Origin of the sequence: Pantoea wallisii, assembly GCF_002095485.1 — a bacterium.
GTDB lineage: Bacteria > Pseudomonadota > Gammaproteobacteria > Enterobacterales > Enterobacteriaceae > Pantoea > Pantoea wallisii.
The window spans coordinates 1-56,904 of the sequence record NZ_MLFS01000014.1; the positions used below are offsets into that span (position 1 = coordinate 1).

Sequence of the window (56,904 nt, forward strand, 5' to 3'; positions counted from 1 at the left end):
CACCCCGCTCCACGCCATTATTGGTTTGCTGGAGCTGGAGACCCGCTCGCAGCCGTGTGAAACACTCTCTGAGAACCTTCGCGTCGCGTACGGCTCCGCCCGCGCGCTACTCTCGCTGATTGGCGATATTCTCGACCTGTCAAAGATCGAGTCCGGCCTGTATCAGCCCACGCCGGAGAGCGTTTATCTGCCTGACGTTATCGATCAGGCCGTTACGCTGTTCCGCAACAAAGCCGAGAGCAAAGGGATTGCGCTGCATGTTGAGATGGATATTGCAGCGTACTGGGTACAGACCGATCCGCTGATGATCAATCAGATCCTCTCGAACCTGCTCAGTAACGCCATCAAATTTACCGATCGCGGCAGCGTTACCGTGGTGCTGATGCAAGGCATTGCGCAGGAAGCCGAAGGCTGCGAATTCGTCATCGAGGTGAGCGATGAGGGCTGCGGCATGACTGAAGAGCAGCAGCAGGCGATCTTCGAGCCGTTTGTGCAGGTGGGCGAGCGCCAGCAGCAGCAGATCGGCACCGGTTTGGGTTTGAGTATCTGCCGTAACCTGGCACAGCTGCTGGATGGCGAGCTGATTGTCGAAAGTACGCCGGGCGAAGGCTCGGTGTTCTCCTTCTATTTCCGCGCGCCGCCAGGCGAGCCGTGCGATCAAACGCAGCCGCATCTCTCTGCACCGGTGTTGCGCGACAAACTCTCAGTACTGGTGATCGACGACCATGCGCCTAACCGTTTGCTGCTGGGCAAACAGCTGGAGCTGGCAGGCCATCAGGTCGTGGTCACTGAAAGCGCATCTGAAGCGCTGTCGTTGTGGCAGCAGGACCCGCTGCGGTTTGACCTGATCATCACCGACTGCAACATGCCGGGCATGAACGGCTTCCAGTTTGCCGAAGCGCTCCGGCTGCATGAGCGCGAACATCAGCTTCCGCCCATTAAACTCTACGGCCTGACCGCATCCGCTGAGCAGCATACGATGCAACGTTGTCTGCAGGCCGGTATGGATGACTGCCTGTTTAAACCTCTGAATCTTGATACGCTGCTGGCGCAGATCACGCACTGTACGCGGCGCAGCACAGAGGATGTCGTGTCCGATGTTCAGGCGGAAACGGCTACGCCCATCGCTTCGCCACTGCTGATCCAGCTTGCTGACAGCGATCCTGTGAGTTGCGCGTCGTTACTGGTCAGCATTCACGATAGCCATGAGCAGCTGCTTGCGGCGCTGGCGAGTACGACAGACGCCGATGCGCTGTCCCAGCTCGGGCATAAAATCAAAGGGGGGGCGGCCATCCTGAATGCCGCCGGGCTGGTTGAACTGGGGCGCAAACTGGAACGGCATCGGCAGGATGCACACAATACGCAGGCATTAATTGCTGATATTACGCAGGAGATAAATAGCCTGAATAGTGCCTTAGTGACCTTTGCGCAGCATCGGCTTAAAAATCAGCTGAGCTGACAGAAACATAAGCTTATCAAGACATTTCTCGGTTCACTGAAATAAGACGCCGGACATAATATCTGCCAGCGCCATCATTTCGGTGTCGTAAAAGGGAGAGATATGTTTAATGCAAAAATACTCATCGTTGATGAGCATCGCCTGGTTGCAGCCGGCGTGCAGGCTTTATTATTAATGAATGGATTTAATTGTGTTACAACGGCGAACACAATTAATGAGGGCATTGACGATGTTATTCATCATCACATCGACATCCTGATATTAGATCCTGATTTCAAAGAGAAAAACGGCATCGCTTTTTTACGCGATATTGTTAAGTCTAAAACCTGGATGAAAGTTATCCTGCTGAGTCAGAGCAGTAACAACCATCTTTTAATACAATCGCTTAGTCAGGGCACTAATGGGTTCGTCTCAAAGTATGATCCTATCCAGACGCTCATTGCGGCCATTGGCTGCGTATTCAACAACGTCAACTATCTGCCCGGCGATATTCTCGATCGTCGTCAGCGTTACGTAAATGAACAGGATATGCTTTCACGATTAACCGAACGCGAAACGTTAATTCTGCGCCAGCTTGCGCAGGGAAAATCGAATAAAATTATTGCCTGCGAATTAGGATTAAATAACAAGACCATCAGTACATATAAAACTAAAATTTTTCAGAAGCTCGAGTCGAAAAATCTGGTCGATATCATTGAGCTGGCACGACGGAATGGCGCATGCTGAAAAATTAAGACCAGTCTTGCGGCTGAAATCGGATCAGATGTGACATTATCCCTCTCGTCCTCACCAGGATGGTATTACCAAGATTGAGTCTCTCTGTCATTCATAACCACAGAGCTAATTTATTAGCCCTAATCTTCATGCCATTACAGGGCGCGCAGGTTTCTTCCCGTGCCTGGCGAAAGAAGTCCGATACTTTCGTCTGCGACTTGCCGCCCTGCTTTTTTTGATGCTTCTCACAGGCTGAACGCCGCACATTTCCATCCGGACATTTTCCCGCTAGAGTTCACTCATCCGACCACTCATTGAGTAAGTGATCATGACTGAGCACTATCCCCACCTGTTCGCCCCGCTGGATCTGGGCTTCACCCGGCTGAAAAACCGCTTTTTGATGGGATCAATGCACACCGGGCTGGAAGAACATGCTGACGGCGCGCAGCGTCTGGCGGCCTTTTACGCTGAGCGCGCGCGTGAAGGCGTGGCGCTTATCGTCACCGGCGGCATCGCGCCCAACCCGCAAGGCGTGGTAGCACAGGGCGGCGCAATGCTCACTGAAGAGAGCCAGTGTCAGTGGCATCGCACTTTGACGGATGCCGTCCACCAGCACGGCGGCAAAATTGCGCTGCAAATTTTGCACGCCGGCCGTTACAGCTATCAGCACAATCTGGTTGCCCCCTCGGCTCTTCAGGCCCCTATTAACCCTTTCACACCGCATGCCCTAAGCGAGGCGGAGATTCAGCAAACCATCGCCGATTTTGCTCGCTGCGCGCAGCTGGCGCAGCAGGCGGGCTATGACGGCGTTGAGATCATGGGTTCCGAAGGTTACCTGATTAACCAATTCCTGGTCGCGCATACGAATCAGCGTACCGATAGCTGGGGCGGCGATGTGACCCGCCGACAGCGCTTTGCGCTGGAGGTTACTCAGGCCGTGCGCGCGGCAACTGGCGACGCGTTCATTATTATCTTCCGCCTGTCGCTGCTTGATCTGGTGAACAACGGCAGCACGCTGGAGGAGACGCTGGCGCTGGCCAAAGCGCTGGAGCAGAGCGGCGTAACGCTGTTTAACAGCGGTATTGGCTGGCATGAGGCGCGTATTCCGACCATCGCGACCTGTGTTCCCCGCGGTGGTTTTGCCTGGGTAACGCAGCAGCTGCGCGCGCATGTAAAGGTGCCAGTGATCGCCACTAACCGCATCAACCATCCGCAGGTAGCCGAAGAGATCCTGCGCGATGGCACTGCCGATATGGTCTCGATGGCGCGCCCGTTCCTTGCCGATGCGGCCTTTGTCAGTAAAGCTCAGGCCGGGCAGCCAGACGCCATCAATACCTGTATTGCCTGCAATCAGGCCTGTCTGGATCAGATTTTCGCGGGCAAGGTAACCTCGTGCCTGGTCAATCCGCGCGCCTGCCATGAAACGCTGATGCCGGTGCTCCCGGCGGAGCAGCCCAGGCAGCTGGTCGTGATCGGTGCCGGTCCCGCAGGTATGGCGTTTGCGCTACAGGCCGCACAGCGCGGCCATCGGGTCACGCTGTATGAGGCGGATGAACAGATTGGCGGGCAGTTCTCTATCGCCCGTCAGATCCCGGGCAAAGAGGAGTTCCGCGAGACCCTGCGCTATTTTCAGCACCAGCTGACGGCAGCAGGCGTGGAGATGCGGCTTAACCATCGCGTCTGTGCCAGCGAGCTGGAAGACGCCGCCGAGGTGATCATCGCCACCGGGATTGCGCCACGCCAGCTGAGCATTCCCGGTATCCATCATCCCAGCGTCCTGAGCTACCTTGAGGTCATTCGTGATAAAAAACCGGTCGGACAGCGTGTGGCGATTATTGGTGCGGGCGGTATCGGCTTTGACACCGCTGAGTATCTGCTGCATCACACCGGCCAGCACGAGGATTTCTACCAGAGCTGGGGCATTGATCGCACGCTGCAGGCGCGCGGCGGGCTTCAACCCGCGCAGCCACGGCCTGCCGATCGGCAAATCTGGCTGCTGCAGCGCAAGTCCGGAAAACCCGGCGCCGGGCTGGCGAAAACCACGGGCTGGATCCATCGCGCCAGCTTACAGGCGCACGGCGTAACGATGTGGGGTGACGTGGAGTATCTGCAGATTGACGATCGCGGCCTGCACCTGCGTCATCAGGCGAAGCGGTGACGCTGGCCGTTGATAACATCGTGATTTGCGCTGGCCAGGAGCCGCTGCGTACGCTGGCCGATGAACTGGCCGCACGGGGTAAGATCGTGCGGCTGATTGGCGGTGCAGATGTGGCGCAGGAGCTGGATGCCCGTCGCGCTATCGCGCAGGCAACCGAACTGGCGCTTAGCCTGTAATTAGCGCAGTTTCACCGAACGCAGCACCACAAACTTAGCGTTAGAGGCCACCAGTTCGCAGTTGCCAAACAGCTTCTTCATCTTCTGGTGATAACCGAGGTGGCGGTTGCCGACAATGCGCAGCTCGCCGCCATACTGCAGACAGCGTTTTGCATCGCGCAGCATCTGCCACGCCAGGTGATCGGTCACGGCATGCTGCTGGTGGAACGGCGGGTTACACAGCACTGCATGCAGCCGATCGGATGGGAAGCCGCTGAGCACGTTATTGACGCGAAACTGGCAGCGCGCCAGATCCTGCGGGCGGTTCACTTCGACGTTGCGCTGGCTGGACGCCACCGCCATGTAGGACTCGTCATAGAACAGCACCTCAGCATGTGGATTCTGCTCCAGCGCCACCAGACCAATGACGCCATTACCGCAGCCAAGATCGAGGATCTCGCCGTCAATGTTTTGCGGCAGATGCTGCATGAACAAACGCGCGCCGATATCCAGCGAGGTGCGTGAAAAGACATTCGCGTGGTTGTGAATCTGGTAAGCGGTGTCATCCAGCGGCCATACGGTGGTCTCCGCCGCATCGGCAAGCTTTGGCGCAGTGAAATGGCTGTAGATCAGACGCGCTTTTTTCCAGGCCAGCGAGGTTTTGCTCTCGCCCAGAATGCGCTCAAACAGCTGCAGCGTGGAGTTATGAATATCTTTGGCTTTACCGGCGGCGATAATCAGCGTCTCTGGCGTGGCAACTTTGCGCAGGGCGCGCAGCTGATGCTCCAGCAGCGCCAGCGCTTTCGGCAACTTGATTAACACCGCAGCCGGTGCCGCGGGCAGATCGGCCAGGCTATCCAGAAAGTGCACCTGATCTTCATCGAAGCCGTTGAGACGCAGGTTCTGCTTCGCCGCCTGCTGGCTGAGCCATGAGTCACTGACGTGCCAGATTTCACGACCATTCAGGCCGCAGGTCAATGCGCCAAAGCTGTCATTGAACACCAGCACCGGGCCTGCCGGCAGCGTCTGCTGCAGCAAATATTCGTCAGCGGCATCCCACGCCTGCAGCGGGCTCTCTTCACGCATTGGCGGAAAGCGGTGCAGCGTTAGCGTGCGTTCGGTCAGTTCAAGTTGGCTCATGGAATCTCCGGCGTGGTACACTTTGCGCGATTTTCGCCCTAAAAAGGGGGCGCAGTATACTGTCTTTCGCCGGGAATCCCAATGTCATTAATCTATCTGCAGGGTTACCCTGAACACCTGCTGGCGCAGGTCCGGACGCTGATCGATCAGCAGCGCCTGGGAGAAGTGCTGCAACAGCGTTATCCTGATGCGCATCAGGTGCTGAGCGACAAAGCGCTGTATGACTACACGCTGGCGTTCAAAAACCGCTTTATGCGCAGCGCACCGCCGATCAGCAAAGTGATTTGGGATAACAAAATCAAGGTGATGAAGCATGCGCTTGGCCTGCATACCGCCATCTCCCGTGTGCAGGGCGGTAACCTGAAAGCCAAAGCGGAGATCCGCGTCTCCACATTTTTCCGCCACGCGCCGGAGCCGTTTTTGCGCATGATTGTGGTGCACGAGCTGGCCCACCTGAAAGAGAAAGAGCACAGCAAAGCGTTCTATCAGCTGTGCTGCCATATGGAGCCGGACTACCATCAGCTGGAGTTCGATGCGCGCCTGTGGATGACCGACCAGGCGCTGCGCGGCAACGCGGCTTAAAGGAACTCCTGCGCTTTCTGAATCAGGCTGGTTTTGGTCAGGGCACCCATAAACCGGCGCTCCACGGGGTTGTTCAGCACCGGCAGGCGCTCCAGCGTCACCCGCGCAAATGCCTCCCAGCCTTCACGCATGCTCTGGTTCTGAAAGATGCACGGGAAGTTGTCATCCATGACGCTGCTGACCGGTGAATCCAGCGTAATCTCCTGCGCCAGCACTTTGCGTGAGATATCGTGAATCGATACCACGCCCAGAAATTGTCCGCTGCCGTTGATCACGTAAACGTAGCGCTCCCGCTTGAGTGAACTGACAGCCAGCGCCTGGCCCACCGACTCTTCTGGCTGCAGGGCGGCACCGGGAATAATTAGCTGGTCAACGCGCATGTTATCGAAATCGTATTTGGCTTCTGAGCGGCTAAAGTGATTGCTCACTACCGGATAGGTACTGACGGACTGCAGGCGATACACCAGCATTGAGGCCAGCACGGAGGCAATCATCAGCGGGAAAAGCAGGCTGCTGTTGAGCGTCATCTCCAGTACCATCAGCATCGCCATCAGCGGCGCCTGACTCACCGCCGCCAGCACGGCAGCCATGCCGATCGCCGCATACAGCAGCGTATCACCAACCGGCAGATGCAGCGCCGCGCCCACCTGCGCCAGCACCACGCCGAGTAGTGCGCCAATCAACAGCGAGGGGGTGAACAGCCCGCCGACGGCATTGGAACCCACCGACAAAGTTGTCGCCAGCGTTTTCAGGACCAGCAACCCCAGCAGCCCGGCCATAACATAGTGTCCGTCAATGATTTTGACGATCACTTCATAGCCGTTACCCAAAATATCGGTGGAGATCAGCGCCAGTAAGCCCACCGCGAAGCCACCGGCACCCAGCCGCAGCGGCAGCGAACGCACGCGGCTAAACAACATTTTGCTGCGGGCGATCAGCTTAATGAGCAGCCAGCCTGCAACGCCAGAGGCAAAGCCAATGATCACCGTCATCAGCAGGCTGGTGATATCCATCCGGAACAGTGCTTCGGAGAGCGGATAGAGCGCGCTGCGATAGCCCAGCGTCCACATGGTCATGACCGCCACCGCCGAGGAGACAATCAGCGGAATCAGCCGCTGCAGGGCTGAAATACCAAAGGCGATCTCCGCGACAAAAATCGCTGACGCCAGCGGTGCATGGTACACCGATGACAATCCCGCCGCGGCGGCCATTGCCACGATATCGCTGTTGCGCATGTTGAGGCTTTTCGGCAGCCAGCGCCCGAGCAGGCTCCCGCTCAGCGCCGAGAGCTGCACCATCGGCCCCTCTTTACCAATCGACGCGCCGCTACCGATACTGGCGATGGAGGATAAAGCGCGGAACAGCGAGGTTTTGGTGGGCACCGCATCCAGCCGCGCGTTGATCACTTCCAGATAGTCGGTTTTGACTGTCTCCTGCTGTTCAATGGCGACGGCATAACGCAGGAACCAACCGGCCAGCACACCGCCCGCTCCCACCAGCAACGGCCAGAATACCCAAGGCCACACATGCATCGCGACGGTGATCTCGTTGTCGCTTTGAAACAGCACATGGTTAATCAGCTCGATAGCGCCGCGAAACGCCAGCGTGACCAGCGAGGCCACCAGCCCCACCGGAATGGCGATCAGCAATGTTGTCCAGTTCAATGCGTGTTTGCTTGCGCTCACCTGGCGTCCCCGCGTGTCGGTTAAAAAATGTGTGTCGCATCATCATATTGGAATATGGATCGCAGGATCTAATATCGCCCGCCTTCCCGTCAAATGAACATGTTAATCTGCCGCTTTCAGATTGCAGGAGAGCAGCCGTGATTCGTTTTGCCATTGTGGGAACCAACTGGATAACCCGTCAGTTTATCGATGCCGCGCACGAGAGCGGCAAAATGAAGCTGAGCGCGGTCTATTCGCGCAGTCAGGAGCAGGCTGAAAGCTTTGTCAGCGACTACCCCTGCCCGCTGATCTTCACCTCCCTGCAGGCGATGGCTGAGAGCCAGGATATTGACGCCGTGTACATTGCCAGCCCGAACGCGCTGCACTGTGAGCAGGCGCTGCTGTTTATGTCACATGGCAAACACGTGATATGCGAAAAGCCGATGGCATCTAACCTGCAGGAGGCGGAAGCGATGATCGCCTGCGCGCTGCAGCATCAGGTGGTGCTGTTTGAAGCGTTTAAAACGGCCACGCTGCCGACTTTTCTGCAACTGCAAAAGTCGCTGCCTCAGATTGGCAAACTGCGTAAGGCGCTGATCAACTACTGTCAGTACTCTTCGCGCTATCAACGCTATCTGGACGGGGAGAATCCCAACACGTTCAACCCACGCTGGTCGAACGGCTCCATCATGGACATCGGCTTTTACTGTCTTGCCGCTGCCGTAACCCTGTGGGGCGCACCACAGCAGGTAAGTGCATCGGCTTCCCTGCTGGCGAGCGGCGTGGATGCGCATGGCGTGGTAGTGCTGAGCTACGGCGACTTTGACGTTACGCTGCTGCACTCTAAGGTGAGTGACTCACTGATTCCGAGTGAGATTCAGGGCGAAGCGGGTTCGCTGGTGATTGAAAAAATTTCCGAGTGCCAGCAGCTGCGCCTGGTGCCACGCGGCGGGGAGAGCCAGAACCTGACGCAGCCCCAGCATATCAATACGATGCTTTACGAAGCGGGAGCCTTTGCGCAGCTGGTTGAAGCGCGCCATATCTCACATCCGGCGCTGGACGTTTCACGGATCACCGCGCAGTTACTGACAGAGATCCGCCGTCAGACGGGTGTGGTCTTCCCGGCGGACCAGTCTAAAGTGTAAATATTGCAAAATATTTCGGTGCGCCAGTTGAATCGCTGCGTGATTGCACGTATTTTGGCGACTGCAAAGGGGAGTAACTTGTAAGCTGATTGATCGTCATTACGATGCGTGCTGCATCCGGTCGTCAGGCAACCCGGAATCGATTCTGAGTTGTAAGTGAGACCTTGCCGGAAGGCGAGGTTTGCTTGCAGCTCAATAAAGCGGCTAACGTCTTCTGACTTAGCCGTTTTTTATTTTCCGGACAGGATACGACTATGCACTCTGTAGGCACACCACTACTCTGGGGCAGCTTCGCTGTCGTTGTGCTCATCATGCTCGCGATTGACCTCTTATTACAGGGGCGACGCGGCGCACAAACCATGTCATTCAAACAGGCTGCCGTCTGGTCGCTGGTTTGGGTCTCCGTTTCATTAATGTTTGCCGCCGCTTTCTGGTGGTATCTCGATACCAACGTGGGGCGTGAAGTCGCCACGGCGCAGACGCTCGCGTTCCTCACCGGCTATGTGCTGGAGAAAGCCCTGGCCGTGGATAACGTCTTCGTCTGGCTGATGCTGTTCAGCTATTTCGCCATTCCCGCTAACCTGCAGCGCCGCGTGCTGATTTACGGCGTGCTGGGCGCGATCGTACTGCGTACGATCATGATCTTCGCCGGCAGCTACCTGGTGACGCAGTTCAGCTGGATTCTGTACGTCTTTGGCGCGTTCCTGCTGTTCACCGGTATCAAAATGGCCTTTGCTAAAGAGGGCGATGACGCAACGCCAGGTGATAAGCCGGTGGTGCGCTGGCTGCGTAAGCATCTGCGCATGACCGATGACCTCGACGGCGAAAAGTTCTTTACCCGCAAAAACGGCGTGCTGTTCGCCACCCCGCTGCTGCTGGTGCTGATTATGGTAGAGCTGAGCGACGTGATTTTCGCCGTGGACAGCATTCCGGCTATCTTTGCCGTGACCACCGATCCGTTCATCGTTCTGACCTCAAACCTGTTTGCTATTCTGGGTCTGCGCGCCATGTACTTCCTGCTGGCGAACGTGGCGGAGCGTTTCTCGATGCTGAAATATGGCCTCGCGGTGGTGCTGGTGTTTATCGGTATTAAGATGCTGATCGTCGAGTTCTACCACATTCCGGTAGGGATTTCGCTGACGGTGGTGGGCGTGATCCTCGGCGGTACGCTGCTGATTAACGCCTGGGTTAACCACAGAAACGACCAGAAAGGCATCTCACAATAATCTTCTGCAGGGGCGCTAATCGCCCCTGCTTTGTTTTGCCAGTTGCAATCTTCGCCTTTCATATGTCTGTCACACTTCCCATCATTAGCAGATCAAAAAACCGATCCGGCGCGCACGGACAGAATTATCTCTTTTCTCGCTAACGCTTTTCCTTATACTCCGCCGGGCAAACCGTTTGGCGCGGAGCAACCGCGCACAACACTCCTGACCGCCATAAAAAGACCGTACTATGCAAAACAACCTTTCCCGACGTCTGGGTTCTCTGCTTGCAGGCAGCCTGGTAAAACAAATCATGATCGGCCTGATCGCCGGCGTAGCGCTGGCGTGGTTTTCGCGTGATGCCGCATTGGCGGTAGGCTTGCTCGGCGAGCTGTTCGTGCGTGCACTGAAAGCCGTAGCGCCGCTGCTGGTGCTGGTGCTGGTGATCTCGTCCATCGCTAACCATCAGCAGGGGCAGAAGACCAATATCCGTCCCATTATCATGCTGTACCTGCTCAGCACCTTCTTCGCGGCCGTCGTGGCGGTGATTTTCAGCCATCTGTTCCCGCAGACATTATCAATGAACGTCGGCGCAACGCAGATTACCCCGCCATCGGGCATCACCGAGGTGCTGCACGGCCTGCTGATGAGCATGGTCTCTAACCCGATTGATGCGCTGATGAACGCCAACTACATCGGCATTCTGGTATGGGCGCTGGGCCTGGGCCTGGCGTTTCGTCACGCCAGCCCAAGCAGCAAAGCGTTTCTGAACGATGCGTCGAATGCGGCAACCTGGGTTGTTCGCTGTGTCATTCGCTGTGCGCCGCTGGGGATTTTTGGTCTGGTGGCCTCGATTCTCGCCTCAACCGGCTTCGACGCGCTGTGGGAGTATGGCAATCTGCTGGCACTGCTGATTGGCTGCATGCTGATCATGGCACTGGTGATCAACCCGATGCTGGTGTTCCAGAAAATCCGCCGTAATCCCTATCCGCTGGTGTTTACCTGCCTGCGCGAAAGCGGCGTAACCGCCTTCTTTACCCGCAGTTCAGCCGCCAATATCCCGGTGAATATGGCGCTGGCAAAACGCCTGAATCTGGATGAGGACACCTATTCGGTTTCGATTCCGCTGGGCGCCACCATCAGTATGGCGGGCGCGTCGATCACCATTACCGTGCTGACGCTGGCGGCTGTTCATACCCTCGGTATCTCTGTGGATGTGCCGACCGCCATTCTGCTGAGCCTGGTGGCATCGCTGTGCGCCTGCGGGGCTTCTGGTGTGGCCGGTGGCTCGCTTCTGCTGATTCCGGTGGCCTGTAACATGTTTGGCATTCCAAACGATTTGGCCATGCAGGTTGTGGCGGTGGGCTTTATCATCGGTGTGCTGCAGGACTCCGCCGAAACGGCGCTGAACTCCTCTACCGATATTCTGTTTACCGCAGCCGTGTGTCAGGCCGAGGCCGAACGGCAACCGCGTACGGTAGCGGAGTAATTCCTGCGTTTCTGGCGGCCTGACGGGTCGCCATACAAAACCAGGTGACATCCGCTGTTGGCGGCCCGCCTGGCATGCGGGCGCAGAGAATCTACAGCGTTACCCCGCTTTTAAATATCGCTAACTCGCGAAAATCATTGGCTTCGTTGCGCGCGGGCTGGCCGTTAGCGATCGCCACAATCAGATCCACAAAATCTGCCAGCATCGCTTCCATGCTCATGCCCTCCAGCAAACGTCCGGCATTAAAATCAATCCAGTGCGGCTTCTTCTCCGCCAGCGGCGTATTGGTGGCGATCTTTACCGTGGGGACAAAACCGCCGTAGGGCGTACCGCGTCCGGTGGTGAACAGCACCATATGGCAGCCGGCGCCCGCCAGCGCGCTGGTGGCTACTGCGTCATTGCCTGGCGCGCTCAGCAGGTTCAGGCCCGGCAACGCCAGCCGCTCACCGTACTTCAGCACATCCACAACCTGGCTCTGCCCGGCTTTCTGCGTGCAGCCCAGCGACTTCTCCTCCAGCGTGGTGATGCCGCCCGCTTTATTCCCCGGGGAAGGATTCTCATAAATTGGCTGCTGATGATCGATAAAGTAACGCTTGAAGTCGTTGATCATCGCTACGGTTTTCGCGAACGTGGCCTCATCCCGGCAGCGACTCATCAGAATACGCTCGGCACCGAACATCTCGGGCACTTCGGTCAGCACCGTTGTGCCGCCGTTGGCGATCATCTGATCGGAAAAACAGCCCAGCAGCGGGTTCGCCGTGATGCCGGAGAAACCATCAGATCCGCCACACTCCAGACCAAACTTCAGCTCGCTTAACGTGCCCGGCTGGCGGCGATCGCCGCGCATCACGTGGTACAGCGCATGCAGCCGGGCCACACCGGCTTCAACCTCATCATCCTGCTTCTGACACTCCATAAACTGCACGCGCTGGCTGTCAAACTCGCCCAGCGTCGTGCGGAACGTATCTACCTGATTGTTCTCACAGCCCAGACCAATCACCAGTACGGCGCCGGCGTTGGGATGACGCACCATGTTTTGCAGCATGGTGCGGGTGTTTTCATGATCCTGGCCCAGCTGCGAACAGCCAAACGGATGGCTGAACAGGTGCACGCCGTCAATGCCCTCCGCTTCGCGGGTCTCTTTCATAAAGCGCGACACGATCTGACGCGCAATACCGTTAACGCAGCCGACGGTAGGCAAGATCCACAACTCATTGCGGATACCCACTTCGCCACTGGCGCGGCGATAGATCTGCACCTCACGATCGCCCGCCTGCGGCGGGATATCAATAAAGTCTGGCTGGTATTCATAATCATCGACGTCGTTCAGATTGGTGCGGGCGTTGCTGGAGTGGATCACCTCTCCGGCGGCAATGGCCTGCGTGGCATGGCCGATGGGCAGACCGTATTTGATCACCAACGCCTGCGGAGCCAGCGGCTGCAGGGCAAATTTATGCCCGCGCTCAATCGCCTGTAACAGGACAATCTCGTGCTCGCCCACCGTGACTCGCGTGTCAGCGGCTAAATCATGCAGCGCAACGGCCACATTATCGCGCGAGTGGATCTTTATCGCATTTTGCATAGCGTTACCTCAGTGCGTTTAGCGCCGTCCGCATACCGTGGACAAGGATGTTATTCAGATGCTCACTGACAGCCGCGACCAGTCCGGGCCGTTGGGTTAAATCTTCGCCCCAGTGCTGCGCCTCGCTTAATACCGCGTGCACCAGCTGTTCAGGCGTTTTCTGCTGCGCCATAACCTGTGGCCATAGCCGGGCAAAGCGCTGTAGCCAGCTTTCGTCATCCTGCAGCGGCCAGCGGCGATCGCCCTGTTCACCACGATAAAAGGCCAGCAGCGCCGCCAGCGCAAAGGTCAGATGCGCTGGCCAGTGGCCGGTTTGCTGCTGCGCCTGTAGCAGCGGCGGCAGGAGTCGGGTGCGAAATTTGGTCATGCCATTCAGCGCGATAGAGAGCAGTGCATGACGAATAAATGGGTTACGGAAGCGGCAGATAACCGCGGCGGTGAAAGCCTCCAGCTCGTCGCGCGGCAGATCCAGCGTCGGGATAATCTCGTTGCGCAGCAGGGCATCAATAAAGGCTGCCATTTCGGCATCATCCATCGCCTCGCCCACACTCTCTAATCCGGCCAGAAAGGCCACCGGTACCAGCGCGGTATGTGCACCGTTGAGAATGGCGACCTTTTGCGCTTTATACGGCGTGATATCTGCCACCCGTTTGACTGCCGGAGCAAGCGCAGCAAGCTGCAGCTCCTGCATCAGCGCCTCCGGACCCTGCAGTACAAACTGGTAGTAGACTTCCCCGGCAACCAGATAGCGGTCTTCATAACCCAGCTGTGCCGTAATCGCCGCGCCGTCGTCGGGATAGCCGGTGACGATGCGATCCACCAGCGTGTTGTAGAAAGCACAGTTTTGCGTTACCCATTGGGCAAACGCTGCCGGCAGCTGCCAGTGCCGGATGTAGCGCAAAACCAGCTCGCGCAGGCGATCGCCGTTATGATCGATCAGTTCGCACGGCACGATCAGCCAGCCTTTATCCGCCGCGCCGGCAAAGCACTGGAAGCGCGCCCACAGCAGCTGCGTCAGCTTGCCCGGAAACGACGCCGCGGGCTGATTCTCCTGCCAATCTTCGGCGGTGAAAGCGATGCCGGCTTCAGTGGTATTTGAGAACACAAAGCGCATCTGCGGTGACCGCGCCAGCGCCAGAAACGCGTCAAACTGCTGGTAAGGCTGGATTTCGCGATTAACGCTGCGGATTAACCGGGTTTCGCTTACCCGTTGCCCTGCTGTATCCAGCCCCCGAATCAGCGTGGTGTAGAGCCCATCCTGCTGATTGAGCGAATCGGCGACCTCGCGATTGCGTGGCCGCACCACCACCACGCCGGCGTCCGTATGTTGATGCTGGTTCAGCCAGTCGAGCTGCCAGTCGATGAAGGCGCGTAAAAAATTTCCCTCGCCAAACTGGATGACGCGTTCGCTGTAGTGCGCGCCGGGAAAATCGCGGCGGTTAAGTCGCAACATGCTGCTTCCTTTTTATCCATGCCTGAACACCCTGCAAAAGTTATCATACCAATTCAGCAAGAAGAGGAGTTTATTTGCTGTTCAGATCACAATATTGATAATTACTGTCGCGCAGCGGTAGGCAGTAACAAAGGTGAACACAAAACAAATAATTGTTTTAAAATGATAAAATGCACTTACGCACAACGCAAATTGTGGTTTACACGCTGTAAAGTGGTATAACAAGGTGGGTACTTTGCCACATCACACACAAAGTGGTATAACAACTCATCTTCCAGAAAATATGAACAGCAACATGGACCTGACCGAATCAAGCCGCCTGTATCAACAGCTCGCCAGCGAACTGAAAAGCCGTATTGAAGCGGGCAGTTTTGCCGTGGGCGATAAACTTCCGGCAGAGCGTTTGATCGCGGAGGAGCGCCAGGTGAGCCGCACGGTGGTACGCGAAGCCATTATCATGCTGGAAGTGGAGGGCTACGTTGAAGTGCGCAAGGGATCGGGCATTCACGTGATCAGCCGCCAGCCGCAGCGCCAGATATCCGCGCCGGCTCAGCTGGAGTTTGCCAGCTACGGTCCCTTTGAGCTGCTACAGGCGCGCCAGCTGATTGAAAGCAACGTGGCGGAGTTCGCTGCCACGCAGGTCACCCCGCAGGATATCGTGGCGCTGATGGCGATCCAGGCGCGCGCACGCCACGAAGACCATTCACGTGATTCGGCCTGGGACATGGAGTTCCACGTGCGCATTGCGCAGTCCACGCAAAACAGCGTGCTGGCGGAGATAGTGGAAAAAATGTGGCAGCACCGGCTGCACAACCCCTACTGGCTTAAGCTGCACGAGCACATTGATGATCGCCATATCACCAGCTGGTGCGATGACCACGATCAGATCCTCAAAGCGCTGATGCGTAAAGATCCTGCCGCCAGTAAGCTGGCAATGTGGCAGCATCTGGAAAATACTAAACAGATGCTGTTTGATGCGACCGCGGATGATTTCGAATTTAACGTGGACCGTTACATGTTTGCCGAAAATCCGGTCATCCTGCCTTAAGCGCGCGCTTTTCAGGCAAATAAGTCAGTTAATCTGCAATAGTGTCAGCTCGTGTAAAGCTCCTTTGGCCCCTCTGCGTCAAAAGGTAAAACTCCTGTGCGCCAGTGACTTTACACTGTCTGAATCCCATGATTTTTGTTACAGTTATCGCCCTTTTCTTACCCTTTGCGACAGGGCATTAAAAAGTCGCTGATTTAACGTTCACTTCCGGATGGAACCGGAAAATCCTGCTCAGGCGGCAAACCTAAAATGTATAACTCACCTTAGCCTGCGCTTCAGCCCTTACGGGCACGTTTAACAATGATGTTCGGGAATGATTGATGGATATTTTGAAAGCACTGCTGCACGCCCTGTGGCAGCAGGATTACGAAATGCTCTCCGACCCCACGCTGGTGTGGGCCATTTACGGCATGCTGTTCATGATTCTGTTTCTGGAGAATGGTCTGCTTCCTGCCGCCTTTTTACCGGGCGATAGCCTGCTGATTCTGGTTGGCGTACTGATTGCCAAAGGCACCCTGAGTTTTCCGATGACGCTATTCATCCTGACCACCGGCGCCAGCCTCGGTTGCTGGGTCAGTTATATCCAGGGACGGTGGCTGGGAAATACGCCGACGGTACAGAAATGGCTGTCGCATCTGCCTGCGCAGTATCATCAGCGCGCCCACAGCCTGTTCCATCGCCATGGTTTATCCGCTCTGCTGATTGGGCGTTTTATCGCTTTTGTCCGTACGCTGCTGCCCACCATCGCCGGCCTTTCCGGCCTGAATAACGCCCGCTTCCAGTTCTTTAACTGGATCAGTGGCTTCCTGTGGGTGCTGATACTGACCGTCATCGGTTTTGCGCTGGGCAAGACGCCGATTTTCCGCCGCTATGAAGATGAACTGATGTTCTGCCTGATGCTGCTACCGCTGGTGTTGCTGGTGGTGGGCCTGGTGGGATCGCTGGTAGTGTTGTGGCGTAAACGTCAGGCCGGACAGGATGGGAAATCACAGTGATGACCAAACTTCGTGGTTTTCCCAGGCGTTTACTTCCCTGGCTGGGTGCCGGCATGCTGGCGCTTCTCGCCATCAGCGTGGTGCCTGAACTGATGCAGCATGAAACCGTGGTCAAGATTCGCGTCGCACACAGCGGCACCAATCTGCCGGATGGCTTCTATCTCTATCAGCAGCTCTCTGCTCAGGGCGTGCATATTAAGAGCATTACGCCGGCGGGCGATGCGCTGGTCATTCATTTCGAAAATGAAGAACAGAGTCTTGCCGCTCAGAAGGTACTGCGCCGCCTGCTGCCTCAGGGCTTCGTGGTAGCCACGGGCCCGCAGGCTTCACAGCAGGTTGCGGACGCCAATCGCCCGACATACAGCTAACGCTTGCCGCCTGGAAAGTAACCGGGCGGCCTCTCTTTACCCCGCTATCTCCGCGTCTTCTTTGAATTTTTTCGACGGCTGTCTATCCTTAAAGATAGCGCGAGCTGGGAAGCCCCTCCTGTCCGGTTTGCGGCAGGTCATCAACAATGGAAGGTAAATACCTGATGAAACAACAATTACTGCTTGGTGCGATTCTTTTCTCTCTCTCTGGTTCGCTGCTGGCTGCGGAATCTTTGTGCCAGCAAAAAGAGCAGGATATTCAGCGCGAAATTGATATGGCAAAACAGCATGACAATCAGCGCCGGGTAACGGGCCTTGAGCGCGCGCTGACCGAAGTTCGCGCCGGCTGTACTGATGAGAAACTGAAAACCGCCCATGCTGACCGCATCGAATCGCAGAAGCACAAAGTGGCTGAGCGGAAGCGGGAGCTGCAGGAGGAGCGCCAGGATGGCGATAAAGATAAGATCGAAAAGCGCGAGCGTAAGCTGGAAGAGGCGCAGCATGAGCTGAAAAAGCTGGAAACTGAGCCTTACTAATCGGACGTAATTAATTGATGTAATGGAGAACTTCATGGCTAAAGACACCACATCTGAACATCTGCGCGCAGAACTGAAAAACCTTGCTGACACCCTGGAAGAAGTGCTGAGCAGCTCCGCTGACAAATCGAAATCTGAGCTTGATAAGCTGCGTCACAAAGCACGCGGTGCGCTTGAGAGCTCTCGTGAGCGTCTGGGCGATTCCGGTGAGCGCATCGCGCAGACCACGCGTGAAGCCGCAGAGAAAGCGGATGATTATGTACGCGAGAATCCATGGCACGGCGTCGGTATCGGTGCAGCCGTGGGTGTGTTGATCGGCATCCTGATTTCGCGTCGCTGATATGAGTGATAGTCAGAGCCACGGCCCAGGCAAAGGGGTCTTCAACATTGGACAGCGCGTCGTCACCACGCTGGTCAGTATGGTCGAAACCCGCGTCCGGCTTGCAGTTGTAGAGCTGGAAGAGGAAAAAGCCAACCTGATTCAGATGCTGATTATGGTAGGCCTGACCATGCTGTTTACCGCTTTCGGTTTAATGAGCCTGATGGTGCTGATTATCTGGGCGGTCGATGCGCAATACCGGCTGATGGCAATTGCCATTACCACCGGCGTGCTGTTCGCGCTGGCGCTGATTTTTGGCCTCTGGACGCTGCGCAAATCGCGGCAATCCACGCTGTTGCGCCATACGCGTAAAGAGCTGGATTCGGATCGCAAGCTGCTGGAGGAGCACCATTCATGAGCAATCGCGAACGTGAAGCGCGTATTCACGAGCTGCTAAACCAGGTGCAACAGCAGCGGCTGGATCTCAGCGCTGCGCGTCGCGACTGGCTGACCGGAACAGCGCATTACGATCGCGGCTGGCTAACGCTGCTCAGCATGCGCCGCTATCTGGCGATTGGCAGCAGCGCGCTGGCTATCTGGTCTATCCGCAGTCCGAACCGCATTATGCGCTGGGCGAAACGCGGCTTTGGCCTGTGGAGCACCTGGCGCATGATTAAATCCACGCTGGCAACACGTTAATCCCTTCATAATAAACCGGATCTAATCGATCCGGTTTTTATCTATCAATATTCCTGAACAACTTCGACAGTTTATCTCGCTTACAACTGCGCGAAGCCGCGATTATTATCTTCCTCCATCAGCCCGGCGAACGTTTATCACTGTTCAACGGGATATAAACCGCGCAGGCCAACAACCTGCAAGAAAAACCTTGTTGGAGTAGATGATGAAAAAATTCGAAGACTCAGGCCTGCTGCTGGCACGCGTATTGATGACAATCCTGTTCATTACGGCGGGCTGGGGTAAAGTCACCGGTTATGCCGGTACCGCACAATATATGCAGGCGATGGGCGTGCCGGGCTTCCTGCTGCCGCTGGTGATTCTGCTGGAACTGGGCGGTGGCCTGGCCATTCTGTTTGGCTTCCTGACCCGTTTTACTGCGCTGTTCACCGCTGGCTTCACGCTGCTGACCGCTTTCCTGTTCCACAGTAACTTTGCAGAAGGTGTTAACCAGCTGATGTTCATGAAGAACCTCTCTATTGCCGGTGGTTTCCTGGTGCTGGGTCTGGTAGGACCGGGGGCATACAGTATTGACCGCCTGATTCGTCAGCGTCTTGCGCCGGCAACCGCACGCTAAGCACACGAGCCGTGCAACAGCACATATACTGAATAGCAGGGGCGGGGATTTTCCTCGCCCTCTTTTTTTATGGGGGGCTTATGGGACAACTGATTGACGGTGTCTGGCATGACACCTGGTACGATACGAAGTCAACCGGTGGCCGCTTCAAACGCACAGAAGCAGTGTGGCGCAACTGGGTGACCGCCGATGGCAGCGCCGGGCCGACCGGTAAAGCAGGCTTTGCCGCAGAGCGCGATCGCTACCACTTATATGTTTCGCTGGCCTGTCCGTGGGCACATCGCACGCTGTTGATGCGCCAGCTGAAAGGACTGGAAGAGATGATCTCCGTTTCGGTGGTGCATCCGCTGATGCTGGAGAATGGCTGGACCTTTGGTGATGACTTCCCCGCTGCTACCGGCGACTCGCTGTATCAGAATGAGTTTCTCTATCAGCTCTATCTGCATGCCGATCCCCAGTACACCGGCCGCGTTACCGTACCGGTGCTATGGGATAAAACCCGGCACACCATTGTGAGCAATGAGTCAGCGGATATCATGCGCATGCTCAATAGCGCCTTTGACGCGCAGGGTGCACGCGCCGGAGACTACTATCCGCCGGATCTGCGTGAAAAAATTGATGAGCTGAACGGCTGGATTTACGACACGGTAAATAACGGCGTGTACAAGAGCGGTTTTGCGACCTCGCAGGCCGCGTACGATGAGTCCGTGACGGCACTGTTCCATTCTTTGGCGCGGCTGGAGCAGATTCTGGGCCAGCATCGCTACCTGACCGGCGATCGCCTGACCGAAGCCGATCTGCGCCTGTGGACGACGCTGGTACGCTTTGATCCCGTCTATGTAACGCATTTTAAATGCGACCGTCATCGCATCAGCGATTATCGCAACCTGAATGGCTTCCTGCGTGATATCTATCAGATGCCCGGTATCGCAGAGACGGTCAATCTGCCGCACATTCGTCATCACTACTACGGCAGCCATAAAACCATCAACCCCAACGGCGTGATTTCACTCGGGCCGGCTTTTGACTGGGACGAGCCGCACGGTCGTGGCTGATGGTCTTACTGACCTTCTTCCCGCAGAGGAAGAAGGTCCCTTTTGTTACTGGCCTGTCAGGCAAATTTAATCAGCACCATTCCCGTCAGCAGCACCACTACGCCCAGCCAGCCACGGCGGCTCAGACGTTGATCAAATAAGATCCAGCCTGCAGCAACCGTTGCCACTAAACCAAATCCGCCCCATAGCGCGTAAGCGACCGAGAGATCGATACCTTTCACCGCCTGAGCCAGAGCGCTGAACGCAGCCAGCACCGCCGCCAGCGACAGCACGCCGAAGAGCGGCCGGCGAAAGCCGTTAGTGTATTTGAGAAAGATATTTGCCACAATCTCCAGCACAATCGCCAGCGCCAGCCAGCCAAAGTGCAGCCAGTTAAACGTTGTCATGACGCAACTCCCTGCGGCAGCGGGTACCGGTTTTGATCAGGACAATGCCGGTTATCAGCGTCAATAAGCCAGCCACTTTCATCGGTGAAAGTACTTCATCAAATAACATTACGCTGAATAGCGTAATAAACAGAATACCGATACCTTCCCACATTGCGTAAGCCACGCCGAGTGCGATACGTTTTACGGCAAATGACAAGAAAATATAGGACAGCGCGATCATAAACAGCATCAGTAAATAACCGCTGTTATCGCCATTAACGCTGGCCCATTTCATGGAGATGGTGCCGGTTATTTCAGCAAGGATAGCAAGCGCTAATAAAATCCAATACAGCATGATTTCTCTCCTTAATGAGAAACAGGTGCGACCCACGCGTAACAGGCGTGCTGGTCGGGAAAAAGTGCGTAAAAAAGGAGAGAGAATCTACAGCGCGAAGCGCCAGTGCCGATCGCGGACGGAACAGGAGGCGTGACGGAAGTCTGGAGAGGGTAAAAACCGCATAGCGGCGAAGCGTTTGTCCATAAATTTACAACTTATCCACGCTGTTGCTTTTCCCGGTGTGGATGAAAAATTGTCCTCAGAAGTTAAACACGCGCTTATTCTGGCATAAGGGCCGCCCCATTAGCGGGAATTTGCGTTTCTTTACGCTGGTAATAATTCCGGCGCGCGCGATACCTGACCTGAAAATAAACTATTCAGAGAGGTTTGTAATTAAGAAGTCAAAAAAAGGTAGGAATGGTGTTTGTAAAAAATAAGATGAAAAACAAAACCCCGCCGGAGCGGGGTTTGTTGGTAATAAGTCGACACTGACCGGTAAGCCGCGTTCTTTTCATAGAGAGTGGAGTGGACAGTCATTCATCGCCGTTAAAAAACAAAACCCCGCCGGAGCGGGGTTTGTTGGTAATAAGTCGAAACTGACCGATAAGCCGGGTTCTGTCGTGGACAGTCATTCATCTAGGCCAGCAATCGCTCACTGGCTCAAGCAGCCTACCCGGGTTCAGTACGGGCCGTACCTTGTGAACCCCTATTTGGCCTTGCTCCGGGTGGAGTTTACCGTGCCACGAACTGTTGCCAGCCGCGCGGTGCGCTCTTACCGCACCCTTTCACCCTTACCTGATCCCATTACTGGGCCATCGGCGGTTTGCTCTCTGTTGCACTGGTCGTAGGCTTGCGCCCCCCAGGCGTTACCTGGCACCCTGCCCTATGGAGCCCGGACTTTCCTCCCCTCTGCCTGTCTCCCCCGAAAGGGACGACGACAAAGCGGCGACTGTCTGGTCAGCTTCGGCGCGGGATAATAGGCGATCCGCCGCCATTTGTCACGCCTCTTGCTGCTCCAGCGCATACTTGTAGAGCGCATTCTTCTTCACGCTATGAATTTCTGCTGTCAGCGCCGCCGCCTTTTTCAGGGGCAGTTCGGCCTGCAGCAGCGCCAGCGTGCGCAGCGCCTCCGCCGGCAGGGCCTCTTCATCGGCTTTATGCCCTTCGACGATCAGCGCCATCTCCCCCTTGCGGCGGTTTTCATCCTCCTGCACCCACGCCAGTAGCTCGCCGACCGGTGCGCCATGCAGCGACTCCCAGGTTTTAGTCAGCTCGCGTGCCAGCACCACGTAGCGCTCGGTACCCCACACGCTCACCATATCCTGCAGGGTATCGAGCACGCGGTGGGTAGATTCGTAAAAAATCAGGGTACGCGGCTCCTCGCTCAACGCCCGCAGCGCATCGCAGCGCCCTTTGCTTTTGGCAGGCAGAAACCCTTCGTAACAGAAACGATCGGACGGTAACCCCGCCGCGCTTAATGCTGTAATCGCTGCGCAGGCGCCTGGTAACGGCACTACGCGCACGCCGGCTTCACGGCAGCGACGCACCAGATGATAGCCCGGATCGTTGATTAACGGCGTGCCCGCATCCGAGACCAGCGCAATGCTCTGGCCCTCCTGGAGCTTCGCTAACAGCACATCGGCTTTCTGCTGCTCGTTATGGTCGTGAAGTGCGAACAGCCGCGCATTGATGGCGAAATGTTGTAGCAACAGCCCGGTATGACGTGTATCTTCCGCTGCGACCAGATCGACGCTGGCAAGCACCGTCAGCGCACGTTGCGTGATGTCACCCAGGTTACCGATCGGGGTAGGAACGATATAGAGCGTGCTGGCAGAAATCTCTGCCCGATCGAGTTGTTTCATTGTTTCATCCGAATTGCCGATTTAATATTGAGCATCTTGAAAAAAACATCACTGGATACAGTATGCTTCCTTCAAAAGTCGTACGTCATAAAGCAGGACGCTTTGTACCTGTTCTTCTCGCTGGGCTGATTTTAGCCGCCTGTAGCGGTCAGGGACCGCAGCAAACCTCTAACGTCAATATTCAGGGTCCTGCAACGGGCCGGTCTGACTATTATCTGCAACAGGTGCAGCAAAGCAGCGATGATAGCAAGACCGACTGGCAATTACTTGCCATCCGTGCCCTGCTGAAGGAAGGAAAGTATCCGCAGGCGCAAAATCAGGTGACTCAGCTGCCGCAGCAGCTGACGGATACGCAACAGCAGGAGCTGCTATTACTGCGGGCGCAGATGCAGATCGCGCAGCAGGATTTCAATGGTGCACAGCAGTTGCTGGAGCAGATTAAGCGTGATGGCTTGTCGCAGGATCAGCAGGTGCGCTATTACGCGCTGCAGATCGCCGCTGCACAAAATCGCCCTTCGCTCGCGCTGTTACGCGCCTATATCGCTCAGGAACCGCTGCTGAAAGGCGCCGATCACCAGAGCAATATTGATGCGACCTGGCAGGCGCTGACGCAACTGACGCAGGACCAGTTAAACAGCCTGGTGATCAATGCGGACGAGAATACGCTACAGGGCTGGCTCGATCTGCTGAATACCTGGCACGCGAATAGCCAGGATCCGCAGATGCTGAAAGCCGCTATCGCCGACTGGCAGACGCGCTATCCGCAGAACCCCGGCGCGAAAAACCTGCCGACGCAACTCAGCCAGGTGAAAAATTTCAGCGCGGCCTCTACCAACACCATTGCGCTGCTGCTGCCGCTCAACGGTCAGGCACAGGTGTTTGCGAACGCTATCCAGAAAGGCTTTAACGATGCCAAAAACGGTGTGCTGAATGCGCCCGCGCCTCAGCCCGCTACGCCAGCACCGGCCGCCACCGATGGCAGCGCGCCGCAACCGGATGCCGAAGCCAACGCAGTGGTCAGTCCGGCAGCCGCCGCGAACACGCCCGCTCAGACAGAGCAGCCGCAGCCCGCCCCCTCAACCCGCCGCCGCTCAGCCCAACAGTAGCGCGCAGGTAAAAGTGTATGACACCAGCAGCCAGCCCATCGCGCAGGTGATGCAGCAGGCGCAGCAGGATGGCGCGACGCTGGTCGTCGGCCCACTGCTGAAAAATCACGTTGAGGAGGTGGCTAACAGCCAGACGCCGCTTAATGTGCTGGCGCTTAACGAGCCGGAGCAGATCCAGAACCATCCGAATATTTGCTATTTTGCGCTTTCTCCTGAAGACGAAGCGCGCGATGCCGCGCACCATATCTGGGATCAGGGCAAACGCCAGCCGCTGCTGCTGATTCCACGCAACAGCTATGGCGATCGCATCGGTAAGGCGTTCGCGCTGGAGTGGCAGAAGCTGGGCGGCGCTACCGTGCTGCAGCAGCGCTTCGGCGGCGTGTCCGAACTGAAGCAGGGTATCAACAGCGGCGCCGGTATTGCGCTGAGCGGTACGCCGCTGGTGGTGCAGGCAGATCCCGCACAGAGCGTGGCGGTGGCCGGCCTGACGATTCCGGCACCGCAGACCAGCGCGCCGGCACCGGCGGCAGAAGCCAGCAGCGGCAGTGTGGACGCGGTCTATATTGTGGCGAGCAGGATGAGCTGCAGCTGATCAAACCGATGATTGCCATGCGCACCAGCAGCCGCAATAACACGGCGCTGTACGCCAGTTCACGCAGCGCGCAAGCGGGTGCCGGTCCGGACTTCCGTCTGGAGATGGATGGCCTGCAGTTCAGCGATATCCCGCTACTGTCCGGGGCTAATCCGGGCCTGATGCAGCAGGCGGCGCGGTCGTTTAATAACGACTATTCGCTGGTGCGCCTCTACGCGATGGGCATTGATGCCTGGACGCTGGCGAATCAGTTTAACCAGATGCGCCAGGTGCCTGGCTTTGCCATTGATGGCAACACCGGCAAACTGAGCGCCGACACGGATTGCGTAATCAACAGGAAGTTGACGTGGAACCAGTATCGTCAGGGACAGATCGTTCCGGTGCAATAAACCGTCAGCGCATTGGCGCTGAACAGGAGCAGCAGGCGCGTCGCTATCTGGAGCGCGCCGGGCTACAGTGGGTCGCCAGTAATGTGCGGTGCCGTGGCGGAGAGATTGACCTGATCATGCGCGACGCCGATTGCTGGGTCTTTGTTGAAGTGCGCTATCGGCGCGATGCGCGCTACGGCGGTGCTGCCGCCAGTGTGACGCGCCAGAAACAGCAAAAGCTGCTGCGTGCCGCCGCATTGTGGTTGCTGGCACGCGGCGGCAGTTTTGATACGGTGAATTGCCGTTTTGACATCATTGCCATTACCGGGCACGAGCTGGAGTGGCTGCCCGATGCCTTTAATGCCGATGGATAGAACCAGGTGGTCTTGTGCAGGACAGAATTAAAGCGTGTTTTACTGAGAGTATTCAGACGCAAATTGCCGCAGCCGAAGCGCTGCCGGATGCCATTTCCCGCGCCGCGATGACGCTGGTGCAGTCGCTGCTGAACGGGAACAAAATTCTCAGCTGCGGTAACGGCGCTTCAGCCGCCAATGCGCAGCACTTTGCCGCCAGCATGATTAATCGTTTCGAGACCGAACGCCCCAGCCTGCCGGCGCTGGCGCTGAGCGCGGATAACGTGATGCTGACAGCGATCAGTAACGATCGTCTGCATGACGAGATTTACGCCAAGCAGGTACGTGCGCTTGGTCAGGCTGGCGATGTTTTGCTGGCTATCTCTACCCGCGGCAACACCCGCGATATTGTCAAAGCGGTGGAAGCTGCGGTTACCCGCGATATGACTATCGTTGCGCTGACCGGCCATGATGGCGGTGAACTGGCGGGCCTGCTGGGCCCACACGACGTGGAAATTCGCATTCCATCACATCGCAGTGCACGCATTCAGGAGATGCACATGCTGACGCTGAACTGCCTGTGTGATTTGATTGATAACACCTTGTTCCCACACCAGGAATGACTGAAGGAGCTCAAATGAAAGCATTGAACGCTATCGCCATTCTGTGTACGGCCCTGCTGCTGCAAGGCTGCGTTGCGGTGGTGGCCGGCGGCGCCGCCGTTGCCACGAAAACCGCGACCGATCCGCGCACCGTTGGTACCCAGGTGGATGACGGTACGCTGGAGCTGCGCGTGACCAATGCGCTGGCAAAAGATGAACAACTTAAGAGTCAGGCGCGCGTTGTCGTGACCGCTTATCAGGGCAAAGTGCTGCTGACCGGCCAGTCGCCATCAGCTGACCTCGCCAGCCGCGCGAAGCAGATCGCCATGGGCGTGGATGGCGCGACCGAAGTGTATAACGAGATCCGTACCGGGCAGAAAGTGAGCCTGGGCACGTCATCCTCCGATACCTGGATCACCACCAAAATCCGCTCACAGCTGCTGGGCAGCGATCAGGTGAAATCCTCGAACGTGAAAGTGACCACGGAAAATGGTGAAGTGTTCCTGCTGGGTCTGGTTACGCAGCAGGAAGCCACCGCAGCCGCCGATATTGCCAGCCGGGTGAGCGGCGTGAAACACGTTACGACAGCGTTTACGCTGCTCAAATAACCTGAACGAGGTGGCTTTGGCAGGTGCGCATAAATGCGCACCCTACAAACGGCCTCGGGATTGACCTGGTGCGCATGAATGCGCACCCTACAAACGGCTTCGGGATTGGCAGGTGCGCATAAATGCGCACCCGATATGGCTTCGGGTTTGCCGGGTATTACTGCATCCCTGTAGGGTCGCCATTAATGGTGACCGCAACCCACTGCGTATTACTGCGGCAGATCAATCACCAGCGCCCGCAGCGGCGTTTTCGCCTGCAGGGTGATCTGATTCTCTTCACTCAAAAACGCACCGTCACCGCAGCTCAGCTTCTCCTGGCTGGCGCTGCTCGCCTGCACATCCAGGGAACCGTGAATCGATTGCAGATAGGCGCGCGGACCGTGCAGCTGCACGCTATGCTGCTCACCCGGTTGCAGCGTCACCTGATGCACCCACACCTGCTGGCGCAGCTGCATGCTGCCATCTGCACCGTCTGGCGAAGCCAGCAGCAGATGCGTCTGCTCCGGCAGTGCGACTCTCTGCAGCAGCGGATTTTCACGCTCCGGACAGGCGGCCAGCCACAGCTGCATCCGCGTTAACGGACGATCTTTGCTGATATTGAGTTCACTGTAAGTGACGCCCTGACGCGCTGAAAGCAGCATCGCTTCGCCGGCGCGGGCGATCAGGTGATTCCCCTCGCTATCGCGATACTCTGCTTCACCCTGCAGCACCAGATTAAGCACATCCACCGGCGGATAGCTACGCGGCTGGAAGGCGGCACCGGGCGCCAGCACTTCCTGATTGAGCACGCGCAGCGAGGCGTAGCCCATCAGTTCAGGATCAAAATAGTGGCCAAATGAGAAGCTATAACGCGCCTGCAACCAACCGAAATCGGCCTGGCCACATGCGGACGCGCAGCGGGTTGTCATCATGCTTTACCTCCGACGCACTGTGGTGAGAATCGACCACAGGCTTTATACGTCAATGGTAAAAGGCTGGACGCCGGATTGTTAGCCAGTTAATCTGCCTGGCATATTCAAATTTACTGACAGAGAAGCGGCATGGCAAAAGAGCGCGCGTTAACGTTAGAAGCTTTACGTGTGATGGATGCTATCGACCGGCGCGGCAGCTTTGCCGCTGCGGCTGATGAACTGGGTCGTGTTCCTTCGGCCCTGAGCTACACCATGCAGAAGCTGGAAGAGGAGCTGGATGTGGTGCTGTTCGACCGCTCCGGCCACCGCACCAAGTTCACCAACGTCGGCCGTATGCTGCTGGAGCGGGGCCGCGTACTGCTGGAGGCGGCCGATAAGCTTACGACCGATGCCGAAGCGCTGGCGCGCGGCTGGGAGACCCATCTCACCATCGTTGCCGAAGCGCTGATTCCCACCGACCTGCTCTTTCCGCTGGTGGGAAAACTGTCAGAGAAAGCCAATACGCAGATTTCGCTGGTCACGGAAGTGCTGGCCGGTGCCTGGGAGCGGCTGGAGCAGGGGCGCGCCGATATCGTGATTGCGCCGGATATGCACTTCCGCGCCTCTACCGAGATCAATACGCGCAAACTGTATAGCGTCATGAGCGTCTACGTTGCCAGCCCGGATCATCCCATTCATCAGGAAGCGGAGCCGTTATCCGAAGTGACGCGCGTGAAATATCGCGGCATTGCGGTGGCCGATACCGCACGCGAGCGTCCGGTGCTGACGGTGCAGCTGCTGGATAAACAGCAGCGGTTGACGGTGAGCAGCATGGATGACAAGCGCCGCGCGCTGCTGGCCGGGCTTGGCGTGGCAACAATGCCCTACCCGATGGTGGAGAAGGACATTGCTGAAGGGCGCCTGCGCGTAGTCAGCGCCGAGTACACGCGCGAGGTGGATATTATCATGGCGTGGCGCCGCGACAGCATGGGCGAAGCGAAAGCCTGGTGCCTGCGCGAGATCCCTAAGCTGCTGGCAAAGCGTGGTTAGGTTGAGAATGCCAGGTGCGCATAAATGCGTACCCTACGAAAATCAGGTTTGCAACTGTAGGGCCGCCGCTCATGGCGACCGCAGCCTGATGAGGATGCCTGGGGGCCAGACAGCACCGATCACATCCGGCTCAGGCAATCCATCGCTACCGCTTTAAAGCTGACAAAGTCAGTGCAGTCGCGCAGGCGCGTCATCGCCCGCTCGCGTAAAAACGTCACGAACAGATCGTAAATCGCCATCGCCTCTTCATATTCGCTCTTGCTGATGGCCAGCAGGAAAATCACCGACGCGGTCTCATCTCCCCAGCTTACGCCATGGGGCGCCAGCACCGTATAGACCACGGTTCTCTTTGCCAGCAAACCCAGCGAGTGCGGCAGCGCGATGCCTTCGCCCAGCAGGGTGCTCACGATCGCTTCGCGCTCCTCCACGGAGGGGTAAAAATCCCCCTCGACATAGCCTTCCGCCTGTAGCTGATCGCACAAGCGCTGAAACAGCGCCGACTGGCTGATCGGCTGGTCAAGCACCAGGAAGTGCTGCGCGTCAAAGTACTTCTCCAGCATGTAGGGCCGCGTGCGATCCACCAGCACCAGCTTGCCAAGCTGCTCCAGCTGGAAGCCAGAAGGGAACGGCGACATCACAACCACCGGGGTGTTTTTCTCGCTCAGACGCACGGTGGAGATCACGAAATCTTCATCGATCTGTTCCCGCATCTCGTAGTCGCGCTGCGACAGGCGCGCCGTCACCACCAGCTGTGGGTATTTGCGCAGCAGCAGCGCTTCAATCATGCGCAGGGTAGAGTTGCCGCTGTCGCACACCAGCAACACCCGGGGATGGCGCTGATAACCGACATCGTAATGCCGCTCCAGCCCGACGCCGATATGCAGCACCAGAAAACCGATCTCGTTCTCGCTGATGGTATAGGGCGTATATTTACCCCAGCTGGTCACCGCAGCCAGCGTTACGTCATACGCCATCGGATAGTGCTGCTTGATGTTGCTCAGTAACGGATTGGGAATATGTATCTGGTAGCGCACCCGGGTAATCATGGTTTTGATATGGGTGAGCAGATCGGCGCGCAGCTGCTCATCCTGCTGCAGCCGGTAGTTGTAGTGCATGTTGATGTAATTCAGCAGGTAATCCACCAGCGCATCGGCGTCATCGGCGTTGATGGTGCTGGGGGCCAGCACCTGAATCTGACGCGCGGCGATATTGACGCGCAGCCAGTTCTCCTCCGCCTGTGACACTGCTTTGCCCACCAGTGGCCGCAGCAGGTTGACCAGATCGTGCGCCGCCTCGCGTACCTCTTCCCCGACATCTTCAGCGCCAGGATCGTTAAGCGGAAACCCTTCGCTGATGCGCCGCACCGCCACCGCACAGTAGATGTGCAGATAGCGCTCGCCTTCGTCGCTCAGGCGGATCGCGTGGCGGGCGAAACAGTGCTGCAGCAGCGGTTGCAGCTGCTGCAGCATGCCGCTGTGCAGCGCCTCGACGCTCAGCAGCGGGCTCTCCGGCGTCTCCTGATCGATTTGCCACAGCAGATCGGTCAGGCAGGTGCGAATTGCCGCTTCACTGCCAAACAGCTTCATGCCGTAGCGCGGTTTGGTTTCAATATTCAGGTGATAGCGGCCCAGCCACTCGCGCACCTCTGCCATGTCGCTTTGCAGGGTGGCGCGGCTGACAAACCACTCCTCCGAGAGATCCTCCAGCTTGAGCGACCAGGCAGCGGTAAGGAAGCGGCACAGCAGATAGCGCACGCGATCCTGCGACGTGCGCGGTACCCGCAGCGGCGCGGCGCTCTCCTCCTGCAGCCGGTCAAAGCGCGCCGCATCGTCCACTTTCAGCTGATACCCTGCGCCGCGCGCCAGCACAAACCGGGCGCCATGTTGCGCCAGCAGGGCGTTCAGCGCCGTGATATCGGTACGCACCGTGCGCGTTGAAACAGAAAAACGCCGCGCCAGCTCATCCTGCGGCAGCGTTTCGTTTTGCAGCGCAGCGAAAAGTTGAGCCAGACGCTGGTTGGGAAATCTCACGGAGCCTCACCTGTTACTCATTTGTTACAGCAGTTTCTTGCACGTTGCCAGAAGCTGACGCACGTCGTCAATGCGCGTATCACCGCTGGCGCTGTCGATGATCGAGCTGTACACGTGCGGAATGATTTTACTGACGCCCGCATCCAGCGCGATACGCACGATCTCCTCGAAATTAGCGAGGTCAATACCGCCGGTTGGCTCCAGCCAGAAGTCACGGCGCGCGCAGGCTTCCGCCACCGCACGGTACTCGTCCACCGCTTTCAGGCCGCCCATGGGGAAATATTTCACCGAACTGCCGCCCATGTCCTGCAGCATGGCGATGGCGGTATCGATCGGCACAATCGCGTCATCAGCCTGGGCGCTGCGCGGGCCGGTGGAGATTTTCACTTTTCCCGGCGTGCCGGTTGGCGACACCAGACCGTTGACCACCGTATGCGGCTGGCCGAGCAGCGCGCGGCTGGTGGCCACGCCGGTAAAGACCTGATTAACGTGCTGCGGCTGCAGCACGGCGGCGATTTCACTCACCATTGCCGACTGATTGGGATCGCCTGCGCCCAGCCCGACTGACAGCGCGTTATCAATCAGCGCCGCGTACTCGCGCATATCGGCAATCGCCGCCTCATTGCTGGCGTAGTTTTTTGACAGCACGCCCACCAGCACGTGTCCCTCCGCTGCCTGCCAGATCGCCTGCGCGTTCTGCTTCGAACCGGCCAGCACGTTAAGGCACAGACGATCCTGATAAAAGTTTGGGTTCAGACTCATGCGCGTTCTCCTCCGCTGATTAACGCCTGGATACGGCTAAAGATGATATGCAGCTGATCGGCGCTGACGCTGCGCACATCGGCTTCGATAATGCCTTCATTGGCTTTGTAGCCGCGGAAGTAGATCGCGATAGCACCAGTTTTCAGCGCCTGCACCAGCTCGCCCGTCGGCCAGCCGGTGACCGCTTCGTCAAACTTAATCTCAGCACGGGCGATATCCCGGCCTGCGGCATCCCACACCACGCGCGCCGTTACGCCGTTAAGCGTGTTCAGGTTGTCGATAAAGGGCGTCATGTTAGCCACCATCTCCGCGCCGGTGGTTTTGGCGATGATCAGGTAGTTTTCAATCGCCTGCGTCAGGCCCAGAATGCCCTCTTTACCCACTTTCATGGCACGGCCAATGCCGTTGCTCTGGCGTTTCACCCACTCAACATATTGCGTGCGCCCGATAACCAGCCCGCTTGTAGGCCCTTCAATGGCTTTGGCCCCGCTGTAGATCACCAGGTCTGCGCCCATCTGGTAGTAGCACTGCAGATCCTCTTCCGCTGCCGCATCGACAATCAGCGGCAGCCCGTGTTTACGCGCTACCACGGCTGCCTGCTCGACGCTGAGATGGCTTTTCTGCACGCAGTGGTGCGATTTGATGTACATCAGCGCTGCCGTGGTGGGCGTAATCGCCGCAGCCAACTGCTCGGGCGAGCATTCGTTGCTGTAACCCGCTTCCACCAGGCGTCCGCCGCCCAGCGCCACCATGGTGCCGACCGGTGCACCAAAGTTTACGTTGTGGCCTTTAGGCACCACGATATCGTGCGGTACGGCCAGCGGCGCAGCGTGCAGGTTCTCCAGCAGCCAGTCGTTGTCTTTAACGATCACCGCCGCCACGCTCTGCGCGATGCCTGCTGAGGCGCAGGAGACCACCACCGCACTCTCCACCTCCAGCAACTTTGCAATGTAAGCGCCGGTTTTATTGACCAGATCTTTCATTTCAAAGTAGTGATTCAGGCCGTAGCTGACGGTATCCACCACATCGGCTGACGGCGTAGAGACGCCCAGAATGGTCATGCGACCGGAGGCGTTGATGACCTGTTTCAGGTCATATTTTTCATAAATCGAAGACATGATTGGCTTTCCCTTCATCGGTCAGATGCCACTGACCCGCGATAACCACGGCCAGCGGCAGCACATGTTGCTCACCCGTCACCTGTTCGCCTTCAGCATCGACGAACGGGCGGGCTTCCTCTTTGACGGTAAAAATAGTCAGGTCAGCGTCGTAGCCTTCGCTCAGACGCCCTTTGCCTGTCAGGCGCAGGCCAGCCGCAGCCTTGTGAGTCACGCAGTCGATCACCTGCGGCAGCGTCATGCCGATGCTGAAAAATTTCGACATCACGTGCGCCAGGCTGTGCACCGGGCCATTGAGGCGATTACGGCAGTAGATATCAGAGCTGATGGTTTCGGGCAGAATGCCCTGCGCAATCGCCTGACGTGCGACTTCAAAACTAAAACTGGCGCTACCGTGGCCGATATCCAGCTTGACGCCGCGCGCGATAGCGTTTTTCACCGCCGCTTTGAGCTCACCCTGCGGTGAAAGGATACGGTTCGGCTTGCCGTTAAAGCAGTGGGTGATGATGTCGCCGGAGGTCAGCAGATCGGCAATCTCCTCCAGCACCGGCGGATTGTTGCCAATGTGCACCATCAGCGGCAGATTACCGGCAGCCTGCTGAATAGCTTTCGCGCGGACCAGCGGCTGAATACCGTTATTCCCCACGACGCTGCTGCTCATGCGCGCCTTCAGGCCGACGATAAAGTCAGGCCGACGTTTAACCGCCTGCACCACCGCCTCGCCGTCGATCTGCGCCATGTCGGCCAGCTCGTTCTGCGTGACGATGCCGGTGCGCGAGATGTTAATAAGCGCACGCACGTTGGTGGTCGCCGGGCGGGTGAGTTGATAAAAGTCGTCGATATGATCGGCACCGGTGCTGCCCGCATCCACCACCGTGGTGACGCCCTGTGCCACGCCAATCGCATCGGCTTCGTCGTGGTAAATGGGTGATTTGGGATAGCAGTGCACGTGGCTGTCAATCCAGCCGGCGCTGACGTAAAAGCGTCCGCCCAGATCGCGCTCCTGCTGTGCCGGGCCGTTCACCTCACCGACGGCGGCAATTTTGCCGTCACGGATGGCGATATCCACCCGCTGTTCATCGCACAGACGCGCGCGGCGCAGAATCAGGTCAAACATGCTTACTCCTTACTGCGTTTGTTGAGTGCGTATAATGCGCACCCGACAGAACATATCGTGCCGTTGCCAGGTGCGCATAAATGCGCCCCCTACAAAACACATGGCGCTGTTGTTGGATCGCCATGAATACGTATCCGACAAAACACATGGTGCCGTTGCCAGGTGCGCATAAATGCGCACCCTACAAAACGCATGGCGCTGTTGTTGTACCGCCATTGATACGCACCCGACAAAACACACCATGCCGTTGTAGGGTCGCCATTAATGGCGACCGCTCTGTTACAGCGAAATCGGGAACATCGCGCCCAGCACCATGGCGCCGAGGATGGCACCGCCGGTGATCGGCTTATTCCAGAGATAAAACAGCAGCGCACCGAGCAGCGAGCCGAGCCCGATCGGAATCGACGCTGCCATCGCAGAGAGGATAATCAACGGCCCGAGGAAGCGGCCAGAGGCGTTACCGGCGCCCATCATCACGTCAGCACCGTAGGTGGAGTCGCTCTGATTGATGGTGAACTTACGCGCCAGAATAATCACGTAGCCAATGGCCACGCCAATCACCAGGCCCGTCGCCAGTGAGGCGGCAAAGTTTGCCACCGGGAAGACAATGCCGGCACCCAGCAGCAGCGCCGGCACGCCCAGGCCGACGCCGGTCTGAATCGCGCCGCCGATATCAAGAATCCCTACCAGCGATCCCTCAATGATGCGGGCAAACAGGAAGCTGGCACCAAAGGCCGCTACCGCGCCATACACGCCAGTTTCCATGCCGGAACGCAGCATCGAAACAAACGCCACTTCGTTAAACGCACCGATGCCATACAGGTAGTACATGTGCGTACCGGCGAACACGCCCGAAGAGAGCAGGCCGACAAAAATCGGGAAGGACCAGTCGGCGTACCAGAACCCCTTGTTTTCGTTCTCGTTCATGCGCAAGGCTCCTTATTTGCCGCTCAGGCTGTTGTGAATCATGTCGAGCCAGCCAGGAATGCCAAGCTGGAAGGATTGCAGCAGTTTCATGTCAAAGCCGCGGAAGAAGCCGCTCAGCACAAACAGCAGCACAATGGCGAACATCATCACTTTGGTGACTCTGTTCCAGCCGCTCTCCTCTACGCCTTTACCGATCAGGATCCCCAGCACCAGGCCCGGCACTGCGTTGCCCATGATCAGCTGGGCCAGACCGCCGAAGATGGTGGCCCAGAAGCCCGATTTTTTACCGGCGTCAATCGCGGCCAGCCAGAAGATCACCGGCATAACGGTGTTCACCAGCAGGTTGGCTGCCGGCACCAGCACTTTCACCGCCGTGACCTGCAAAGCAGCAGGCACGGCGGATGCGGTGCTGTTCAGGAACGCCACCACAATCATGCCGATGATGCCGCAGGCAATCGCCATGCGCTTCGGGTTGTGTAAGGTCTCTGCGACATTGCGGTTTTTCACCATCAGTGCCGCGGCGCCCCAGTTAGGCAGAATGCGGTGGTCGACGTCCTGCGTGAAGGAGCCCGCAGCGACGGAAGATGCCCAGGCGTTAAAGAAGAAGCCGAGACCAAAGGAGAAGTGCGAAGCGGGATCGCCCTCGCAGGAGTTGAGTTCGCCCAGCGTACGGAACGCGCCCATGCCCTGCGTGGTCGGGGCATGGAACATGCGCGCCGCGCCCGCTCCGACACCCACGCCAACTAATCCACCGATGATTAACGACTTAAACAAAATGATTAAAAACATATTGTTGTACCTTTTGTTATCGTCTTATTAACCGGCTAGCCGGGCTACTTTATGGTGTCGCCGTAAATTCGACGCTCTCTGTGTCAATGACGGTGACGCTGACGGTAATCTCCAGCTCAACGCTGTAGTTCCGTCGTTCACGCGCGAGAAAGAAGAACAGAAACTTCTCCTTTCGTACGCTCTCCTGTGCGCGCAGCACCCGCACATCCAGCGGTTCAATGCGCAGCAGAATTTTCTGGCTGGTGCGCAGCACCTGCTGCTGCACCTTACTGAGCGCATCGGCGAAGGCTTTTGCTTTGCTGTCGCCTTTGCCCTGCACCGTTACCTGCGTCTCATATTGCTGTTTCATGCTTAGCTGCCGTGCTTCTTATTCCAGGCCTGCACCAGACGCTCGCCCAGCTCCTCTTTATCCATAAAGCCAAAGCCCAGCACGGTGGCACCTTCATTGATGGCCGTTACGCCCTCATCAACCGAGCGCATACCGTGTTTGGCTTTGTAGCCATACTTGTTCTGTGCGGTGATAGCACCTGCCCCGCCGCTGCCGCAGAACGAGATCCCGAAGTCAGCGTTCTCCGCTTTCATCACGTCGCCCAGCTTCATATCTGCGGCAACGCCCGGCACCACTACCGCACGGCCGCCCGCTTTCTCAATACCCGCAGCCACTTTCTGCCCTTTACCCAGGCGATCGCCAATCACTACTGTTACCATGCTCGTTTCCTCTCTCAATTCATGCTTCGTTCGATTTCGCCACTTCGATATGCACTGACAGCAGCCAGGCCTCTTCGATGGGCAGGTTGCCAAACAGATCCACCACCTGTCGTGCCAGCGCCATGGTCTCTGGCGGGATATCGTCAAACAGCTCAGCCTCCACATCCGGCAGTGCTTCTCCGGTCAGGGAGCGTGCCGCCATGGCCCGGACATGCGAGGCCAGCATCTGCTGCTGCACCGCATTGGCTTCGATATGGTGTGCGGCATAGATGGCCGCGATCTGGTTCATTACGTTATCCGCCAGCGCCTGAATCGCTTCCGGCGTGCTTGGTTTCAGCGGGACAGCATCACTCCTCACCCTGGTACTCCTGTTTACAGCGGACAAATACAGATAATTCGCGTTGAAAAGAAATTACGCTTTCCGCTGGCGGGTGTGGAGACGCATCTTTTCCACCTCGAAGTGGAAATCGTGCGGGTGAGTGTGCGCCAGATCGCAGCATGCACGAAGTATGCGAAACCAATCACAAAATGCAGGTTATGAGGGCGATAAGGCTTATCAGGCGGCGAAGTGTGCGGCGGGCGCGGGGGAAACAAGGCCAGCACTGTCGCTGGCCCTGACTATCAGCGGAATTTCTTATGGTTGGTATTACGGATATCTTCCAGCTTCTTCGCTTCCGATTTCGCTGCGTCCAGTTTGTTGGCCTTCGCCAGCTGGTCGACAACCTCAATCTGCGCAATCAGCGAATTCAGACCGGCGTGGTAATCTTTGATCTCCGCGCTATCAGCCGCTTTACCTTCCAGTTTTTCCGGCGTCGATTTTTTGGCATCTTCCGCTGCGGCGCGCATTTTGCCGAGGGCAGTTTGCATCTCCTGCGCGTCGGACGTTTTCTTCACCACGCTCAGACCATCCTTAAGGGTATCCATATCCTGTTCCAGGTCAGCAGCAAATACGCTGGCCGAGGAGAACAACAACGACAGAGACAACATTGCAATCAGATGCTTACGCATTGAGTTTTCCTATAATTATTGTGGGCATAAAAAAAGCAGCCTTGTGGGCTGCTTTCAGGAAGCGATGTCTTTTATTGTCCGGCGATTTTCATCTCCGGCAGCAGCACCGAACCGCATTGTATATTGCTGCGCGTTTCAATGTCGTTACCAACCGTTACCATATTGAGCCACATATCTTTAAGGTTACCGGCAATTGTGATCTCGCTCACAGGATATTGAATTTCGCCGTTTTCCACCCAGAAACCGGCGGCACCACGCGAGTAGTCACCGGTCATGGCGCTGACGCTGGAACCCATCAGCTCCGTTACGATCAATCCACGCCCCATCTGTTTCACCAGGTCGTCAAAGCTGTGGCCCTGGCCCGCGATGCGCCAGTTATGAATGCCACCGGCATGACCGGTGCTTTGCAGACCCAGCTTGCGCGCCGAATAGCTGGTCAGCAGCCAGTTTTGCAGTACGCCATCTTTGATGATCTCACGCGCTTCGGTGCGTACGCCTTCGCTGTCGAACGGCGTCGAGGCCAGCCCTTTCAGCAGGTGCGGCTTCTCTTCAATGGTCAGCCATGACGGGAAGATCTGAGTGCCGAGCGCATCCAGCAGGAAGGTGGATTTGCGATAGACGCTGCTGCCGGCAATCATGCCCACCAGGTGGCCAAACAGGCCGGTGGCGACTTCCGGTGCAAACAGCACCGGCGCTTTCATGGTGGGCAGCTTGCGCGGGGCCAGGCGCGCCAGAACGCGACGTGCACACTCGGCACCCACCCAGTCGGCGCTTTGCAGCTCATCGATTGAGCGGCCGATGGTATAGGCGTAATCGCGCTCCATGTTGCCATCCTGCTCGGCAATCACGCAGCTGGAGAGCGAATGCCGGCTGGAGCAGTAGCTCTGCAGCATGCCGTGGCTGTTACCAAACACTTTAATGCCCACGTGGCTGTTGAAGCTGCCACCTTCGGTGTTGGTAATGCGCTTGTCCGCCTGCAGCGAAGCCTGCTCGGCTTGCGCGGCCAGTTCGATGGCGCGATCGGCGTCGATCTCCCATGGGTGATAGAGATCGAGATCCGGCGCGTCAAAGGCCAGCAGCTCGCGATCGGCAGGCGCGGCATAGGGATCGGGCGAGGTATAGCGGGCAATATCGATCGCCGCCTGCACGGTGCGTTTGATGGCATCCGGGCTGAGATCGGTCGACGAGGCGCTGCCTTTGCGGTTTTGATGATAGACGGTGATGCCGAGCGCACCATCGCTGTTGAATTCGACGTTTTCCACTTCGCCGTAGCGGGTACTGACACCAATGCCGGTGGTTTTGGTGACCGCCACCTCTGCTCCATCGGTGCTGGCTTTTGCCAGTTCCAGTGCCTGCGCGACAGCCTGTTCTAACACTTTACGTTGTTCTGCAACCTGAGTAGATACGTTCATCGACCTGCCGTCTAATCTTAAGTATGAATTTAGTGAGTCTATCAGACTCAGAGAACAATTTCGCAGTCGCCCGATAAACTGGTAGGATTAGCCTCTTTTTTTAGGGAGCCAAGAGATGACGAAGCAGCCTGAAGACTGGCTCGACGATGTGCCGGATAATCACGAAGAAGAAGATGAAGAGATTATCTGGGTCAGTAAAAGTGAAATTAAGCGTGATGCTGAAGAGCTGAAACGCCTCGGTGCCGAGCTGGTGGATCTGGGGAAAAACTCTCTGGACAAGATTCCGCTCGATGAAGATCTGCGTGCCGCCATTGAACTGGCGCAGCGCATTAAGAAAGAGGGCCGCCGCCGTCAGCTGCAGCTGATTGGTAAAATGCTGCGTCAGCGCGATGAAGATCCAATTCGTCAGGCGCTGGATAAGCTGAAAAACCGCCATAACCAGCAGGTTGCCCTGTTCCACAAGCTGGAGCAATTACGCGATCGTTTGATTGATAAAGGCGATGAGGCGATTGAGGATGTGATTAATCTTTATCCGCACGCCGATCGTCAGCAGCTGCGTAGCATGATCCGCAATGCGCAGAAAGAGAAAGCGACCAATAAGCCGCCAAAATCCGCGCGCGTGATTTTCCAGTATCTGCGCGAGCTGGCTGAAGCCTGAGATCGTGCCCGCTGTCCCCCGCTTGCGGGGGAAGTTGGGAGGTGCAGCGAGCACGCGCCTGCGTTAACGCCCTAACCGATCCAGCAGTTTCTGGTGAATACCACCAAACCCACCGTTACTCATCACCAGAATCGAATCGCCTGGCTGAGCGGCTTTTGCCACCATCTCTACCAGCGTATCGATATCCGCGCTGCAGTGCGCCGGCTGAATACAGGCTTCGGCAACATCGGAGACCTGCCACGGAATGTGGTGCGGCTGGAACAGGAACACCTCATCAGCCCGGCCAAGCGACGGTGCCAGATCGTTTTTGCTGACGCCCATTTTCATGGTGTTGGAGCGCGGCTCCAGTACCGCCAGAATACGCGCGGTGCCGCCCACTTTGCTGCGCAGCGCTGCCAGCGTGGCGTGAATAGCCGTCGGGTGGTGAGCAAAATCGTCATAAACTTTGATGCGGTTGACCTCGCCACGCAGCTCAAGACGACGACGCGCATTGATAAAGCTGCTCAGCGCTTCGCCAGCATCCGCCGGCTTCACGCCAACGTGACGCGCCGCCGCAATGGCCATCAGGCCGTTGTGCATGTTGTGCTCGCCAACCAGCGCCCACTTCACCTCACCCGCTTTTTCGCCGTCGAGCCAGATCTCCCAGTGCGAGGCGTCCGGCGTCAGCTTTTTCGCCTGCCAGTGACCGTTATCCCCGACCGTCTCCTGCTCGCTCCAGCAGCCCATCGCCATCACCTGCTTCAGGTTATGATCGTGTTCAGGCAGCAGGATCTTGCCCTGACCGGGTACGATGCGGATCAAGTGGTGGAACTGCTTCTGGATCGCGCGCAGATCGTCAAAGATGTCTGCATGATCGAACTCAAGGTTGTTGAGGATCAGCGTGCGCGGGCAGTAGTGCACAAACTTGGAGCGCTTATCGAAGAACGCGCAGTCGTACTCATCCGCTTCAATCACGAAGAATGGACTTTTTCCTAATTTTGCCGATACCGCAAAGTTTCCTGGCACACCACCAATAATGAAGCCCGGTTCGAGGCCGCAAGCCTCCAGAATCCACGCTGCCATGCCGGCTGTGGTGGTTTTGCCGTGGGTTCCTGCCACTGCCAGCACCCAGCGGTCGCGCAGCACGAAATCGTGCAGCCACTGCGGCCCGGAAAGATAGGGAATGTTCCGTTCCAGCACCGCTTCCACGCACGGGTTGCCGCGCGTCATGGCGTTGCCGATGATCACCAGGTCCGGCTGCGGCTCAAGCTGGCTTGCGTCGTAACCTTCTGTTAATTCAATACCTTGCTGTTCCAGCAAAGTACTCATTGGCGGGTAGACATTGGCATCTGAGCCGGTCACTTCGTGCCCCAGCGAGCGTGCCAGCATCGCCAGGCCGCCCATGAAAGTGCCACAAATCCCAAGGATGTGAATGCGCATAACGAGATCCATTACTCAAAAGTTCGGCGCACAGTGTAACGCCGAGTCAGGAGGGAAGAAACGGATTAGGACTATGGTTTTTAAAGTTCAATCGGCTAAACTGCGTACGCATACGTTGGTAGCTTGTTACAGCTGCTGCCACTCCATCGTAGATTCAGGGAATGTGTTATGAAAACGTTAGGCGAATTCATCGTCGAGAAGCAACACGACTTTCCTCACGCCACAGGTGAACTGACGGCGCTGATTTCTTCCATCAAGCTGGGCGCTAAAATTATCCACCGCGATATCAATAAAGCGGGTCTGGTGGACATTCTGGGTGCCAGCGGCGTGGAAAACGTGCAGGGTGAGCAGCAGATGAAGCTGGACCTGTTCGCTAACGAAAAGCTGAAAGCCGCTCTTAAGGCACGCGGTGTCGTCGCCGGGATTGCTTCGGAAGAAGAAGATGAATTTGTAATCTTTGAGGGATCGGAGAACGGTAAGTACGTTGTCTTGATGGATCCGCTGGACGGTTCGTCGAACATCGACGTTAACGTTTCCGTGGGAACAATCTTCTCTATTTACCACCGTATCAGTGAGCCAGGCACGCCAATCACCGAAGCGGACTTCATGCAGCCGGGCCATAAGCAGGTCGCGGCCGGTTATGTGGTATATGGCTCATCGACCATGATGGTGTATACCACCGGCGTAGGCGTACACGCCTTCACTTACGATCCGTCGCTCGGCGTATTCTGCCTGAGCCACGAGCGCATGACCTTCCCGGAGAAAGGGTATACCTACTCAATTAACGAAGGTAACTACATCCGCTTCCCGCAGGGTGTGAAGAAATACCTGAAGTTCTGCCAGGAAGAGGATGCCTCAACCCGCCGCCCTTATACTTCGCGCTATATCGGTTCGCTGGTGGCCGACTTCCACCGTAACCTGCTGAAAGGCGGCATCTACCTCTATCCAAGCACCGCCAGCCACCCGAAAGGTAAGCTGCGCCTGCTGTATGAGTGCAACCCGATGGCGTTCCTGGCTGAACAGGCCGGCGGCAAAGCCAGCGACGGTAAAAACCGGATTCTTGATATTCAACCGGAAACCCTGCATCAGCGCTGCCCGTTCTTCTGCGGCAACGATGGCATGGTTGATGATGTTGAACGCTTTATCCGTGAGTATCCGGACGATCATCAGGCATAACGAACCAGCCCCGATCGCCAGCCCGCCTCAGTGCGGCTTTTTGTTGCCTTATTTCTGATTCTGGCCTGACGATCGATCAGCGCGCCATCCTCCGCATAGTAGCGGCTCGGCCAGATCTCCTGTGGCGTAATACCGATGGCTTCGGCAATCAGCCATTCGCCTTTGGGCCAGGGTCGCGCCAGCGCATTGGCCAGTGTGGTGGAGCATAATCCTGACTGACGCGACACGGCCGCCATTGAGGTCCCTTTTTTACGCAGTGCGGCGATAATATCGGCAGGATGCCAGTCTTGTTTTACATTATCCACGCAAACTCTCCTTTGTCCGCTTATCCTTTCCAGTAACGATACTACGTTACTCGTAGTATCTGACAAGCGGTAAATCTACGATTCTCGTAGTCATGAAACCGACCTCCTCCCTGCAAGAAACCTTCTGCCGGCGCCTGAAACAGGCGCGGCTGGCGAAGCATTTTTCGCAGAAAGGGTTGGGGATTGCGGCGGGAATTGAGGAGTTTTCGGCCAGCGCGCGTATTAACCGTTACGAGCTGGGCGTACATAAACCCGATCTGCTGACGCTGCAACTGCTGGCAAAGGCGCTGGACGTTCCTGCCGCCTATTTTCTGGCAGAGAACGATCGGCTGGCCGAGATGATTCTGGCCTTTCCGGATGACACAAACGCTACCGTTTGAGATTGGGTGCGCATGACCGCGCACCCTGTACCCTCTGTTTACGCTGTCGCCACGCGGAACTGCGCCATCGAAGCCTGCAGCTGCTGTGACTGTGCCTCCAGCGATTGCGTGGCGGCACTTGCCTGCTCCACCAGCGCGGCGTTTTGCTGCGCCGCTTCATCCATTTGCGTTACCGCCTGATTAACCTGCTCAATACCGCGGCTCTGCTCCCCGGAAGCGATGGAGATCTCCTTCATCAGCGCCGTTACGCGCATCACTTCGCTGGAGATCTCATCCATGGTTTCACCGGCGCGCGTGGCCATGTTGCTGCCCTCTTTCACCCGCATTTGCGATTCGCTAATCAGCTCGCGAATCTCTTTCGCGGCGGTAGCGCTGCGTCCGGCCAGCGTGCGCACCTCGTTGGCCACCACGGCAAAACCGCGCCCCTGCTCGCCCGCTCGCGCCGCTTCTACTGAGGCGTTCAGCGCCAGGATATTGGTCTGGAAAGCGATGCCGTCAATCACGCTCAGGATATCAGCGATGCGATCGGAGCTGTGGGTGATCTCCCGCATCTTCTCCATCACATAGCACACCACTTCTGCGCCACGATCGGCGGTATCCGAGACGCTGCTCGCCAGCTGGTTGGCCTGCTGCGCATTGCTGGCGTTGAGCCGCACCGTGGCGGTGAGCTGCTCCATGCTAGCAGCGGTCTGCTCCAGCGAGGCCGCAGACTCTTCCGTGCGCTGGGACAGATGCACCGTACCGGCAGCCAGTTCACGGCTGCCCACGTCAATTTGCAGGCTGGCTTCACGCACCTGGCTTACCGAATGGCACAGTGCCGCCTGCATGTTGGCAAGCGCCTGATTGAGGCGACCGATTTCGTTTTTACCCGGCGCCGGCAGCGGCTGCGACAGATCGCCCGCCGCGATCTGCTCCAGATGTTTGATGGCATCGTTCAGTGGCGTAATAAACAGGCGGCGCAGCAGTTGCCACGACAGCACAATCAGCAGCACCGTCAGCGCCATCACCACGCCGATCAAAATCTTCATCAGCGCTTCGTTATAGGCCGCCGCAGCCAGGCGTGCAGCAGAGACCTGATCGGCATAAGCGCTGAAATCATCAACCGCTTTCGCATAGTCAGCCGCCAGCTTCGACTGGTTGCCCTCCAGCACCTGATAATACTCATCGGTGTACTGCTTCTGCAGCGCATCGATCATCGGTTTAATGCCTTGCTGGTCGTACGCCTTGTAAGTGGCGACGATGGCATCCGCCAGCACTTTACCCTGTGCCGTTACGGTGCCAGCCTCGACAAATGCCTGCAGGAACTGGTGCGAACTGTCCACTGCGGCCTGAGCCTGTTTGGTCACCGCCGAGCCCTCATCCAGCAGGCCGATCTCGATTTTGCGTACTGCCAGGGCGGCATTGGCCCGAGCACGCATGAGCTCCGATCGGCTTTGATACAGCTTATTGAGCTCAATACCCTGAATGCGATTGATAGCATCCAGCGACTGATTGCCAGCATTAATGGCATAAATTCCCATACCGCTGACCAGCAGCAGCAGTAGTGTCATAAAAGCGAGTAAGGCGCGTATCCCATTCCGTATCGATAACTGTTTGATCATGATAATTCCCGTGTGCTTTTAAAAAAGGGAGAATCCAGTAGCCCTAAAACGGAGAGATTATCGGCAGTGACAGGCAGAAACTTTATCGCTCGTTGATGGTCAATGTGCTGACTATCGCTTACGCTTCAGCATGACTGAAGTCCGCCACATCAAAATGAAGGAATCAAACGATGAAAAAATGGCTGCCCATAGCCTGCCTTTTTGCCAGTTCAATGGCGCTGGCACAGCAGAACCCGCTCGATCAGCAGCTCCAGCAGTGCCTGGACAAGGAGTCCAGCACCACCGGCATGTCTCAATGCTACGGAACGGCCACTAAAGCCTGGGACAAAGAGATGAACACCCAGTACAACCAGGTGATGAAAAAATTAACCGGTGAGCCGAAAGACAAATTACGCAGCGCTCAGCGCGCCTGGCTGGCTTATCGTGACAGCTGGAACGCCGCCAGCCGCAGTTACTTCCTTAGCTCGCAGGGCAGCATGGCCGCGCTGTCGATTGGCGCACAGAGCGTCAGCCTGGTGCGCAACCAGGCGCTGATGCTGCAATCACTGAATAAAGGCAGTTGCGCCAATCCCGATGATTGTTGATAAATGGGGGCGTTAAAAAAAACGCTTAGCGCTGACAATGGTCAGCGCGCTCATTATCAACGGAGAAACCATGGCTGCCTACGCCTCAACCCTCATTCTTGTCTGCCTCGCCGTTCTTAGCTATTTCGTCCACAACAGTGCCGTTACCATCTCGATTCTGATCCTGCTGGCTATCAAGCTGACCCCGCTGGCGCAGTTCTTCCCGTACGTGGAAAAACAGGGTATTCAGATTGGCATCATTATTCTTACCGTGGCGGTCATGGCGCCGCTGGCGAGCGGTACGTTGCCGGCTTCGTCGCTGCTGAAGTCGTTCGCTAACTGGCAATCGATTGTGGCTATTGTGGTGGGCGTGTTTGTGGCGTGGCTTGGCGGGCGTGGGGTGAATTTTATGAGCGTGCAGCCGTCAGTGGTTGGGGGATTGCTGATAGGGACCGTTATCGGCGTCGCCTTCTTTCGCGGCGTGCCGGTCGGCCCCCTGATTGCCGCCGGGATTGTATCGCTGTTTGTCACCGCGAAGTAGCGGCATGGAGCATTCCGAAACGCCAAAAAGGGGGCATACTTTCAGAGTCAGTTGGCTATAATAGCCGTCACTCAACATACGACTAATGAAGGAAAGCCAGATGAGTTTGAACCAGGTGCCTGCAGGTAAAGATCTGCCAGAAGATATCTATGTCGTCATCGAGATCCCGGCGAATGCCGATCCGATCAAATATGAAGTGGACAAAGAGTCTGGCGCCCTGTTTGTAGACCGTTTCATGTCTACCGCCATGTTCTATCCGTGCAACTACGGTTACATCAACCATACGCTGTCTCTGGATGGTGACCCGGTTGACGTCCTGGTACCGACCCCGTATCCGCTGCAGCCGGGTTCAGTGATTCGCTGCCGTCCGGTTGGCGTGCTGAAGATGACCGACGAGTCTGGCGAAGATGCCAAACTGGTTGCCGTTCCGCACACCAAACTGAGCAAAGAGTACGATCACATCAAAGACGTGAACGACCTGCCAGAGCTGCTGAAAGCGCAGATCACCCACTTCTTTGAGCACTACAAAGATCTGGAAAAAGGCAAGTGGGTGAAGGTTGACGGCTGGGATAACGCAGAAGCGGCCAAAGCTGAAATCATCTCCTCTTTCGAGCGCGCCCAGAAGAAATAAGTTTTTTTGGTGCATGCGCCTTATGTCGTGGCCGTCCTCCGGGGCGGCCATTTTTTTTGCCCAAATCGGGTGGATTGTCAGAAAAGCGGCGCAGAGCAGACCGGCCAAACCGCTGTCTCTCCCGGATGCGCATCCCACGGCATAAATAAAAACACCGCCTTGTGGGCGGTGTTTTTATTTATGCATCCGTTTCGCCATCGCGCGTTAGCCAGTCGCCGCTCGCGATGCGGGTGCGGCCAGCAATCGAGCGCTGATACACGTACAGCCAGGCGCTACCATACGGCGTCTGAATAAGCTGACGCTTATACTCGCCGTTCTTACTGCGCAAGGCATCAAGCTCGCCAAGGGTACTGGCATCAATGCGATAGACCTCGCAATAGACCGTGCCGCTCCCCTCAACCACGCCCGGATAGTGACCCAAATTGTAGAGATCAAACCCTTCAATCTGATGGTCGCCGAGCCATTGCGCATTGGTCATCCAGTGACTATTTCCCTGTTTGCGCCGTAAAGTGCCGTAGACAATTATTCGCATTGCTAAAACTCAAACTGATAGAGCAAATCCAGTGCCTGATCGAGACCCGACACGGCTTCCAAATAGAGTTTGGGCATCAGGCGATAACGCAAGGTTAAGGTCGCCAGTGAATCAAATATGCCAACACCGTATTTTACCTGCAGACCCGGCAGCACATAACCACTCACCTGTACCTGCTGGCTGTCGCCGACACCGGTGGTATCAAGCGCAAGGTTACTGACGCCAAACGTCTCGCCGATTTTACCCATAACCTGCCCACTTTGTGCAACCCCCAGGCCCACAAGCGCTGAAGTTAATGCGTTACTGTCGCCATCGCTGCTGAGTCCCTGGCCGCGTAACAGATAGGAGAGCGCCTCCTGTTGCGACATCGCCGGGTCAGAGAACACCTCCACCTTTGGCTCATCCGCCAGCCCGGTCACGCGTAAGCCGGCGGTGACATCATCCTCTGTCGCTTCCGGGTTACGGATGGCCTCGAGGTTAACATAAGGTTGATCCGGTGGGCCGGCGAACTGCAGCTCGCCTTTCCGCACGATCAAATCCTGTCCATAGGCGTGGAAGCGGCCAGAAGGGATATTGATTTGGCCGTTTAAGCCAAGCCCGGTCTTATCCTGCACCAGTTTGAGATCACCGTTCAGACGCGCTTTGAGGCCAAAGGCCGAGAGGCGCACATCGTTCCCGACATGGATCACCAGGTTACTGTTGATCGGCACCGCCGCGGTTTTAGGCTGAATCGGCTTCAGGTTCTCGTCCAGCATGACCTCATCCGATGACACGCCGGTCGCGCTCTCCGGCACTTCCTGTACCGTGATGCGCGCCCACGGAATGTCCACTTTGCCATCCAGATTGAAGGCCGCTGGCGTGGCGTCGAACACCAGGTCAGGTGAGACATCCATCCGCACCATGGGCGGCACGGTGACGCGAATGCGGCTGCCCTGCGCCGTCACGCGGGCGCGCCAGTTATCAAGCTGGCTCCAGTCCGCGTTACCGCCGAGGGTAAGATTGCCCTGCTGGGTCTGAATCAGACCATTCAGCGTCGAGCTCATGCCGTTAAACACCAGATTGAGATTGGCGGAGGTCAGCGTGACCGGCATAAAGCTGGCCTGCGCGTTCACGTCACTCAGGCCCAGCTGACCAAACACCTGCGGCTGCTGCAGCGAACCGCCGAGGCGCAGATTGCTGTTCAGTTTGCCCTGTACCTTCTCACCCTGCGACAGCGCCGGGTTGAGCATCGCCAGTGAAATATCGCGAATGCCTACCGTGCCCGACAGCTGGCGACGATTTTGCGGATCGGCAATTTGCACATTGCCGCTCAGCTGGCCGTTGTTAGCGATATGGATAAGCCAGTCGAGCTGGGCGCGGCCGTTACGCAGCGCGGCGTTAAGATTAAGCGTATCGAAAGCGATTGGCAGCGTATTGCCCTGCACATCCTGCGCCACTTTAACGCCGTTGCCTTTCAGCGAGACAGTGCCCGTGGGCAGCGCGCCGTCGGCGGTCCAGTTAACGCGCGCATCCCCGCTGAACACGCCACTGAGCTGCGTGGCATCGGTGAGGAACGGTTTGATCATCGCCAGATCAAAGCGGTTCAGCACCACGTGCGCGTGGCCGTCCGGCCCGGCTTCGATCGGTTCCGGCACGCAGAGCTGCGCGTTCGGGTTCTGCCAGCAGTGCGGACCGATGGTCGCAGTCTGTTTGCTATTGAGGTAATCAATAGCCATCGCGCGCGTAAGGCGCCATTCGCCTACCGGCGTATCAAAGCGCGTATTGTTGAGATTGCCCTGCCAGCGTTGCGTCTGGCGATCAAAGCTGCCGCTCAGCGCCAGCTGGCCGGAAACCGGTTCGCCCTGCACGTTAAGTTTCAGCTGATGCTGCTTCTCGTTGCCGTCCGCATTAAGCGTCAGCAGGTTCACTTTCAGCGCATCCTGCTGCAGCTGCTCCACGCGCAGCTTCAGCTTGCCGGCTACCTGATCGCTGGATTTCACATCGCTCTGCAGTGTTACACGGCGAATCTGCAGCTGCTGCCAGCGCAGCCCGCTGGCGGTGAGATCGGCCAGCAGCTGGGGAGCCTGCAGCGTCCCGCGCGCTTTAACGGTGCCTTTTACCACACCGCCAAGTCCCGGCAGCGCGTTATCGAGATTAGGTGCATCCACATTAGCGTCAAGGTTGAGCGCGTCGCCCAACTCGCCTTTAACATCCAGGTGGTTGCGCCCCAGGGCAATATCGATACCGGGGATTTTCCACTGATTGTAGCTGTTGCCGGTCAGCGAGCCATTGGCACTCACCGCATTCTGCTTAACGTTACCTTTCAGCACCAGCTGCGGCACGCTGAGCTGCCAGCTACCGCCGTACAGGCTGCCGCGCGTGGTGATTTTACCGTCCAGCTTCGCCGGCCAGTCAGGATACTGCTTCGCGGTATTGATATCGGTTAACGTCAGTTCACTGCGCCAGCTGATGGCCTTGCTCCAGTCCACCAGCGCGGTGAGATCGACATGGCCCTGCAGCGCGGCAACGCGCAGTTTATCAAGGCTAAATTGCTGCACGTTGCCTTTGCCATCCAGCGCAATGGTGGCGGGCGGTACCGCTTCGCCTTTAACAGCGGTACGCAGCGACATGACGTAATAGGTCGCTTTCCCGCTGAACTGATAATCCAGATCGTCAGCCTGATACTGCACCGGGCCGGTCAGCGGCCAGCGCAACTGTGGGCTGGTCAGGCGGAGCGACAGTGGCAAACCGGCCACCGCAGGCTGTGCGGCAGCATCAAGCTGTGCCCGCACCGGACCGGAGAGATTCAGTCCGAGCTTCAACTCCTCGCGCATCGCGCCACCAAGATTCAGGCGGATCTTCTCGCCTTTGATCGGATCCACATTGAGCGTGCCGTTGAGGGCAAAGTTTACCGGCCAGTTATCGGCAAGCGTGGCGTCACCACTGGCATTGATCTGCCCCTGTGGCGAATCGATATCGAAGGTCTCCAGCTGCAGATGCCGATCGGCCGTTTTCGCCTTCAGCAGCAGGCGTGTAATCGAAACATCGGTATCACCGGTCAGCCGGAGTTGCTCGCCCAGCAGCGCCTGCACGGTGATATCCAGCGGCAGCCGGAAGTCCGGCAGCGCGGGCAGCAACGGCTGTGCAAACATCGCCTGCAGCGTTTCGCCCAGTGGCTTCTCATCCGGCTGCGGCTGCTGCACTTTAGGCTGAACCACCTGCTCATTGGCCACCTCGGCAGCTTTCGGCAGCGCGATCAACAGGCTTTGTATATGGGTTGGATTGAGGGTAAGCGCACGCTCCTGCCACGTCAGACCGCTGGTGAAATCCAGCAGTGAGATAGCCGTATCATCCACTTTTACATTGATGTTATGCAGGCTCACGTTGCTGAGCGTAATGGGGTACGGCGTGCTGAGGTTGGTGCTGCCGCTCTCCTCTTCCGGCGGCGGCGCGGCAGATGGCGTCATTTTTTTGCTGTCGACCACCACGCTGACATCCTGCAGCGCAATATCGTTCACGCACACCGATGAGTGCAGTAAGCAATTAAGGTTAAGCGCCAGATGGAAGCGTCCGGCATCCACGCTGACGCCGGGCATCTCATACTTCACGCCGCTGAGCGTCAAATCGCGCCAGCCGCCGTCCACTTTGCTGATGGACAAGCCCGGCACCCAGCGATCCGCGCCCTTCAGTACCAGATGCAGGCCAGGCGTGGTGCCAATCAAAAATGCGATGCTGCCCAACAGCAGCAGCAGGAAAATACCAATGCCAATCAGGACCTTTTTCCACAGCTTCATAGTTCAGGCCCCAGTCCTACATAAAATTGCACGCCGTGCTCCTTGTCATCGCCAATCGGGCGCGCAATATCAAACTTGATCGGCCCTACCGGTGAGGACCAGCGCACGCCGATGCCCGCGCCGGTTTTAACGTTGCTCTGCTTGATATCGTTGACCGCTTCACCGGAGTCGATAAAGACTGCGCCCCACCATTTGCCGGAGACGTTGTACTGATACTCCAGCGAGCCGGTGGCCATTTTCGAGGCGCCGGTCAGCTTGCCGTCGTCGTCACGCGGCGAGATATCTTTGTATTTGTAGCCGCGTATGCTGCGATCGCCCCCGGCGAAGAAGCGCAGATCGGGCGGCACTTTTTCGAAGTCATTGGTTTCGATCCAGCCAGCGTGCCGCGGGCGATAAAGCGGTGCTTATCCGCCAGGGTACGGATCCAGACGTTTTGCGCCTGCAGGATCAGGAAATCAACGTCTGAACCCCAGGTGGTATCGGAGACATCCACCGAGTAGCGCTGCGAATCCCCCCAGGTTGGCATCAGGCCGCCGCGCGAACGGGTACGGTTGAGGCTCACGCCCGGGTAGAGCAGCATGGTGGTGTTGGTGACGCTACCCTGGGTAAAGTGATCCAGGCTCCATTTGAGGTTTACCGCACGCTGCCAGCCCGAGCTGCTATCCCAGTTGCGCGATACGCCCAGCGTGGTGGTATCGGATTTGGTGTCGTTGAGATCGGTGCGCTTCAGGCCACCGGAGAAGGTGTAATACTGCTCCAGCGGACTCTTCAGCAGCGGCACTTTGTAGCTGAGATCAAGCTGCTGCTCTGGCGCAGAGATATAGGCGCTGGAGGTCAGGCTGTGCCCGCTGTCGTTAATCCAGGGCTTTTTCCACGTGCCTTTCAGGCGCGGACCTACATCGGTGGAGTAGCCGACACCCGCTTCAATGGTGTTCTCAATGCGCGGTGAAACGGCGGCGCTGAGTGGCAGCACTTTAGTGGCGCGCCCTTTGTCGAACTCCGGTGCCACCACCACCGAGTTAAACCAGCCGGTGGCGGATAAGCGGCGGTTCAGCTCGGCCAGATCGCGCGAACTGTAGGGATCGCCCTTTTGAAACGGCACGAGATTACGCAGATAGGCTTCGTTAATCTGCGATCCCTCAAAACTGACATCGCCAAAACGGTAGCGTGGGCCGCTGTCATAATCGATATCCCAGAAGCTTCACGCCGTTCGACGGAGACACCAAGCTGGCTCTGCTTAAAGTCACCGTCAAAGTAACCATTACGCAGCGCCAGGCTGGAGAAGCCATTTTTAAATTTGTCGTAAGCGCCGTGGTTTAGCTGGGTGCCCACTTTCGGCCTGCCCTGCTTAACCCAGGCTTTGTAGTCCGGATCGTCTTTTGCGGCGCCTTCAATCACAATGCTGCTGCCGCCTATCTTCACCGGTTCGCCCGCCTGCACGTGGGCAATCAGCACCGGACGCCCGCCCTGCGCCGGCGCCGGACGCGATTCGAAATCGATCTGAGGCTCGTAATAGCCGAGCGCGCGCAAACCCTCTTTGATGGCATCAGCGACGCGCGCCTGGAAGCGGCCATCGTTAGATACCTCGTCACTGCCGATGGTGGACAAGCGCGCCCGAACGTTTTTCTGTAGATCCCCGGTCAGACCTTCCAGCTGCAGGCGCACTTTAGCTGCCTCAACGGCAGGCGCAGCAAGCAACAGGCTGGCCAGACAATAAGCATGAAATCGCGGCACGCGTACTCCTGTTAATAATGCCTGCCCCTATTCCGCAGGGGCGTTAACTCTGGTGTAAAGGGTATCACCACTACCTGTGTACCCATCAGCATAGCCGCTCTTTTTTGCGAGCGGCTGCGTAAAAGCGGCGACTAAGCCAAATCAGCCGCTATTGTCGATAAATGCGCTGAACGATACAACAACGAAGCCGCGCTTCTGCGCACCGGTGGGTTTCACTCAGATTAATCTGAACCTGGAAATCGCGCCTCTGGCGGCAGGATAAGCGCTGCTGCTATAATCAGCGACCAGCAGGCCTCGCCTGCGTTCATTTCTGCCCCGACGTTATGATGACCTTGTCGATATGGCGCAGACATTTTTGGCACGGATAGCCCTGTTTGACTGGTGAGTACCGGATGTACGCCCTCTTCGCGCTGCCCAGGCCAAAAATGACAAGTGATTAACCCAACGGACCTTTTATGCTCGATAGCTTACTTGTCATTCTTTTACTGATTGTAATCAGTTCATTCTTCTCTCTTTCGGAGATCTCGCTGGCGGCTGCCCGCAAGATCAAACTCAAACTGCTGGCTGACGAAGGCAATATTAATGCGCAGCGCGTGCTGAAAATGCAGGAGCAGCCTGGCATGTTCTTCACCGTGGTGCAGATTGGCCTGAACGCCGTGGCCATTCTCGGCGGTATCGTCGGCGACGCCGCATTTTCGCCTGCGTTCAGCAGCCTGTTCAGCCGCTTTATGTCGCCTGAACTGGCTGAGCAGCTGAGCTTTATCTGCTCGTTTACGGTGGTTACCAGCCTGTTTATTCTCTTTGCGGATTTAACGCCAAAGCGCGTAGGGATGATTGCGCCCGAAGCGGTGGCGCTGCGTATCATCAACCCGATGCGTTTCTGCCTGCTGATCATGCGTCCGCTGGTGTGGCTGTTTAATGGTCTGGCCAACGTCTTTTTCCGCATCTTCAAACTGCCGATGGTGCGTAAAGATGACATCACCTCTGACGACATCTACGCGGTAGTAGAGGCCGGGGCCCTTGCGGGCGTTCTGCGCAAGCAGGAGCATGAGCTGATTGAGAACGTGTTTGAGCTGGAGTCGCGCACCGTGCCGTCTTCAATGACCTCACGCGAAAACATCGTATGGTTTGATCTGCATGAAGATGAAACCAGCCTGAAGACCAAAATCGCCCGGCATCCGCACTCCAAATTCCTGGTGTGCGACGGTGATATTGACCACATCGTCGGCTACGTTGACTCCAAAGAGCTGCTGCTGCGCGTGCTGGGCAACCAGAGCATGACCCTTAACAGCGGCGTGCAGATCCGTGCCGCGCTGATCGTACCGGATACGCTGACGCTCTCCGAAGCGCTGGAGAGTTTCAAAACCGCGGGCGAAGATTTTGCGGTCATCATGAATGAGTATGCGCTGGTGGTCGGCATCATTACCCTGAACGACGTCATGACCACGCTGATGGGCGATCTGGTTGGTCAGGGCCAGGAGGAGCAGATTGTCGCGCGTGATGAGAACTCATGGCTGGTAGAGGGCGGTACGCCGATTGATGACGTGATGCGCGTGCTGGATATTGATGAGTTCCCGCAGTCCGGCAATTACGAGACCATCGGCGGCTTTATGATGTATATGCTGCGTAAGATCCCGAAACGCACCGATTTCGTGAAGTTCTCAGGCTATAAGTTTGAGGTGGTGGATATTGATAGCTACCGTATCGATCAGCTGCTGGTGACGCGCATTGACGATCGTCCGCCGGTGCTGAATGTCACGAAGAGTGCGGGAGAGGATCAGGACCTTTCGTCTTAGTGGATGGTGTTACGGCCTGACATATCATTGCTATAAACATTGAGGGCGCCAGCGGCGCCCTTTCTGTTACTGCTTAGTTGTACTCGGCTTGCAGCCGCAGCACCTGGCGATTGATTTCTGACATCACGCTAAGATGCTGTTTATCTTTGACGCGCGGCAACATAACTTTGCCCTTATCAAACTCAAACGCGCCAACATCCTTGATGTACAACCTTCCTTTAAATAGCGTCTTTACATATTTCGCAATTTGCAGCGGATTATAGCGCTGGAAGATCTTCATGCTGTTTAACTCCTGAACAGATGTAATACGCTTCGCCGTTGCCAAATTCGGTACGAGCCCATGAAGCGCAAATGAGGCATAACTATAGAACATGAATCCTTACCAATGTTCCGAAAAAGTGGATTTTTTACTGAATTGACACATCATTACAGATAACTCTGTCATGACGATCACAAAACCCAGTATAAACCTTCATTGGTTAAGGAATTGTGGCATGGGTTACAAAGCTGCTAACTCATCGCGACAGGCGCATCATCCACGCCTAATATTGCAGAATCATGAATAACTGGTCGGATCACTAAGGAGCTCTACATGCGTTTGGCCCACTCTTTGATAGCCCTGGCACTGCTGCTGCCCAGCCTCGCGTCGGCGCACGCGTTTAAGGTTGGTGAACGCGTACCGGCAGTTGGCGTTAACGACAGAGGCGAACTGATATACCAGCAGGATAAGTTTAGCTATCAACCGTGGAACAGTGCGCAGCTGAGCGGCAAAGTGCGCGTAATCTTACACATTGCCGGGCGCTCATCGGCGAAAGAGCAAAACGCGGCGCTGATTGAAGCCATTAAAGCGGCTAAGTTACCGCACGATCGCTATCAGACCACCACCGTGGTGAACACTGATGATGCCATACCGGGCACCGGCATGTTTGTGCGCAGCAGCATAGAGAGCAATAAAAAGCAGTTCCCGTGGTCGCAGTTCATTATTGATAGCAACGGCAGCGCGCGCAAAGCCTGGCAGCTGGAGAAAGGCGGTTCAGCGATTGTGGTGCTGGATAAAACCGCCCACGTGCGTTACGCCAAAGATGGCCCACTGACGCAGGATGAGGTGCAGCAGGCGATGAAGCTGCTGCACGAACTGCTGGATAAGTAGCGCTTGCTGGCGGCCCGTCAGGCCGCCAAAATCCCGGCGGACATGACAGGTTAAAACAGCGATACGCGGAAGCCCGGGTTAAGGAATGATTCACGTGGTGCGTAATCCAGTGTTTTACCCTGCCAGTCGTGCACGTGCGCCCCGGCGGCAATCGCCACCGCGTGGCCGGCACCGGTATCCCAGATATTGGTGGGCCCAAAGCGTGGATAGAGCTGCGCTTTGCCCTCCGCCACCAGGCAGAACTTCAGCGAAGAGCCAATCGCCGTGGTTTGATGCTCACCCAACTGCGTCAGGTACTCCTTCAGCTCTTCATCTTTATCCGCGTGGGAGCGGCTCACCACCACCAGCAGCGGACGCGCTTCCCGCACCTGGATTTGCGCTCTGTTGCCGCCCTCCTCTTTCCATGCCTTGCCTTCAGCGGCAGAGTACATGACGCCTAAGGCCGGCGCGTAGACCACGCCCAGCACCGGCTTACCGTTCTCAATCAGCGCAATGTTCACCGTGAACTCACCGTTGCGCTTAATAAACTCTTTAGTCCCATCAAGCGGATCTACGAGCCAGTACTGCTGCCAGTGCTGACGCACATCCCAGCCTGGCGGATCCTCTTCCGATAACACCGGGATCTGCGGCGTCAGTGCGGCTAAGCCCTGCACAATCACTTTATGTGCTGCAAGGTCGGCGGCGGTGACGGGCGAATCATCCGATTTATGCGCCACGTCCATCGGCTGTGCGCCATCGTACACCTGCATAATGGCATCACCCGCTTCACGCGCCAGCTGGCAAATTTTATCTAACATGCTTCACCTCATCTCTGCTGATTTTGCCGGTCAGACACAAGCTACTTATCTTCAGTCATTTTAGCAGTTGTGCTCAGACCGCCCGCCTCTCCACGATCGGCAGCGGTAAATGATATTTTTATCAATATCATAGTTCGCTCCCGGCGGCTATGGCGCATTGCTGAATGCGCGTCAGCGCGACAAAAAGCGCAAAAGCCAGATATCCATCACATATTGAAATGTTAATTCGTCACGGTTTTACATTATTTTGAGAGGCCCATTAGAGCGAACAAGGAGCAAGCCGTGTTCAAAGCGAGCATGTCGTTACTGGCCCTGTGCATCAGCGCCGCCTCAGTCCAGGCCGCCACCGTGGATCTGCGCATTCTGGAAACCACCGATCTGCACAGCAATATGATGGATTTTGACTACTACAAAGACACGCCAACCGAAAAATTTGGTCTGGTGCGTACCGCCACCCTGATTCAGCAGGCGCGCAGTGAGGCAAAAAACAGCGTACTGGTGGATAACGGCGATATCATTCAGGGTAGCCCGCTGGGCGACTATATGGCTGCCAAAGGGCTGAAGCAGGGGGAGATTCATCCGGTCTATAAGGCGCTGAACACACTGGATTACACCGTGGGTAACATGGGTAATCACGAATTCAACTACGGTTTGCCCTACCTGCACAAAGCGCTGGCCGGGGCGCGTTTTCCCTACGTCAACGCCAATATCATTGATGAAAAAAGCGGAAAGCCGCTATTTACGCCCTATCTGATCAAAGAAACCCGGGTTACTGACCGTGATGGCCAGGCGCATACGGTGAAAATCGGTTACATCGGCTTCGTGCCGCCGCAGATTATGGTGTGGGATCGCAACAATCTGCAGGGCAAAGTGCACGTTGATGACATCACGGAAACAGCGAAGCGATATGTGCCGGAAATGCGCGCAAAAGGCGCTGAAATAATCATCGCTATTCCGCACTCGGGTTTAAGCAGCGAGCCTTATCACGCAATGGCAGAGAACTCGGTTTACTACCTCAGTCAGGTGCCCGGCATCAGTGCCATTATGTTTGGCCATGCGCACGCGGTCTTCCCGGGCAAAGAGTTTGCCGCCATCAAGGGCGCTGATATTGCTCAGGGCACGCTTAACGGCGTACCGGCGGTGATGCCCGGCATGTGGGGAGACCATCTCGCGTGGTGGATCTGGTGTTGAATAACGAAGGCGGCAAATGGCAGGTCACCCAGGGTAAAGCGGAAGCGCGGCCCATTTATGACAGCGTGGCAAAAAAATCGCTGGCAGCAGAAGATGCCGATCTGGTGAAGGTGATGGCGCAGGATCACCGCGCCACGCGTGAATTCGTCGCGAAGCCGATCGGTAAATCGGCAGATGTGATGTACAGCTATCTGTCGCTGGTGCAGGATGACCCGACGGTACAAATTGTGAATAATGCGCAGCGCGCTTATGTTGAACACTTTATCCA

General features: G+C 57.0%; 53 protein-coding genes, 1 other RNA gene and 4 pseudogenes (1 of these 58 only partly in view). 30 read left to right on the forward strand and 28 right to left on the reverse strand.

Features of this window, described 5'->3' with window-relative positions:
• The 3 genes and pseudogenes from HA48_RS07090 to HA48_RS07100 form a co-directional block, all read left to right on the forward strand.
• On the forward strand, positions 1-1,459 hold a 1,459-nt coding region (locus HA48_RS07090; protein ID WP_128600398.1), incomplete at its 5' end, for an ATP-binding protein.
• A 102-nt stretch (positions 1,460-1,561) separates the two neighbouring features.
• Positions 1,562-2,185 (forward strand): response regulator transcription factor, encoded by a 624-nt coding sequence (locus tag HA48_RS07095; protein WP_128600399.1) that lies wholly within the window; start codon positions 1,562-1,564, stop codon positions 2,183-2,185.
• Between the two features lie 316 nt (positions 2,186-2,501).
• Positions 2,502-4,507 (forward strand): annotated as a pseudogene (locus HA48_RS07100) (2,4-dienoyl-CoA reductase FMN-binding domain-containing protein).
• Here the strand turns inward: HA48_RS07100 and rlmG are convergent.
• Positions 4,508-5,626 carry a 23S rRNA (guanine(1835)-N(2))-methyltransferase RlmG gene (rlmG, locus tag HA48_RS07105; protein WP_128600400.1) on the reverse strand — a complete coding sequence of 373 codons (1,119 nt, stop codon included), beginning with the start codon at positions 5,624-5,626 and terminating at the stop codon, positions 4,508-4,510.
• An 81-nt stretch (positions 5,627-5,707) separates the two neighbouring features.
• On the opposite strand from rlmG, the gene HA48_RS07110 reads away from it, so the two are divergent.
• On the forward strand, positions 5,708-6,208 hold the full coding sequence (locus HA48_RS07110; protein ID WP_128600401.1) for a M48 metallopeptidase family protein: 501 nt from the start codon (positions 5,708-5,710) through the stop codon (positions 6,206-6,208).
• Here the strand turns inward: HA48_RS07110 and HA48_RS07115 are convergent.
• Positions 6,205-7,893, reverse strand: a complete 1,689-nt coding sequence (locus HA48_RS07115) for a chloride channel protein (protein ID WP_128600402.1) — start codon at positions 7,891-7,893, stop codon at positions 6,205-6,207. The two genes, HA48_RS07110 and HA48_RS07115, sit on opposite strands and share 4 nt — an antisense overlap.
• A gap of 137 nt (positions 7,894-8,030) precedes the next feature.
• Between HA48_RS07115 and HA48_RS07120 the strand changes: the two genes are divergently transcribed.
• From HA48_RS07120 to sstT, 3 genes are all read left to right on the forward strand, one after another.
• Entirely contained in the window at positions 8,031-9,017 is a 987-nt protein-coding gene (locus tag HA48_RS07120; protein WP_128600403.1) for a Gfo/Idh/MocA family protein, read from the forward strand.
• A gap of 254 nt (positions 9,018-9,271) precedes the next feature.
• Complete coding sequence (locus tag HA48_RS07125; RefSeq protein ID WP_128600404.1) at positions 9,272-10,243, forward strand: TerC family protein; 972 nt, start codon at positions 9,272-9,274, stop codon at positions 10,241-10,243.
• Positions 10,244-10,472: 229 nt separating this feature from the next.
• Positions 10,473-11,711, forward strand: coding sequence for a serine/threonine transporter SstT (gene sstT / locus HA48_RS07130; protein ID WP_128600405.1), 1,239 nt, complete (start codon positions 10,473-10,475; stop codon positions 11,709-11,711).
• Positions 11,712-11,802: 91 nt separating this feature from the next.
• Here sstT and HA48_RS07135 read toward each other — a convergent pair whose 3' ends face one another.
• Together HA48_RS07135 and HA48_RS07140 are read right to left on the reverse strand one after the other, a co-directional pair.
• A complete protein-coding gene (locus HA48_RS07135) occupies positions 11,803-13,293 on the reverse strand; it encodes a UxaA family hydrolase (protein ID WP_128600406.1) in 1,491 nt (496 codons plus the stop codon).
• Positions 13,294-13,297: 4 nt separating this feature from the next.
• A complete protein-coding gene (locus tag HA48_RS07140) occupies positions 13,298-14,746 on the reverse strand; it encodes a tagaturonate reductase (RefSeq protein ID WP_128600407.1) in 1,449 nt (482 codons plus the stop codon).
• 295 nt (positions 14,747-15,041) lie between these two features.
• On the opposite strand from HA48_RS07140, the gene exuR reads away from it, so the two are divergent.
• From exuR to HA48_RS07185, 9 genes are all read left to right on the forward strand, one after another.
• Positions 15,042-15,794: a transcriptional regulator ExuR gene (gene exuR, locus HA48_RS07145; RefSeq protein WP_128600408.1), complete on the forward strand. Its 753-nt coding sequence runs from the start codon at positions 15,042-15,044 to the stop codon at positions 15,792-15,794.
• A gap of 320 nt (positions 15,795-16,114) precedes the next feature.
• A complete protein-coding gene (locus HA48_RS07150) occupies positions 16,115-16,789 on the forward strand; it encodes a DedA family protein (RefSeq protein ID WP_128600409.1) in 675 nt (224 codons plus the stop codon).
• Positions 16,789-17,157, forward strand: a complete 369-nt coding sequence (gene mzrA, locus HA48_RS07155) for an EnvZ/OmpR regulon moderator MzrA (protein WP_128600410.1) — start codon at positions 16,789-16,791, stop codon at positions 17,155-17,157. Before HA48_RS07150 ends, mzrA begins: the two co-directional genes overlap by 1 nt.
• A 164-nt stretch (positions 17,158-17,321) precedes the next feature.
• Positions 17,322-17,693, forward strand: a complete 372-nt coding sequence (locus tag HA48_RS07160; RefSeq protein ID WP_139807977.1) for a DUF1090 domain-containing protein — start codon at positions 17,322-17,324, stop codon at positions 17,691-17,693.
• 34 nt (positions 17,694-17,727) lie between these two features.
• A complete protein-coding gene (locus HA48_RS07165; protein ID WP_128600412.1) occupies positions 17,728-18,033 on the forward strand; it encodes an ElaB/YgaM/YqjD family protein in 306 nt (101 codons plus the stop codon).
• Position 18,034: 1 nt separating this feature from the next.
• Positions 18,035-18,430, forward strand: coding sequence for a phage holin family protein (locus tag HA48_RS07170; RefSeq protein ID WP_128600413.1), 396 nt, complete (start codon positions 18,035-18,037; stop codon positions 18,428-18,430).
• Positions 18,427-18,711, forward strand: a complete 285-nt coding sequence (locus tag HA48_RS07175) for a YqjK-like family protein (protein ID WP_128600414.1) — start codon at positions 18,427-18,429, stop codon at positions 18,709-18,711. The genes HA48_RS07170 and HA48_RS07175 overlap by 4 nt, the downstream gene beginning before the upstream one ends.
• 205 nt (positions 18,712-18,916) lie before the next feature.
• Positions 18,917-19,327: a DoxX family protein gene (locus HA48_RS07180; RefSeq protein WP_128600415.1), complete on the forward strand. Its 411-nt coding sequence runs from the start codon at positions 18,917-18,919 to the stop codon at positions 19,325-19,327.
• Between the two features lie 80 nt (positions 19,328-19,407).
• Positions 19,408-20,382 (forward strand): glutathione S-transferase family protein, encoded by a 975-nt coding sequence (locus tag HA48_RS07185; RefSeq protein ID WP_128600416.1) that lies wholly within the window; start codon positions 19,408-19,410, stop codon positions 20,380-20,382.
• A gap of 56 nt (positions 20,383-20,438) precedes the next feature.
• On the opposite strand, the gene mdtI is transcribed toward HA48_RS07185, so the two are convergent.
• The 4 genes from mdtI to rsmI all read right to left on the reverse strand — a co-directional run bounded on the left by mdtI (position 20,439) and on the right by rsmI (position 22,949).
• Entirely contained in the window at positions 20,439-20,768 is a 330-nt protein-coding gene (gene mdtI / locus HA48_RS07190; RefSeq protein WP_128600417.1) for a multidrug/spermidine efflux SMR transporter subunit MdtI, read from the reverse strand.
• Positions 20,755-21,105 carry a multidrug/spermidine efflux SMR transporter subunit MdtJ gene (mdtJ, locus tag HA48_RS07195; protein ID WP_128600418.1) on the reverse strand — a complete coding sequence of 117 codons (351 nt, stop codon included), beginning with the start codon at positions 21,103-21,105 and terminating at the stop codon, positions 20,755-20,757. The genes mdtI and mdtJ overlap by 14 nt, the downstream gene beginning before the upstream one ends.
• Before the next feature lie 570 nt (positions 21,106-21,675).
• Positions 21,676-22,052: RNase P RNA component class A (rnpB, locus tag HA48_RS07200), an RNA gene on the reverse strand.
• A gap of 33 nt (positions 22,053-22,085) precedes the next feature.
• Positions 22,086-22,949 carry a 16S rRNA (cytidine(1402)-2'-O)-methyltransferase gene (gene rsmI / locus HA48_RS07205; RefSeq protein WP_128600419.1) on the reverse strand — a complete coding sequence of 288 codons (864 nt, stop codon included), beginning with the start codon at positions 22,947-22,949 and terminating at the stop codon, positions 22,086-22,088.
• 62 nt (positions 22,950-23,011) lie between these two features.
• Between rsmI and HA48_RS07210 the strand changes: the two are divergent.
• The 4 genes and pseudogenes from HA48_RS07210 (at position 23,012) to dolP (ending at position 26,578) form a co-directional block, all read left to right on the forward strand.
• Positions 23,012-25,036 (forward strand): annotated as a pseudogene (locus tag HA48_RS07210) (penicillin-binding protein activator).
• On the forward strand, positions 24,994-25,389 hold the full coding sequence (locus tag HA48_RS07215) for a YraN family protein (RefSeq protein ID WP_128600420.1): 396 nt from the start codon (positions 24,994-24,996) through the stop codon (positions 25,387-25,389). The pseudogene HA48_RS07210 and the gene HA48_RS07215 overlap by 43 nt, the downstream one beginning before the upstream one ends.
• A 14-nt stretch (positions 25,390-25,403) precedes the next feature.
• Entirely contained in the window at positions 25,404-25,991 is a 588-nt protein-coding gene (diaA, locus tag HA48_RS07220) for a DnaA initiator-associating protein DiaA (RefSeq protein WP_128600421.1), read from the forward strand.
• 14 nt (positions 25,992-26,005) lie between these two features.
• Positions 26,006-26,578 (forward strand): division/outer membrane stress-associated lipid-binding lipoprotein, encoded by a 573-nt coding sequence (dolP, locus tag HA48_RS07225; RefSeq protein ID WP_128600422.1) that lies wholly within the window; start codon positions 26,006-26,008, stop codon positions 26,576-26,578.
• Between the two features lie 209 nt (positions 26,579-26,787).
• Here dolP and HA48_RS07230 read toward each other — a convergent pair whose 3' ends face one another.
• Positions 26,788-27,489, reverse strand: coding sequence for a pirin family protein (locus tag HA48_RS07230; RefSeq protein WP_128600423.1), 702 nt, complete (start codon positions 27,487-27,489; stop codon positions 26,788-26,790).
• A 129-nt stretch (positions 27,490-27,618) separates the two neighbouring features.
• On the opposite strand from HA48_RS07230, the gene HA48_RS07235 reads away from it, so the two are divergent.
• Complete coding sequence (locus HA48_RS07235) at positions 27,619-28,518, forward strand: LysR family transcriptional regulator (RefSeq protein WP_128600424.1); 900 nt, start codon at positions 27,619-27,621, stop codon at positions 28,516-28,518.
• Between the two features lie 119 nt (positions 28,519-28,637).
• On the opposite strand, the gene HA48_RS07240 is transcribed toward HA48_RS07235, so the two are convergent.
• The 11 genes from HA48_RS07240 to pmbA form a co-directional block, all read right to left on the reverse strand.
• A complete protein-coding gene (locus tag HA48_RS07240) occupies positions 28,638-30,548 on the reverse strand; it encodes a BglG family transcription antiterminator (protein ID WP_128600425.1) in 1,911 nt (636 codons plus the stop codon).
• A 24-nt stretch (positions 30,549-30,572) separates the two neighbouring features.
• Positions 30,573-31,310: a 2-dehydro-3-deoxy-phosphogluconate aldolase gene (gene dagF / locus HA48_RS07245; RefSeq protein ID WP_128600426.1), complete on the reverse strand. Its 738-nt coding sequence runs from the start codon at positions 31,308-31,310 to the stop codon at positions 30,573-30,575.
• Positions 31,307-32,428 carry a DgaE family pyridoxal phosphate-dependent ammonia lyase gene (locus HA48_RS07250; protein ID WP_128600427.1) on the reverse strand — a complete coding sequence of 374 codons (1,122 nt, stop codon included), beginning with the start codon at positions 32,426-32,428 and terminating at the stop codon, positions 31,307-31,309. The genes dagF and HA48_RS07250 overlap by 4 nt, the downstream gene beginning before the upstream one ends.
• Positions 32,412-33,545: an amidohydrolase/deacetylase family metallohydrolase gene (locus tag HA48_RS07255; protein WP_128600428.1), complete on the reverse strand. Its 1,134-nt coding sequence runs from the start codon at positions 33,543-33,545 to the stop codon at positions 32,412-32,414. The genes HA48_RS07250 and HA48_RS07255 overlap by 17 nt, the downstream gene beginning before the upstream one ends.
• 279 nt (positions 33,546-33,824) lie before the next feature.
• The gene (locus HA48_RS07260) at positions 33,825-34,472 is read right to left on the reverse strand and encodes a DUF4310 family protein (protein WP_128600429.1); all 648 of its coding nucleotides are present in this window, start codon (positions 34,470-34,472) and stop codon (positions 33,825-33,827) included.
• 12 nt (positions 34,473-34,484) lie between these two features.
• A complete protein-coding gene (locus HA48_RS07265) occupies positions 34,485-35,261 on the reverse strand; it encodes a DUF4311 domain-containing protein (protein WP_128600430.1) in 777 nt (258 codons plus the stop codon).
• 49 nt (positions 35,262-35,310) lie between these two features.
• Positions 35,311-35,610, reverse strand: coding sequence for a DUF4312 family protein (locus tag HA48_RS07270; RefSeq protein WP_128600431.1), 300 nt, complete (start codon positions 35,608-35,610; stop codon positions 35,311-35,313).
• Positions 35,611-35,612: 2 nt separating this feature from the next.
• Positions 35,613-35,969, reverse strand: coding sequence for an SFCGS family glycine-rich protein (locus HA48_RS07275; RefSeq protein ID WP_010256477.1), 357 nt, complete (start codon positions 35,967-35,969; stop codon positions 35,613-35,615).
• Between the two features lie 19 nt (positions 35,970-35,988).
• Positions 35,989-36,327, reverse strand: a complete 339-nt coding sequence (locus tag HA48_RS07280) for a glycine dehydrogenase (RefSeq protein WP_128600432.1) — start codon at positions 36,325-36,327, stop codon at positions 35,989-35,991.
• 263 nt (positions 36,328-36,590) lie between these two features.
• Positions 36,591-36,977: a cytochrome b562 gene (gene cybC / locus HA48_RS07285; protein WP_128600433.1), complete on the reverse strand. Its 387-nt coding sequence runs from the start codon at positions 36,975-36,977 to the stop codon at positions 36,591-36,593.
• Positions 36,978-37,048: 71 nt separating this feature from the next.
• Positions 37,049-38,389, reverse strand: coding sequence for a metalloprotease PmbA (gene pmbA, locus HA48_RS07290; protein WP_128600434.1), 1,341 nt, complete (start codon positions 38,387-38,389; stop codon positions 37,049-37,051).
• Positions 38,390-38,504: 115 nt separating this feature from the next.
• On the opposite strand from pmbA, the gene yjgA reads away from it, so the two are divergent.
• Positions 38,505-39,047, forward strand: a complete 543-nt coding sequence (yjgA, locus tag HA48_RS07295; protein ID WP_128600435.1) for a ribosome biogenesis factor YjgA — start codon at positions 38,505-38,507, stop codon at positions 39,045-39,047.
• 63 nt (positions 39,048-39,110) lie between these two features.
• Here the strand turns inward: yjgA and mpl are convergent, their stop codons facing one another.
• Positions 39,111-40,466: a UDP-N-acetylmuramate:L-alanyl-gamma-D-glutamyl-meso-diaminopimelate ligase gene (gene mpl, locus HA48_RS07300; RefSeq protein WP_128600436.1), complete on the reverse strand. Its 1,356-nt coding sequence runs from the start codon at positions 40,464-40,466 to the stop codon at positions 39,111-39,113.
• Positions 40,467-40,634: 168 nt separating this feature from the next.
• On the opposite strand from mpl, the gene fbp reads away from it, so the two are divergent.
• Entirely contained in the window at positions 40,635-41,642 is a 1,008-nt protein-coding gene (gene fbp, locus HA48_RS07305; RefSeq protein WP_128600437.1) for a class 1 fructose-bisphosphatase, read from the forward strand.
• Here the strand turns inward: fbp and HA48_RS07310 are convergent.
• Positions 41,633-41,947, reverse strand: coding sequence for a helix-turn-helix domain-containing protein (locus tag HA48_RS07310; protein WP_128600438.1), 315 nt, complete (start codon positions 41,945-41,947; stop codon positions 41,633-41,635). The two genes, fbp and HA48_RS07310, sit on opposite strands and share 10 nt — an antisense overlap.
• A gap of 92 nt (positions 41,948-42,039) precedes the next feature.
• On the opposite strand from HA48_RS07310, the gene HA48_RS07315 reads away from it, so the two are divergent.
• The gene (locus HA48_RS07315) at positions 42,040-42,327 is read left to right on the forward strand and encodes a helix-turn-helix domain-containing protein (RefSeq protein ID WP_128600439.1); all 288 of its coding nucleotides are present in this window, start codon (positions 42,040-42,042) and stop codon (positions 42,325-42,327) included.
• A gap of 38 nt (positions 42,328-42,365) precedes the next feature.
• Here the strand turns inward: HA48_RS07315 and HA48_RS07320 are convergent, their stop codons facing one another.
• Positions 42,366-43,925: a methyl-accepting chemotaxis protein gene (locus tag HA48_RS07320; protein ID WP_128600463.1), complete on the reverse strand. Its 1,560-nt coding sequence runs from the start codon at positions 43,923-43,925 to the stop codon at positions 42,366-42,368.
• A gap of 173 nt (positions 43,926-44,098) precedes the next feature.
• On the opposite strand from HA48_RS07320, the gene HA48_RS07325 reads away from it, so the two are divergent.
• From HA48_RS07325 to ppa, 3 genes are all read left to right on the forward strand, one after another.
• Positions 44,099-44,512, forward strand: a complete 414-nt coding sequence (locus tag HA48_RS07325; RefSeq protein WP_128600440.1) for a lysozyme inhibitor LprI family protein — start codon at positions 44,099-44,101, stop codon at positions 44,510-44,512.
• A gap of 70 nt (positions 44,513-44,582) precedes the next feature.
• Positions 44,583-45,032: a DUF441 domain-containing protein gene (locus tag HA48_RS07330; RefSeq protein ID WP_128600441.1), complete on the forward strand. Its 450-nt coding sequence runs from the start codon at positions 44,583-44,585 to the stop codon at positions 45,030-45,032.
• A gap of 100 nt (positions 45,033-45,132) precedes the next feature.
• Entirely contained in the window at positions 45,133-45,663 is a 531-nt protein-coding gene (ppa, locus tag HA48_RS07335; protein WP_021509737.1) for an inorganic diphosphatase, read from the forward strand.
• Positions 45,664-45,841: 178 nt separating this feature from the next.
• Here ppa and HA48_RS07340 read toward each other — a convergent pair whose 3' ends face one another.
• The 3 genes and pseudogenes from HA48_RS07340 to tamA form a co-directional block, all read right to left on the reverse strand.
• Complete coding sequence (locus HA48_RS07340; protein WP_128600442.1) at positions 45,842-46,195, reverse strand: gamma-glutamylcyclotransferase family protein; 354 nt, start codon at positions 46,193-46,195, stop codon at positions 45,842-45,844.
• Positions 46,196-46,197: 2 nt separating this feature from the next.
• Positions 46,198-49,968 (reverse strand): autotransporter assembly complex protein TamB, encoded by a 3,771-nt coding sequence (gene tamB, locus HA48_RS07345; RefSeq protein ID WP_128600443.1) that lies wholly within the window; start codon positions 49,966-49,968, stop codon positions 46,198-46,200.
• A pseudogene (tamA, locus tag HA48_RS07350) lies at positions 49,965-51,702 on the reverse strand (autotransporter assembly complex protein TamA). Before tamA ends, tamB begins: the two are co-directional and overlap by 4 nt.
• A 455-nt stretch (positions 51,703-52,157) precedes the next feature.
• Here tamA and paeA point away from each other — a divergent pair.
• Positions 52,158-53,498 (forward strand): polyamine export protein PaeA, encoded by a 1,341-nt coding sequence (gene paeA, locus HA48_RS07355; protein WP_128600444.1) that lies wholly within the window; start codon positions 52,158-52,160, stop codon positions 53,496-53,498.
• A 73-nt stretch (positions 53,499-53,571) separates the two neighbouring features.
• On the opposite strand, the gene HA48_RS07360 is transcribed toward paeA, so the two are convergent.
• Positions 53,572-53,778, reverse strand: a complete 207-nt coding sequence (locus tag HA48_RS07360; RefSeq protein WP_031280153.1) for a DUF1107 domain-containing protein — start codon at positions 53,776-53,778, stop codon at positions 53,572-53,574.
• A gap of 312 nt (positions 53,779-54,090) precedes the next feature.
• On the opposite strand from HA48_RS07360, the gene HA48_RS07365 reads away from it, so the two are divergent.
• Entirely contained in the window at positions 54,091-54,648 is a 558-nt protein-coding gene (locus HA48_RS07365; RefSeq protein ID WP_128600445.1) for a YtfJ family protein, read from the forward strand.
• A gap of 50 nt (positions 54,649-54,698) precedes the next feature.
• On the opposite strand, the gene cysQ is transcribed toward HA48_RS07365, so the two are convergent.
• The gene (cysQ, locus tag HA48_RS07370) at positions 54,699-55,445 is read right to left on the reverse strand and encodes a 3'(2'),5'-bisphosphate nucleotidase CysQ (protein WP_128600446.1); all 747 of its coding nucleotides are present in this window, start codon (positions 55,443-55,445) and stop codon (positions 54,699-54,701) included.
• Positions 55,446-55,742: 297 nt separating this feature from the next.
• On the opposite strand from cysQ, the pseudogene HA48_RS07375 reads away from it, so the two are divergent.
• Positions 55,743-56,904 (forward strand): annotated as a pseudogene (locus HA48_RS07375) (bifunctional 2',3'-cyclic-nucleotide 2'-phosphodiesterase/3'-nucleotidase); it runs 769 nt beyond the window's last position.

Bases quoted from the DNA above. Each gene is read 5' to 3' on its own strand.
- HA48_RS07095 (WP_128600399.1), top strand. From the start codon at position 1,562: ATGTTTAATGCAAAAATACTCATCGTTGATGAGCATCGCCTGGTTGCA.
- rlmG (WP_128600400.1), bottom strand. From the start codon at position 5,626: ATGAGCCAACTTGAACTGACCGAACGCACGCTAACGCTGCACCGCTTT.
- HA48_RS07110 (WP_128600401.1), top strand. From the start codon at position 5,708: ATGTCATTAATCTATCTGCAGGGTTACCCTGAACACCTGCTGGCGCAG.
- HA48_RS07125 (WP_128600404.1), top strand. From the start codon at position 9,272: ATGCACTCTGTAGGCACACCACTACTCTGGGGCAGCTTCGCTGTCGTT.
- sstT (WP_128600405.1), top strand. From the start codon at position 10,473: ATGCAAAACAACCTTTCCCGACGTCTGGGTTCTCTGCTTGCAGGCAGC.
- HA48_RS07135 (WP_128600406.1), bottom strand. From the start codon at position 13,293: ATGCAAAATGCGATAAAGATCCACTCGCGCGATAATGTGGCCGTTGCG.
- HA48_RS07140 (WP_128600407.1), bottom strand. From the start codon at position 14,746: ATGTTGCGACTTAACCGCCGCGATTTTCCCGGCGCGCACTACAGCGAA.
- exuR (WP_128600408.1), top strand. From the start codon at position 15,042: ATGGACCTGACCGAATCAAGCCGCCTGTATCAACAGCTCGCCAGCGAA.
- HA48_RS07150 (WP_128600409.1), top strand. From the start codon at position 16,115: ATGGATATTTTGAAAGCACTGCTGCACGCCCTGTGGCAGCAGGATTAC.
- mzrA (WP_128600410.1), top strand. From the start codon at position 16,789: ATGACCAAACTTCGTGGTTTTCCCAGGCGTTTACTTCCCTGGCTGGGT.
- HA48_RS07160 (WP_139807977.1), top strand. From the start codon at position 17,322: ATGAAACAACAATTACTGCTTGGTGCGATTCTTTTCTCTCTCTCTGGT.
- HA48_RS07165 (WP_128600412.1), top strand. From the start codon at position 17,728: ATGGCTAAAGACACCACATCTGAACATCTGCGCGCAGAACTGAAAAAC.
- HA48_RS07170 (WP_128600413.1), top strand. From the start codon at position 18,035: ATGAGTGATAGTCAGAGCCACGGCCCAGGCAAAGGGGTCTTCAACATT.
- HA48_RS07175 (WP_128600414.1), top strand. From the start codon at position 18,427: ATGAGCAATCGCGAACGTGAAGCGCGTATTCACGAGCTGCTAAACCAG.
- HA48_RS07180 (WP_128600415.1), top strand. From the start codon at position 18,917: ATGAAAAAATTCGAAGACTCAGGCCTGCTGCTGGCACGCGTATTGATG.
- HA48_RS07185 (WP_128600416.1), top strand. From the start codon at position 19,408: ATGGGACAACTGATTGACGGTGTCTGGCATGACACCTGGTACGATACG.
- mdtI (WP_128600417.1), bottom strand. From the start codon at position 20,768: ATGACAACGTTTAACTGGCTGCACTTTGGCTGGCTGGCGCTGGCGATT.
- mdtJ (WP_128600418.1), bottom strand. From the start codon at position 21,105: ATGCTGTATTGGATTTTATTAGCGCTTGCTATCCTTGCTGAAATAACC.
- rsmI (WP_128600419.1), bottom strand. From the start codon at position 22,949: ATGAAACAACTCGATCGGGCAGAGATTTCTGCCAGCACGCTCTATATC.
- dolP (WP_128600422.1), top strand. From the start codon at position 26,006: ATGAAAGCATTGAACGCTATCGCCATTCTGTGTACGGCCCTGCTGCTG.
- HA48_RS07230 (WP_128600423.1), bottom strand. From the start codon at position 27,489: ATGATGACAACCCGCTGCGCGTCCGCATGTGGCCAGGCCGATTTCGGT.
- HA48_RS07235 (WP_128600424.1), top strand. From the start codon at position 27,619: ATGGCAAAAGAGCGCGCGTTAACGTTAGAAGCTTTACGTGTGATGGAT.
- dagF (WP_128600426.1), bottom strand. From the start codon at position 31,310: ATGAGTCTGAACCCAAACTTTTATCAGGATCGTCTGTGCCTTAACGTG.
- HA48_RS07250 (WP_128600427.1), bottom strand. From the start codon at position 32,428: ATGTCTTCGATTTATGAAAAATATGACCTGAAACAGGTCATCAACGCC.
- HA48_RS07255 (WP_128600428.1), bottom strand. From the start codon at position 33,545: ATGTTTGACCTGATTCTGCGCCGCGCGCGTCTGTGCGATGAACAGCGG.
- HA48_RS07260 (WP_128600429.1), bottom strand. From the start codon at position 34,472: ATGAACGAGAACGAAAACAAGGGGTTCTGGTACGCCGACTGGTCCTTC.
- HA48_RS07265 (WP_128600430.1), bottom strand. From the start codon at position 35,261: ATGTTTTTAATCATTTTGTTTAAGTCGTTAATCATCGGTGGATTAGTT.
- HA48_RS07270 (WP_128600431.1), bottom strand. From the start codon at position 35,610: ATGAAACAGCAATATGAGACGCAGGTAACGGTGCAGGGCAAAGGCGAC.
- HA48_RS07275 (WP_010256477.1), bottom strand. From the start codon at position 35,969: ATGGTAACAGTAGTGATTGGCGATCGCCTGGGTAAAGGGCAGAAAGTG.
- cybC (WP_128600433.1), bottom strand. From the start codon at position 36,977: ATGCGTAAGCATCTGATTGCAATGTTGTCTCTGTCGTTGTTGTTCTCC.
- pmbA (WP_128600434.1), bottom strand. From the start codon at position 38,389: ATGAACGTATCTACTCAGGTTGCAGAACAACGTAAAGTGTTAGAACAG.
- yjgA (WP_128600435.1), top strand. From the start codon at position 38,505: ATGACGAAGCAGCCTGAAGACTGGCTCGACGATGTGCCGGATAATCAC.
- mpl (WP_128600436.1), bottom strand. From the start codon at position 40,466: ATGCGCATTCACATCCTTGGGATTTGTGGCACTTTCATGGGCGGCCTG.
- fbp (WP_128600437.1), top strand. From the start codon at position 40,635: ATGAAAACGTTAGGCGAATTCATCGTCGAGAAGCAACACGACTTTCCT.
- HA48_RS07315 (WP_128600439.1), top strand. From the start codon at position 42,040: ATGAAACCGACCTCCTCCCTGCAAGAAACCTTCTGCCGGCGCCTGAAA.
- HA48_RS07325 (WP_128600440.1), top strand. From the start codon at position 44,099: ATGAAAAAATGGCTGCCCATAGCCTGCCTTTTTGCCAGTTCAATGGCG.
- HA48_RS07330 (WP_128600441.1), top strand. From the start codon at position 44,583: ATGGCTGCCTACGCCTCAACCCTCATTCTTGTCTGCCTCGCCGTTCTT.
- ppa (WP_021509737.1), top strand. From the start codon at position 45,133: ATGAGTTTGAACCAGGTGCCTGCAGGTAAAGATCTGCCAGAAGATATC.
- HA48_RS07340 (WP_128600442.1), bottom strand. From the start codon at position 46,195: ATGCGAATAATTGTCTACGGCACTTTACGGCGCAAACAGGGAAATAGT.
- tamB (WP_128600443.1), bottom strand. From the start codon at position 49,968: ATGAAGCTGTGGAAAAAGGTCCTGATTGGCATTGGTATTTTCCTGCTG.
- paeA (WP_128600444.1), top strand. From the start codon at position 52,158: ATGCTCGATAGCTTACTTGTCATTCTTTTACTGATTGTAATCAGTTCA.
- HA48_RS07360 (WP_031280153.1), bottom strand. From the start codon at position 53,778: ATGAAGATCTTCCAGCGCTATAATCCGCTGCAAATTGCGAAATATGTA.
- HA48_RS07365 (WP_128600445.1), top strand. From the start codon at position 54,091: ATGCGTTTGGCCCACTCTTTGATAGCCCTGGCACTGCTGCTGCCCAGC.
- cysQ (WP_128600446.1), bottom strand. From the start codon at position 55,445: ATGTTAGATAAAATTTGCCAGCTGGCGCGTGAAGCGGGTGATGCCATT.